At 61.7% G+C, this 57,671-nt stretch carries 35 protein-coding genes (2 of these 35 only partly in view); 23 read left to right on the top strand and 12 right to left on the bottom strand.

The features are described from left to right. Nucleotides 1-440, bottom strand: the 5' portion of a protein-coding gene (locus I5S59_RS02220; RefSeq protein ID WP_197875198.1) for a mechanosensitive ion channel family protein. It extends 1,201 nt beyond the left edge of the window; 440 of the gene's 1,641 nt are visible here — the first part of the coding sequence; it begins with the start codon at nucleotides 438-440; its stop codon lies off the left edge, out of view. A 352-nt stretch (nucleotides 441-792) separates the two neighbouring features. On the opposite strand from I5S59_RS02220, the gene I5S59_RS02215 reads away from it, so the two are divergent. Genes I5S59_RS02215 through I5S59_RS02195 form a run of 5 tightly spaced genes read left to right on the top strand, consistent with a single transcriptional unit; the run spans nucleotide 793 to nucleotide 18,012 of the window. Then, the gene (locus I5S59_RS02215; protein WP_197875197.1) at nucleotides 793-12,276 is read left to right on the top strand and encodes a VCBS domain-containing protein; all 11,484 of its coding nucleotides are present in this window, start codon (nucleotides 793-795) and stop codon (nucleotides 12,274-12,276) included. Nucleotides 12,277-12,296: 20 nt separating this feature from the next. Next, on the top strand, nucleotides 12,297-13,829 hold the full coding sequence (locus I5S59_RS02210) for a TolC family protein (RefSeq protein WP_197875196.1): 1,533 nt from the start codon (nucleotides 12,297-12,299) through the stop codon (nucleotides 13,827-13,829). After that, nucleotides 13,813-14,580, top strand: coding sequence for an efflux RND transporter periplasmic adaptor subunit (locus tag I5S59_RS02205; protein WP_197875195.1), 768 nt, complete (start codon nucleotides 13,813-13,815; stop codon nucleotides 14,578-14,580). Before I5S59_RS02210 ends, I5S59_RS02205 begins: the two co-directional genes overlap by 17 nt. Further along, a complete protein-coding gene (locus I5S59_RS02200; protein WP_197875194.1) occupies nucleotides 14,573-15,913 on the top strand; it encodes an efflux RND transporter periplasmic adaptor subunit in 1,341 nt (446 codons plus the stop codon). Before I5S59_RS02205 ends, I5S59_RS02200 begins: the two co-directional genes overlap by 8 nt. Nucleotides 15,914-15,933: 20 nt before the next feature. Continuing rightward, nucleotides 15,934-18,012: an HlyD family efflux transporter periplasmic adaptor subunit gene (locus I5S59_RS02195; protein ID WP_197875215.1), complete on the top strand. Its 2,079-nt coding sequence runs from the start codon at nucleotides 15,934-15,936 to the stop codon at nucleotides 18,010-18,012. A 28-nt stretch (nucleotides 18,013-18,040) separates the two neighbouring features. On the opposite strand, the gene I5S59_RS02190 is transcribed toward I5S59_RS02195, so the two are convergent. After that, complete coding sequence (locus I5S59_RS02190; RefSeq protein WP_197875193.1) at nucleotides 18,041-19,717, bottom strand: LuxR C-terminal-related transcriptional regulator; 1,677 nt, start codon at nucleotides 19,715-19,717, stop codon at nucleotides 18,041-18,043. Between the two features lie 153 nt (nucleotides 19,718-19,870). Between I5S59_RS02190 and I5S59_RS02185 the strand changes: the two genes are divergently transcribed. From I5S59_RS02185 to I5S59_RS02155, 7 genes are all read left to right on the top strand, one after another. Then, on the top strand, nucleotides 19,871-24,037 hold the full coding sequence (locus I5S59_RS02185; RefSeq protein WP_197875192.1) for an autotransporter outer membrane beta-barrel domain-containing protein: 4,167 nt from the start codon (nucleotides 19,871-19,873) through the stop codon (nucleotides 24,035-24,037). 155 nt (nucleotides 24,038-24,192) lie between these two features. Further along, on the top strand, nucleotides 24,193-24,387 hold the full coding sequence (locus I5S59_RS02180) for a hypothetical protein (protein WP_197875191.1): 195 nt from the start codon (nucleotides 24,193-24,195) through the stop codon (nucleotides 24,385-24,387). 171 nt (nucleotides 24,388-24,558) lie between these two features. Next, nucleotides 24,559-24,726: a periplasmic nitrate reductase, NapE protein gene (gene napE, locus I5S59_RS02175; protein WP_197875190.1), complete on the top strand. Its 168-nt coding sequence runs from the start codon at nucleotides 24,559-24,561 to the stop codon at nucleotides 24,724-24,726. 33 nt (nucleotides 24,727-24,759) lie between these two features. Next, a complete protein-coding gene (locus tag I5S59_RS02170; protein WP_197875189.1) occupies nucleotides 24,760-25,020 on the top strand; it encodes a chaperone NapD in 261 nt (86 codons plus the stop codon). Further along, nucleotides 25,017-27,521, top strand: a complete 2,505-nt coding sequence (gene napA / locus I5S59_RS02165) for a nitrate reductase catalytic subunit NapA (RefSeq protein WP_197875188.1) — start codon at nucleotides 25,017-25,019, stop codon at nucleotides 27,519-27,521. Before I5S59_RS02170 ends, napA begins: the two co-directional genes overlap by 4 nt. Nucleotides 27,522-27,532: 11 nt before the next feature. Continuing rightward, the gene (locus I5S59_RS02160; protein WP_197875187.1) at nucleotides 27,533-28,018 is read left to right on the top strand and encodes a nitrate reductase cytochrome c-type subunit; all 486 of its coding nucleotides are present in this window, start codon (nucleotides 27,533-27,535) and stop codon (nucleotides 28,016-28,018) included. Between the two features lie 9 nt (nucleotides 28,019-28,027). Further along, nucleotides 28,028-28,624, top strand: a complete 597-nt coding sequence (locus I5S59_RS02155; protein WP_197875186.1) for a cytochrome c3 family protein — start codon at nucleotides 28,028-28,030, stop codon at nucleotides 28,622-28,624. A 10-nt stretch (nucleotides 28,625-28,634) separates the two neighbouring features. On the opposite strand, the gene I5S59_RS02150 is transcribed toward I5S59_RS02155, so the two are convergent. After that, a complete protein-coding gene (locus I5S59_RS02150) occupies nucleotides 28,635-29,087 on the bottom strand; it encodes a YMGG-like glycine zipper-containing protein (RefSeq protein ID WP_197875185.1) in 453 nt (150 codons plus the stop codon). A gap of 119 nt (nucleotides 29,088-29,206) precedes the next feature. After that, nucleotides 29,207-29,524, bottom strand: coding sequence for a DUF2388 domain-containing protein (locus tag I5S59_RS02145; RefSeq protein WP_197875184.1), 318 nt, complete (start codon nucleotides 29,522-29,524; stop codon nucleotides 29,207-29,209). Between the two features lie 160 nt (nucleotides 29,525-29,684). On the opposite strand from I5S59_RS02145, the gene potE reads away from it, so the two are divergent. After that, the gene (gene potE / locus I5S59_RS02140) at nucleotides 29,685-31,022 is read left to right on the top strand and encodes a putrescine-ornithine antiporter (protein ID WP_197875183.1); all 1,338 of its coding nucleotides are present in this window, start codon (nucleotides 29,685-29,687) and stop codon (nucleotides 31,020-31,022) included. Nucleotides 31,023-31,036: 14 nt separating this feature from the next. Continuing rightward, complete coding sequence (locus I5S59_RS02135; protein WP_197875182.1) at nucleotides 31,037-31,924, top strand: amino acid ABC transporter substrate-binding protein; 888 nt, start codon at nucleotides 31,037-31,039, stop codon at nucleotides 31,922-31,924. 12 nt (nucleotides 31,925-31,936) lie between these two features. On the opposite strand, the gene I5S59_RS02130 is transcribed toward I5S59_RS02135, so the two are convergent. Together I5S59_RS02130 and I5S59_RS02125 are read right to left on the bottom strand one after the other, a co-directional pair. Then, the gene (locus I5S59_RS02130) at nucleotides 31,937-33,235 is read right to left on the bottom strand and encodes an NTP/NDP exchange transporter (protein WP_197875181.1); all 1,299 of its coding nucleotides are present in this window, start codon (nucleotides 33,233-33,235) and stop codon (nucleotides 31,937-31,939) included. A 6-nt stretch (nucleotides 33,236-33,241) separates the two neighbouring features. Beyond that, complete coding sequence (locus I5S59_RS02125) at nucleotides 33,242-34,162, bottom strand: aldo/keto reductase (RefSeq protein WP_197875180.1); 921 nt, start codon at nucleotides 34,160-34,162, stop codon at nucleotides 33,242-33,244. 205 nt (nucleotides 34,163-34,367) lie between these two features. Here I5S59_RS02125 and I5S59_RS02120 point away from each other — a divergent pair, with 205 nt between their 5' ends. From I5S59_RS02120 to I5S59_RS02100, 5 genes are read left to right on the top strand one after another with little or no spacing between them, the layout of a single operon-like run. Next, nucleotides 34,368-34,967, top strand: a complete 600-nt coding sequence (locus tag I5S59_RS02120) for a paraquat-inducible protein A (protein ID WP_197875179.1) — start codon at nucleotides 34,368-34,370, stop codon at nucleotides 34,965-34,967. Continuing rightward, the gene (locus tag I5S59_RS02115) at nucleotides 34,964-35,608 is read left to right on the top strand and encodes a paraquat-inducible protein A (RefSeq protein ID WP_197875178.1); all 645 of its coding nucleotides are present in this window, start codon (nucleotides 34,964-34,966) and stop codon (nucleotides 35,606-35,608) included. Before I5S59_RS02120 ends, I5S59_RS02115 begins: the two co-directional genes overlap by 4 nt. Beyond that, nucleotides 35,589-37,241, top strand: coding sequence for an intermembrane transport protein PqiB (locus I5S59_RS02110; protein WP_197875177.1), 1,653 nt, complete (start codon nucleotides 35,589-35,591; stop codon nucleotides 37,239-37,241). Before I5S59_RS02115 ends, I5S59_RS02110 begins: the two co-directional genes overlap by 20 nt. Before the next feature lie 17 nt (nucleotides 37,242-37,258). Next, entirely contained in the window at nucleotides 37,259-37,810 is a 552-nt protein-coding gene (locus I5S59_RS02105; protein ID WP_197875176.1) for a PqiC family protein, read from the top strand. A 28-nt stretch (nucleotides 37,811-37,838) separates the two neighbouring features. Next, nucleotides 37,839-38,930 (top strand): AI-2E family transporter, encoded by a 1,092-nt coding sequence (locus tag I5S59_RS02100; RefSeq protein ID WP_197875175.1) that lies wholly within the window; start codon nucleotides 37,839-37,841, stop codon nucleotides 38,928-38,930. A 50-nt stretch (nucleotides 38,931-38,980) separates the two neighbouring features. Here I5S59_RS02100 and nfuA read toward each other — a convergent pair whose 3' ends face one another. The 3 genes from nfuA to I5S59_RS02085 form a co-directional block, all read right to left on the bottom strand. After that, nucleotides 38,981-39,565 carry a Fe-S biogenesis protein NfuA gene (gene nfuA / locus I5S59_RS02095; RefSeq protein ID WP_028941949.1) on the bottom strand — a complete coding sequence of 195 codons (585 nt, stop codon included), beginning with the start codon at nucleotides 39,563-39,565 and terminating at the stop codon, nucleotides 38,981-38,983. 57 nt (nucleotides 39,566-39,622) lie between these two features. Then, nucleotides 39,623-40,657 (bottom strand): acyltransferase family protein, encoded by a 1,035-nt coding sequence (locus tag I5S59_RS02090; protein WP_197875174.1) that lies wholly within the window; start codon nucleotides 40,655-40,657, stop codon nucleotides 39,623-39,625. A gap of 110 nt (nucleotides 40,658-40,767) precedes the next feature. Then, nucleotides 40,768-43,068, bottom strand: coding sequence for a fatty acid cis/trans isomerase (locus I5S59_RS02085; protein WP_197875173.1), 2,301 nt, complete (start codon nucleotides 43,066-43,068; stop codon nucleotides 40,768-40,770). A gap of 156 nt (nucleotides 43,069-43,224) precedes the next feature. Here I5S59_RS02085 and metH point away from each other — a divergent pair, with 156 nt between their 5' ends. Both metH and I5S59_RS02075 read left to right on the top strand, forming a co-directional pair. Further along, entirely contained in the window at nucleotides 43,225-46,932 is a 3,708-nt protein-coding gene (gene metH / locus I5S59_RS02080; RefSeq protein ID WP_197875172.1) for a methionine synthase, read from the top strand. Between the two features lie 97 nt (nucleotides 46,933-47,029). Beyond that, complete coding sequence (locus I5S59_RS02075) at nucleotides 47,030-47,248, top strand: DUF2970 domain-containing protein (RefSeq protein WP_197875171.1); 219 nt, start codon at nucleotides 47,030-47,032, stop codon at nucleotides 47,246-47,248. Between the two features lie 11 nt (nucleotides 47,249-47,259). On the opposite strand, the gene I5S59_RS02070 is transcribed toward I5S59_RS02075, so the two are convergent. Together I5S59_RS02070 and I5S59_RS02065 are read right to left on the bottom strand one after the other, a co-directional pair. Further along, entirely contained in the window at nucleotides 47,260-52,725 is a 5,466-nt protein-coding gene (locus I5S59_RS02070; RefSeq protein ID WP_197875170.1) for a hypothetical protein, read from the bottom strand. Between the two features lie 362 nt (nucleotides 52,726-53,087). After that, complete coding sequence (locus I5S59_RS02065) at nucleotides 53,088-54,170, bottom strand: ABC transporter substrate-binding protein (protein WP_197875169.1); 1,083 nt, start codon at nucleotides 54,168-54,170, stop codon at nucleotides 53,088-53,090. Nucleotides 54,171-54,388: 218 nt separating this feature from the next. On the opposite strand from I5S59_RS02065, the gene I5S59_RS02060 reads away from it, so the two are divergent. Next, the gene (locus I5S59_RS02060) at nucleotides 54,389-56,041 is read left to right on the top strand and encodes a nitrite/sulfite reductase (protein ID WP_197875168.1); all 1,653 of its coding nucleotides are present in this window, start codon (nucleotides 54,389-54,391) and stop codon (nucleotides 56,039-56,041) included. Then, complete coding sequence (locus tag I5S59_RS02055; RefSeq protein ID WP_128325554.1) at nucleotides 56,025-56,519, top strand: DUF934 domain-containing protein; 495 nt, start codon at nucleotides 56,025-56,027, stop codon at nucleotides 56,517-56,519. Before I5S59_RS02060 ends, I5S59_RS02055 begins: the two co-directional genes overlap by 17 nt. Nucleotides 56,520-56,565: 46 nt before the next feature. Here I5S59_RS02055 and I5S59_RS02050 read toward each other — a convergent pair whose 3' ends face one another. Next, on the bottom strand, nucleotides 56,566-57,671 hold the 3' end of the coding sequence (locus I5S59_RS02050) for an NEL-type E3 ubiquitin ligase domain-containing protein (RefSeq protein WP_332262045.1). Its footprint extends 4,069 nt past the window's final position; the window shows 1,106 of its 5,175 coding nt (coding positions 4,070-5,175); its start codon lies off the right edge, out of view — the gene reads right to left on this strand; the stop codon is at nucleotides 56,566-56,568.

Below are 57,671 nucleotides of genomic sequence, written 5' to 3'. Positions count from 1 at the left end.
ATCAGCAGAAAGCGCACGCTGCGCGCCTGTTGCGACTCCTCTACCACTTGTTCGAGGCGTTTTGCCGCCTGTACAGCGGTCTCGGCAACGCTCACGTCCGGATCGGTGTCCTGGGGGGTGACAATGAATGCGCGCCGCCCGCCCAGCAGTACCAGATAGGTGTCCTGGATCGTGTCGAGGTGCACCTTGAGCTCTTCGGTTCCCGCGAGCATCTCGTTGATCACCGTTCGCGCCCGTTGCACCCGTGCCTCGGGGGCTTCACCCAGCCAGGTAGCACGAAAAGTCATGATGCTGCGGTTGGCCACTTTCAGTTCGACCGCCGGAGCCGTCACTGCCGCCCCGTCGTGCGGGTCGGTTTGTGCCACAACGCCAGGCATGTAAACAACCGACCACAGCAGCACAAACACACCCAGAAACCCGCGCTGTATCCAACTCCCCATAACCTTTGCTCCAGCCAGAATCCTTTGCCACCCGGATGAACGGCAAGGTCAGGATAGTCGTCGTTTTGTCCTTGTACCTGTCAGGTTGGCAATCACTTCGACCCACTCAAATGGATGATGGCCAAATAGGCAACGCAACGCTGTAGTACGCGTCTGTCAGCAGATTCATACGATGTAAAAAAAACCGTCTAGGCTCTCTATGTTGCGAATGATTCGACAGCGCATGTTCTCCCTTTTGGCCGCTGCCAACGGGCAGAAATATCAGGCCAGGGAACAAGCAGCCGTCGCTACTACAGAACGGTTACAGGGCTCAAAGCGGTCCTTCAATGGAGCTTTGTGTGGTGAGGTGGACATGACGACCCGGATCCAAATTGCAGTTCCAGCGGCATTCAGGCCCCAACGCCAGGCGTTGGCGCTGGAGCCGCGCATTCTGTTTGATGGCGCAGCGGCTACGGCTGCGGCGGATCAGCAGCATCAGGACAACGGCGACGCCGGTAAAACCGACACTGCGCACGCCACGCCGACCGATGCCCGCAGTGAACCGGGCCAGCAGCCTTCAGCGGCGCGTCACCTGCTGGTGCTCGACAGCCGTATCGAAGGCCGTGAACAGCTCACCGCCAACCTGCCCGACAACGTCGAGGTGCTGGTGGTGGAAGCCAACCAGGACGGTTTGGCGGCGATCTCCAGCGCCCTGGCCAAGCTGGGCCAGGTCGATTCGATTCAGATCCTGTCTCACGGCGCGTCCGGCGAATTCACCCTCGGCAAGACCACCCTGACCGCCAGCAATATCGACCAATATGCCCAGCCGCTGAGCCAGTGGAGCCAGTCGTTGAGCGAAGGCGCCGACATTCAGCTGTATGGCTGCAAGGTCGGCGAAGGCAAGGACGGCCGAACCCTGGTTGACGAACTGGCGCGCTGGACCGGCGCCGCCGGCGGCGCCTCCGATGACAACACCGGCAGCACCCGCGTCGGGGGCGACTGGAACCTGGAGGTCAGCAATGGCCTGCTGGACAAGACCATTGCCCTGTCCAGCACCGCGATGGCCGGCTATGACCGCCTGCTGGCCGCCGGCCCCACCACCGACCTGAGCGGTGGTGCCGATGTCCTGCTGGGCAACACCTTTACCTTCACCGTGACCTTCACCAACAACACCAGCGACGCTGGCTATGCGCCATTTATCGACCTGTTCTTCCCGGCCACCGGCAAGGACGGCGCCGGGGCCGAAATCGATGACGGGATTACCTTTGTCTCGGCCACCTACCTGGGCCAGTCGCTGGTCACCCATGTGCTGACCTTTGACGCCAACGGCCAGGCCAGCCACCCGCTGGCGGTGGGCACCGATGGCAAGCCGCTGATCATCAATGCCGCCGATTTCGGCATGCGCGCAGGCGACCAGATGGTGGTCGTCGAACTGCCGTTCGCCAGCGTCACCCAGGGCCAGCCGGCCATTCCGGTACAAGTGACGGCAACCCTGAGCAACCTGGCCGATACCGACTTTTCGTTTACCGGCTCGACGCCGGACCTGACCATCCGTGCCCGCAGCGGCTTCCAGTACGGCAACGACTCGCTGAACAACCCGGCCACCGACCCGAGCATCCTCGAGCCTGCCGCCAACGCCGACAGCTACGTGGTGCACCCGACAGTGATTACCGTCGACCAGATAGTCACCACGCCGGAAGGCGAGACGGCCACCGGCCCGAACTTCGAACGCAACCTGACGTCCACCATCACTCCGGCCAATGGCCAGACCCTGACCAACGTAAGCGTCACCCAGCCGGTGCCGGACAACGTCATTGTCAAGACCATTACTCCGGGTGCGGGCGGCACCCTGACTTCGCTTACCTTGTATGACGGCCGTACCATCACTGACCCGGCGCTGATCCAGGCGACGCTTGCCCTCAACAACGACGGCAACCTGAACAACGATGTGTATGTCGAATCGTTCACCGTTCTCTACCCGACCCTCAGTGCGGCGACCAGCACCAGCGTGCAGTTTTTCGTGCCCGATGACGACGCCAACGGTGCGCCGATCCTGAATCCGGTGACCGGCGATGATGTCACCATCACCTTCGACGCGCCCACTGCGTCCGGTTCCTGGGTACCGCTGGACCCGCGTGATGCCACCAACGGGCAGATCAATTTCACCGGCCAGGGCGACGATGTCAGCTTTATCGCCAAGTCCATTACCCTGGAAAAACAGGTGGTGGTCAGCGTTGACGTCGGCACTGCCGGGATCAGCCCCGGCGATACCCTCACCTACAACCTGAACATTGCCATCTCCGACTATTTTGCCTTTGGCCAGACCTTCTTCGGCAATGGCAGTTTCGTGATTGCCGACCGCCTGAGCGACGGCCAGACGCTGGTGCCCGGCACCGCCACGTTGACCGTGCAGATCAACGGCGTCTCCGAAACCATCACCTTGGTCAGCACCACGGTGGTCAATGCCGACGGCAGTACCTCGATGGCCTTCGACATTGCCCAGTCGTTGAATGACGCTTTCCTCTTCACCAACTGGCTCAATGGCGACCTGGCCTTCGATAGCACACTGCAGGGCGCCACCCTGGCGGTGATCAGTTACCAGGCCCGGATCGGCCAGAGCTACACCCCGCCCGCCGGCAACCCGCACAGCGAAATCAACGAAGGCGACCCGTTGGGCAACAACGCCACCGTCACGGCCACGGTCCTGCTCGATGCACTCAACCTGAGCGGTGACAACCAGAGCGACAGCTCCACGACCACCACCGTCATCCCGACCAGCCAGGTGCAAATCGACCTCTCCGACCTCAACGGCGGCGGCGCGCCGGCCCCGGGCACCGAGCTACGTCCTGGTGACCGCGTCACCTTCCGCTTGAGTTACGACCTGGTCACCGGTGACTACGAGAACTTCAAGCTCACCGCGTACCTGCCACTGCCCCTGTTCGACCTGACCGGCATCGACCTCAACAGCATCTGGCGCCTGGCGACAGGCAATACCAACCCCAACAGCCCGACGTCGGTGACCCTCGGCCCCGGCAACTCGATCATCTTCACCTTTGCCGACTACGTGAATCCCGGGGTCAATGGCAGCCGTGTGGCCATCGACTTTACCCTCACCGTCAGTGACCAGCCGTTTGCCGACCAGCGCGCCTTCAACGTCCTGGGTGAGTCCAGCCAGACCCGCACGCTCGACAAAAGCGTGCTGCTCACCACCGATGACGTGACCTTGATCGCCTCGGTCGCCGAACCGGTGCTGAACATCACCCACGGTGTCGTCTCCACCAGCCACGGCACGGTGACCGGCACCACCGGCACCTGGGCCCCGCCCGGCACCACCGGCGTGCCCTTCGGTGGCAGCGTCCCCAATATTGCGGCCGTTAACGGTGATGTCAGCGGGATCGACGCCAGTGACCGCCTGCGCCTGGCCACCGCCATTGAAAACAGCGGCGGTGGCAACGCCTACGACGTCAGCACGCGCATCACCTTGCCGCCGGGACTGTCGTTCGTCGGTGGCACACTGTCTGCCGCCAACCTGCAGATTTACCGCGGTGATGGCACGCTGCTGGTTGCGGGCACTCACTACACCGTGAACAACGCCACCAATACCATCACCTTCATTGACGGCCCCGGTGTCGGCGCCCTGCTGGCCGGTCGCCCGGGCAGTGCGGCAGACAACAGTGGCGCCAACGTGGTGGTGATTACCTATGAGGTAAACGTCAACGCCACCATCGCCGCCAGCGCTACCCTGCAAACCACAGGGCAGTTGCTCAGCTATGCCAGTGTCGAAGGCGGACAGAACTTCCTCGGCGCTACGCCGTTGAGCGACATCGCCGGCCAGCAGGTGGCCGCACCGACCATCAGCAAGAATTACGCCGGAGGCAGCCTCGACGAAAGCGACTCCAGTGCCAGCCACACCACCGGCTCGAACCTGGTCGTGGGCGAAAGCATGCTCTACGACATCGTCGTCACCCTGCCCGAGGGCAGCACGCAGAACCTGCGCATCGACGACCTGATCCCGCCCGGCATGCGCCTGGACCTCAGCTTCAATGGCCAGGGTTATCAGATCATCACCACGGCAGGCGGCTTGTTGGCGCAGAACTTTGGCGGCACCGTGACCGTTGGCAGCCTGAGCGGCTCCGGCGGTACGCTGGGTGCCGATGGCGTCGATGCGCGGTTCGTTTTTTCCGTGGCCAACACCACTGGCGACAACAACACCGGCAACAACAGCTTCGTGATCCGCCTGCGCCTGGTGGCCAGCAACGTCATTGGCAACCAGAGCGGCGGCGTACGCCAGAACGACGCAACACTCAACTACCGCGACCCCGACGGCAATACCCCCAATGGCGCGACGCCGATTGATCGGGATGTGGCGTTGACCGGCAGCAAGCCGACCATCACCATTCAGGAACCGACCCTGCAACTGGATCAGCAACTGGTCACCCCGCCGGGAATCGGCTTCGACCAGGGCGACCCGCTCGAATACACCATCACCATCCGCAACGGCAACGGCGCCAGTGACTACGACGCCTTCGACATCAACTTCAACAGCGTGCTGCCGCCCGAACTGGACCAGTTGACCCTGGTCAGCGCGATCTACACCGTCAACGGCGTCTCCACCGATATCACCGCCCGTTTCAGTCTCGATGCCAACGGCCGCACGCTGGTCAACGTCGCTGACATCGATATCGCCAAGGGCGGCACCCTGGTGCTGCGCATTACCGGTACGGTCAATGCCAGCGGTGCCTCGGTGGCCGCCTTCGACAACCTCGCCGAAGTACGCTGGACCAGCCTCAATGGCACCAGCAGCACCACGGCCGACCCGGCGGGCGAACGTACAGGTCAGCAAGGCTTGCTCAACAGCGGCGTCGTCGACGACTACCGGCGCGACAGCATCCTGATCATCCCGGTGGCCCAGGGCATCAAGTTGTCGCGGGTAGGCGGGCTGTCGGACACCGCTGCGCCCAATCCCACCAATGCCTTGCAAGAGACGGTCGCGGTGGGCGAAGTAATTCGCTATCGCGCCGTGGTTCTGGTACCTGAGGGCAACAACCCCAATTACCAACTGGTCATTACCCTTGGGCGTGGCCTGACGCTGGCTGATCTGGCCACGATGCGCATTGGTTTTATCTCCGATGGCGGCCTGGTTACCGATCTTAGTGACCTGATCACCGCTGGCACCTTGCAGATTCTGGGCAATGAAAACAGCCCCGAGGCGCAGTTTATAAACGCCGATCTTTCTGGCGCCGCGCCGACCGGTGTGCTCAATTCGAAGTATGTCTCGTTCGGCACCGATAGCAATGGCAACCCGACCGTGACCCTCAACCTCGGCAATCTGGTCAACGGCGCCCATGGCTCTGGCGACGACGGCAACGATGACGACCTCGAAGGCGTGGTCATCGAATTCAGTGCGCGGGTGGCCAACACCGTCGAAAACCAGGCCGGCGTAGTGCTCGGCACCACCGTCCAGGATGTGGTCAACAACAACCTGCGGGCCACCAGCCTTACTTTGACCGAGCGCATCGTCGAAGCCGGCTTTACCGGTTTCAACAAGCAGGTCACCGACTTCATCCCCAACCCCGGAACCGCCCTGGGCAACGCCACCGTCTCGGTCAGCTTCACCGCCAGCGGCGGCCTGCCGGCATACGACGTGCACCTGACCGATGGTTTTCCCACCGGCACCAACTACAACCTGGTCAGTATCACCATCGGCGGCACCACCTTCGGCCCGGGCAACCTGCCTGCCGGGGTGACCTTCAGCACCACCGGCGGGCTGACCGTCGACATCGCGCGCATTGATATCGGAACTCGCATCAGTGTGGTGTATACCGTCGATGTGCCCAATGGCACGGCCATCGCCAGCAGCGACGCCAACCTGAGCTGGAGCAGCCTGCCGGAAACCTTCACCAGCTGGGGCGGCTCCGTCGTCGGTGCCGATGGCACTGCGGACGGCGAGCGTACGGGCGCCGATGGCCCCGGCCCGGACGCCACGGTGCTGAACAACTACGTGCTGCGCGAAGGCGCCGGCCTGGGCATCATCAGCGGCACCCTGTGGAACGACACCGGCACCGCAGCCGCCCTGCCCAACGATGCCAACCCGGATGCCGACCCGGTACCCGGCACCCCGGCCTACGAACTGGCGATTCCCAACCAGACCATCAACCTGATCTGGGCCGGCCTTGATGGCGTGCTGGGCAATGGTGACGACAAGACCTTCACTACCACCACCGACAGCAACGGCCGCTTCACCTTTGGCGTGCTGCCCTCGGGCTTGTACCGCCTCGATGCACCGACCACGGTCAACAGCATTGTCCAGTTCGGCGAACTGCGCATGCGCATCGACACCGACGGTGGCACGCTCGGCCAGGTCCAGGTGACCCTCGGCGAAGGTGCCACGGCGCAGGCCAACTCCGGCTATGTCGAGCTCAACGATGCACCGGTCAACAGCCTGCCGGGCTTCCAGAGCGGCCTTGAGGACACGCCACTGGCCATCGGCGGCATCAGCGTCAGTGATGTCGATGCCGAACGCAACCCGAACGTCAACGGCCGTGCCATCCAGGTCACCCTGACAGTGACGCACGGCACCCTGTCGCTGACCGGTCCGACTACCGGGGTGACGGTGACCGGTGCTGGCACCACCACCCTGGTGCTGGTGGGTCGCCTGGCCGACATCAACGCGACCCTGGCCGGCCTGAGCTACCTGGGCAACCTGAACTTCAACGGCAACGACTTCCTTGAGGTGGTGACCTCGGACCTCGGCAACTATGGCGATTTCGATGGCAACGGCGTACCCGGCCAACCGACCGACGCACGCACCGACCGCGACTTCCTGGTGATCAACCTTGCGCCGGTCAACGATGCGCCGGTAGCGGTCAACGACAACGCCTCGGCGACCGAGGCCGGGGGTACCAACAACCGAGTCCCGGGCGTCGACCCGCGCGGCAACCTGCTGGACAACGACACCGATGTCGACATCGCCACCAACGGCGATGTGCTCAATGTCATTTCGGTCACCTCCCCCTTGGGTCAAACGCTGTCACTGCCCAACATCGGTGCGATCGAGATCGCCGGCCGCTATGGCAAGCTGGTGCTCTCCGCCAATGGCGCCTATCAGTACATCATCGACAACAACAATGCCGAAGTTCAGGCCCTGCGCCTGGCCGGCGACCAGTTGACCGAAGTGTTCAGCTACAGGATCGCCGACATTGGTCTGGGGGGCGCGCCCCTGCAGTCCGGTGCCACGTTGACCGTGGTCATCCACGGTGCCAACGACGCCCCGGTCGGGGTGAATGACGTGGGCACGGCCATTGAAAAAGGTGGCGTCAACAACACGGGTGTCGGCAAACCCAACGACAGGCCGCCGCCAGGTTTCCCGGTCGCTGGCAGCAATGCCACCGGCAACGTGCTGAGCAACGACAACGACGTCGACGGTGGCGTCGGCGACCCGATCAACTACGGCGAAACCATGTCGGTGACCGGCGTGCGGCCGTTGCGCGAAGCGGTGCCGGGCCCACTGACCAACGTGCCGGCGGGCGGCAGCATCAGTATCAACGGCACCTACGGTGTGCTGACGATCAGCTCCAACGGCGACTACACCTACGTCATCAATAACGACAACACCGCCGTGCAGCGCCTGGGCCCCAATGACACCCTGACCGAGTTTTTCAGCTACCAGGTCACCGATGCCCTGGGCCTGAACGACCTTGCCGAACTGCGCATCACCATTGTCGGCAACTACGACAACCCGGTGGCCAGCGACGATCAGGCCACCGCGCAAGCGGGCGTCAACAACAATACCGGCGAAAGCAACCCGGTCGGCAACGTCATCCTGTTCCCCAGCCGGCCAGGCACCATCGACCAACCCGGTGGCAATGGCGTCGACCTGGACGTCGACCGCGCTGACAGGCCGAGCACCGTGCTGCAGGTCAACGGCATTCGCAATGGCCCGGAACTGGCTGGCGGCGCATTGACGGCAGTGGCCGGCGGTGCGGTCACCATCACCGCGACCTTCGCCCAGACCGACGCCGGTGTCCCGGTGACCAGTGCCCAGGATTTTGGCACCCTGACCATCAACCCCGACGGTTCGTTCAGCTTTGACGTCAACAGCGTCAACGATGCGATCATCGCCCTGCCCCGTGGCGCGACGTTCAATGTCATCTTCACCTACCAGATCGTCGACTCGGCGGGACTGACCGATACAGCGCAGCTGGTCATCATCATTCGCGGCGCCAACAATCCGCCCCATGCCCAGGACAACGTTGCACTGGCCACCGAAGCAGGCGGTGTCGCCAACCAGACGCCCGGCCTCGATCCCGGCGTTCCTCCGGCTCCTGGCCGTCAGGTGACGTTTGTCGACCCCGATGGCGACCCGGTCAGCGTTACTGCAGTACGCACCGGCCCGGAAGGCGGCACCGGTACTGCAGGCGTGGTGGGCTCGGCGCTCAATGGCCGCTATGGGGCACTGACGATCAACGCCGATGGCACCTACAGCTACCGGATCGACAACAACAACCTCGAAGTGCAAGCCCTGCGCGGCATTGATGACCTGCTGATCGAGGTCTTCACCTACACCGTCACCGACAGCGATGGCGAGTCGGACAGCGCGCAGGTGGTCATCGTCATCCGAGGCCAGAACGACAACCCGATCGGTGTCAATGACACCACAACCGCCGTGGAAGCCGGTGGCATCAACAACACCAGCGGCGGCCTCAACCCCCGGGGCAATGTGCTCACCAACGACACCGATGTCGATGGCGGGGCCGGCGACCCGATCGACTATGGCGAAACCAAGGCGGTTGCATCGGTACGCACCGGCGCGACCGAGGGGGCAGGTACTGCCGGCACCCTGGGCACTGAACTGCGCGGGACCTATGGCTGGCTGACCCTCAATGCCGACGGCAGCTACAGCTACCGCCTGGACAACAGCATGGCAGAGGTACAGGCCCTGCGCCCTGGCAACACCCTGGTCGAGACGTTCAACTACAGCGTGATCGACACCGCCGGTGCCACCGACATCGCCCTGTTGACGATCACCATCCAGGGCACCAACGACGCCCCGGTGGCCGTCGACGACAACGCGCTGGCGGTGGAAGCCGGTGGTTTGAACAACGGCAGCCCCGGCATCAACCCGAGCGGCAACGTGCTGAGCAACGACATCGACGTCGACCGCTTTGGCGAAACATTGACTGTGGTCGCGGTCCGTCAGGGACCGAGCGCCGGCACGGTGGGCAGCAGCTTTGCCGGGCAGTACGGCAGCCTGATCCTCAATGCCGACGGCAGCTACACCTACCTGGTCGACAACAACAATCCGCTGGTACAGGCACTGCGCACGGCAACCAATACCCTCAGCGAGTCCTTTACCTACACCATTCGTGACCTCTCGGGCGCCCTCAGCGCGGCCAACCTGACCATCACCATCCAGGGGCGCAATGACAACCCGCTGGCGGTGGACGATACCGCGACAGCGGTGGAAGCTGGCGGCACCAACAACGGCACGCCCGGGGTCGACCCCACGGGCAACCTGGTGGCCAATGACCGCGATGTCGATGCCGGTGACAGCAAAATCGTCAACGGTATCCGTACCGGCAGCGAGACGGCGGGTGGCGCGTTCACCACCGTCGGCGTCAGCCAGGCGATCCAGGGCACCTATGGCACCCTGACCGTATTTGCCAACGGCGACTATCGCTACCAGGTCGACAACACCCTGGCCGCTGTGCAGGCGCTCAAGCCCGGCGACACTCTGCAGGAGGTCTTCAGTTACCGTATGCGCGACGCTGCAGGCGCCGAGGACATCGCCCAGCTGACCCTCACCATCCAGGGTGCCTGGGACGCACCGGTAGCCCGTGACAACATCAACATCGCCGTGGCCGACAACGGCGATGGCCTGACCCTCAACCCCAGCGGCAACGTGCTGCCCAACGACAGCGACGTCGACCAGGGCGACCGGCTCACCGTCACCGGTATCCGTACCGGCCCTGAAGCGGGCACAGGCGTTGCCGGTACCGTCGGCAACGTGCTGATCGGCCAGTACGGCACGCTGGTCATCAATGCCGACGGCAGCTACACCTACACCGTCGACAGCACCAACCCGGATGTCCTTGCCCTGGCCCTGCTGCAAACGCTGGTGGACCACTTCACCTACGAAGTCTCCGACCTTGGCGGGCTGACGGACCTGGCGCAACTGTCGATCATCGTCATCGGCCGCAATGATCCACCTGCCGGAATCGACGATGCTGCTACGGCGATCGAAGCTGGTGGCCTGAACAACGCCACCCCGGGTTTCAACCCAAGTGGCAATGTGTTGAGTAACGACACCGATCTTGAAAATGACGCCCTGACGGTCACGTCAATCCGTACAGGCAGCGAAACGGGTACCGGTACAAGTGGCACACTGGGCACCGTGCTGCGAGGACAGTATGGCGACCTGGTGATGAATGCCGATGGCAGCTGGACCTATACCGTCGATAACAGCCTGGCGGCAGTGCAAGCCTTGCGCACCAGTGGCCAGGTGCTGGTCGACGTCTTCACCTACTCGTTGATTGACGCACACCAGGCCAAAGGTGCTGCACAACTGACCATTACCATCGACGGTCGCAACGACACGCCGATTGCCGTGGATGACGACACCATTGCCATCGAAGCCGGTGGCGTAGGCAACAACCAACCGGGGCGGGACCCGACCGGCAACGTGCTGGACAACGACACCGACGTGGACAGTCCGGCGCTCGGTGAAACCCGTCAGGTGCTGTCGGTGACCAGTGAAACCGGCAACACGGCCCTCGCCGGGCAGGTGCTGGTGGGCCGCTATGGCCAGCTGATGCTCAATGCCGACGGCAGTTACCAGTACCTGCTAGACAATAGCAACCCGACGGTACAGGCCTTGCGCACCGCAGGCGAAACCCTGCGCGAAGTGTTCACCTACCGCATGCGCGACACTGCCGGGGCGGAATCCGAGGCGCGGCTCAATGTGCTGATTCAAGGTGCCAACGACAACCCGGTTGCGCGCGACGACAGCAACGTTGCCAGTGATCAGGTCACCGCCCCCCAGACCAGCGGCAACGTGCTGCCCAATGACAGCGATGTCGATGGCGGCGAGCAGTTGACTGTCAGCGGCATTCGTACCGGTGCGGAAAATGGCGGCGGTACCAGCGGTGTCATCGGCCAGCCGCTGGCTGGACGCTACGGCACACTTGTGATCAACGCCGATGGCAGCTACACCTACAGCATCGACCTGACCAACCCTGAAGTATTGGCCGCAGCGGGTCTGGGCCAAGTCCTCAAGGATGTTTTCACCTACACACTCAGCGACCGACTCGGCGCCACGGACCTTGCCCAGTTGACCATTACTCTGGATATCACCGCCCCGTTCATCCCCGCCCCGGCCGGTCCGTTCTTCGACCGCGACGCGATCGACCCGTTTCGCAACCTGCCGCTGCCGGACGTACAGCCGGTGGTATTCGTCGGGCCGGTGGTCGAACGCCAGGAGCGTGCGCTGGAGCTGTCCGGCTGGACGGCCCACGGCAGCAACCTGAGCTACGGCCGGGTACCGGAGATCCTCAGTGAAACGCTGAACCAGCGCCTGGGCCTGATACCCGGCCAGTTTGTCGGCGGCGCAGTGCGTGACAGCCGCCAGGCCAGCGACAACGACCTGGCGTGGATACTGGGTCGCCAGTCGCGCATCAGCCTCAGCGCCGACGGCTTGCTGCCCGACCCGTCGGTGTTTGCCACCGACGCCGAGCACATGACCCAGGGCGATGCCCAGCTGCCACCGCCTTCCGAAACACGCACCGCACCCGGTTTCCGTGCCCAGTTGCGCGAAGCGGCCGAGCGCCTGCGGGCGATGGACAACCGTACAAGAGAATAAGCCAGGAACAAGGACAGACCATGCTAAGACTGCCACACACGGTATTGAGTACAGCCATCGCTTCCACTTTATTGCTGGCCGCCTGCTCTGCGACCAAGCCTGTCGAGTACACCGAGGAAGAAGCCCGGCAACGGATTCTTCGCGACCAGGCGCAGATGTATGAGAACCAGGAGCCCGTCACCACGCCCATCACCTTCTATGAAGCCGCGGCACGGGCCCTGAAATACAACCTGGATTACCGCCTGAAACTGATGGAAAGCGCGCTGGCCAGCGACCTGCGTGATGTCTCCAGCCACGAGATGCTGCCGCGCCTGGTGGCTTCGGCCGGGTATGCCGGGCGCAACAATGACTCCGGTGGCACCTCGATCGGTATCGAAGACCGCCAGCAAAGCTTGCGCGCATCGACCTCCGAAGAGCGCTATCGCCAGCTCTATGGACTGGGCCTGAGCTGGAGCCTGCTGGATTTCGGCGTGGCCTATTACCGCACCCAGCAGAAAAGCGACCAGATCCTGATGGCCGAGGAACGTCGGCGCAAAGTCGCGCAGAACGTCCTGCAGGACGTGCGCAACGCCTATTGGCGCGCCCTCAGCGCACAGCGCCTGATGCCTCAGGTCGACCGCTTGCTGGTGCGCACCAACCAGGCCTTGCTCTCGGCGCGCCAGGCCGAAACCCAGGGCTTGCTGCCACGCCAGGAGGTACTGGCGTATCAGCGCGCCCTGCTCGACTCCATTTACCTGTTGACCGTACGCCGTCAGGACCTTGAGTTCGCCCGCGCCGAACTGTCGGCGCTGATGTCGTTGCCGCCGGGCTCACGCCTGATCCTCGCCGACCAGGTGGAGCCGACGCTGCCGTCAATGTCCCAGGACATCGACAAGCTTGAACAGCTGTCGTTGCAGAACCGCCCGGAAATCATGGAAGAGTGGTACCGCAAGCGGGTCAACGAAAACGACCTGAAGATCGCCAAGGCGCAACTGTGGCCCAACGTCGTCTTCGACTATGGCTACAAGTACGACTCCAACAAATACCTCTACAACAACGACTGGACCGAAACCGGTGTGCAAGTCTCGATGAACCTGTTGCGTCTGCTGCAGTTGCCATCGATCAACAGCGCCGCCGAGTCGCAGACCAAGACCGACGACATGCGCCGGGTGGCACTGTCGATGGCTATCCTTACCCAGGTACGGGTCGGCACCCTGCGCTACCAACTGGCCCGCCAGGAAGTGGAGTTCGCCGACCAGAGCCTGCAGGTCGACCAGAGTTTGCTGAGCTACGCTGAAAAAGCCCGTAGCACCTCCTATGGCTCCGAGCTTGAGGTGATACGTGCCGAGGGCCGCTACCTGCTGTCGCGTTACCAGCGCGAAGCGGCCTACTCCAGTGCCCAGGCGGCCTGGGGACGGCTATACAACTCGGTTGGCCTGGACACGCTGCCCAAGGAAATCGAAAAACACGACATCAAGACATTAGCCCGAGAAATCCAGCGGACCCTGGATGATCAAGAACGCGCCAATCTTCTCGTTAGCACGCAAGGAACGCCGAATGTCATACAGCCCTGAGCGCAGTTTGCTCGCAGTGATACTGTCCCTGATCCTCACCCCGGCGCTGGCCGATGATACCCAGCCAGCCCTGACCACCACCGAGCCCAGCACGATTCGCGTGCTGTTGGTGGCCAGTCTGGAAACCACCCTGTCCAGCCAGATGGCGGGCACCCTTGGCGAGTTCAAGGCGGCGCTTGGCCAGACGGTGGCCAAGGACGCCGTGCTGGCACGCTTCGATTGTGCCGAAGCCCAGGCCCGTGCCCGGGTTGCGGCCGCCGAGCTGACCATGGCCCGGCAGAACCTGGATGCCAAGCGCAACTTGCGCAAACTCGATGCCGTCGGTGACCTGGAAGTCTCGGTGGCCAACACCGAGGTGCAGAAGGCCGACGGCGCGCGCGCCCTGGCCCAGGCCCAGAGCGGGTATTGCGTGGTACAGGCGCCCTTTGCCGGGCGCGTTGCCAAGGTGCATGCCAAGCCCTTCCAAACGGTACCGGCCGGCACCCCGCTGTTCGACCTGGTCAGTGACGGTGCGCTGAAGGTCCGCCTCAACGTGCCCTCAAGCCTGCTGCCCAAGCTCAAGAAGGACCAGGCGCTGGAAGTCGACATCCTCGAGACCGGCAAGGCTTACCCGGCCCATGTCAGCGCGATCAACGCGCGGGTCGACGCTGTGGCGCAGACCGTGGAGCTGGAAGCGCGCCTGGACGCGGCGCATCCGGAACTGATCGCCGGCATGAGCGGTACTGCACGGTTCCCTGACAGCAATGAGTGAGCCATTACCGCACCCGCAGTTGCTGTTGGCCATTGCAGCCCTGCGCGACCGAGCCCTGGCCGCCGATTCACTCAATGCGCTGGGTTTTTCCATCGCCAACGACCCCTACCCCTTGCTGCAGTACCACCAGGCGCTGGTGTTCCAGCAGCAAGGCCAAGGCCTCGATCTGCTCTGCGTGTCGGGCCTTGCCCGTCCCAGTGAAGACTCGCCCTACCTGGTCTGGCTGCAGCGTGCCGTACGCTGGATTGCCGACCAGCTGGAGGACGATAAGCCCCGCTGGCTGGGACGCGATGTCGTCACCCCACCGCCAGACATCGAAGAAGGCTGGGCCGAGTGGTGGCCCAAAGGCCTGTGGTGTATCCCCCTGCATGACCGCGAGGGGCAACGCCTGGGCCTGGTCGTGTTCCTGCTCGATACACCACCGGCCGCGGCACTTGAGCCATTGTTCGACGGCCTGTGGCGCACCTGGGCGCATTGCTGGGCCGGCTTCACTCGCCCGCGCCGCTTGCGGCGCGGGCGTCCCAGCAAGCGCCAGCTGCTGATCGCCCTGGCGGTGGCCGTGGCCCTGCTGTTGGTGCCGGTGCGGCAGACGGCACTGGCCCCGGCCGAAATCGTCTCGCGCGAAGCCATGATCATCAGCTCGCCCATTGATGGCGTGATCGAGCGCATGCAGGTCCGCCCCAATCAGCCGGTAGAAAAGGACACCTTGCTGTTCAGCCTGGATGAAACCACGCTCAGGAGCCGCGCCGAAGTGCTGGGCAAGGAAGTCGCGGTTGCCGATGCGGAACTCGCCGCCGCCAGCCAGCGTGCTTTCGACAACCCGCAAAGCAAAAGCGAACTGACCCTGTTGAATGGCCGGGTGCAGCAGCGCCGTGCGGAGCTTGCGGCGGTCAAAGCGCAACTTCAGCGTACTCAGGTGCGTTCGCCACGGGCCGGTGTCGCGGTGTACAGCGACCCCAACGACTGGCTGGGCAAACCGGTATCCACCGGGGAGCGGATTCTGCTGATTGCCGAACCGCAGCAACCGGCGATGCAGATCCAGTTACCGGTCGCCGATGCCATTGCCCTGGAACCCGGTGCCGAAGTCACCCTGTTCCTCACCGCCTACCCGTTGACGCCTCTGAAAGGCAAAGTGCTGGAAACCAGCTACCAGGCGCGCACCAACGAAGAAGGCGTGGTGGCTTACCGGCTGCTCGCCAGCATCGAGGGGCAACCCGAACACGCGCGCCTGGGCCTTCATGGCACTGCTCGCCTGTACGGTGAACGCGTGGTATTGGGCTATTACCTGCTGCGTCGACCGTTCGCCGCATTGCGGGCCTGGAGTGGGCTGTGATCGGCGCCAACCCGGCAGAAATGACGTCGCAACCGTTGCGCGACGACCTGCGCCTGCTGGAGACAGCCCCCGACCGCAGCGGTGAACCCGCCTGGGTGATTCACGACACTGTACTCAACCGCTTTTACCGTATCGGCTGGCTGGAGTTCGAATGCTTGCTGCGCTGGGAGCGCACCCCGAACGCCATTTGCCAGGCCATCCATAGCGAAACCGCGCTACGCCCGGATGTGGAGCAAATTGTGGAGTTTCGTCAGTTTCTGGAAAACCACCAACTGTTGCGCCCTGGCCGCGAGGCCTTGGCTCGCATGGCTGCGCGCAGCGAAGGCAATGCCTGGCTGAGCTGGCGCTGGTGGCTGCATCACTACCTGTTTTTTCGCGTACCGTTGCTGCATCCGCAACAACACCTGCAAACGCTGGCGAAAAAGCTCGACTGGTTGTTCCAGCCGTTGACCGGTGTGATCGTGCTGCTGTTGGGGCTCACCGGGGTGCTGCTGGTGTTGCAGCAGTGGGACACCTTCACCACTGCCGTGGTGGAGTCGTTCTCGGCCTCGGGGCTGGTCAGCTTTGCCATCGCTTTGGCGCTGGCCAAAACCCTGCATGAGCTGGGCCACGCCCTGGTCGCTACCCGCCTGGGGCTGCGCGTGGGCCACATGGGCATTGCCTTCGTGGTGATGTGGCCGATGCTCTACACCGACACCGGCGAAAGCTGGAAGCTGCGCAGTGCCAGGCAGCGATTGGCAATTGCCTCGGCCGGTATCATCACCGAGCTCGCGTTGGCCGGGCTGGCAACACTGGGATGGGCATTGTCCGATCCGGGCCCGTTGCGTAACGCCCTGCTGTACCTGGCCACCACCAGCTGGGTGCTGTCACTGGCGCTCAATGCCAGCCCGTTCATGCGTTTTGACGGCTACTTCATCCTCTCCGACCTGCTGGACTTCCCCAACCTGCACGAACGCTCCTCGGCCCTCGCCCGGGTGACCTTGCGCCGGGTGTTGCTGGGGCTCGACGAGGACTGGCCCGAGGCGTTTCCACCGGGCAAGCGCCGGGCCCTTGTAGCGTTCGCCATGGTCACCTGGGTGTATCGCCTCGTGCTGTTCCTGGGCATTGCCGTGGCGGTGTACCTGCTGTTCTTCAAGCTGCTGGGGATTGTGCTGTTTGCCGTGGAGGTGGCCTGGTTCATCGTCATGCCGGTGTGGCGCGAGCTCAAGCACTGGTGGAAACACCGCGAAGGCATCAAGGCCGGCCACCGCCACGCCTGGTGGGTCGTCGGGGCGTTGATCCTGTTGCTGCTGGCCGTGCCCTGGCGCACCCAGGTCCATGCGCTGGGTGTGGCCCGCGCCGAGCACCAGTTGCGGGTATTTGCACCCTATCCGGCGCGTTTGCAGGCTTTGCACCCCGCCGGCCACGTCGCGGCCGGGGCGGCGCTGGTCACCCTCGATGAACCGGATATTGCCTCACGGCTGACCAGCAGCGAAGCCAGCGCGAAAAGCTATCAGGCACGCCTGGGCGGCTTGATGGCCGACCCGACCGGTGCCGACCAGGCCATCGCCACGCGTCAACGCCTGGATGTTCAGTTCGAAGAGGCGCGGGCCGCCCGCTCGGAAATCGCCCGCCTGACCCTGCAAGCGCCGTTCGACGGGCTATGGCTTGACCTGGACCCCAATTGGCAATCCGGTCAGTGGATCGGCAGCCGTGAGCCCGTCGGCATCCTCATAGACCCCGATCACTGGCAGGTGGATGCTTACGTTGACCAGGACGAAGTGCAGCGCCTGGTGCAGGGCGGTGCCGTACACTTCTACCCCGAGGGTCAGCCGACGCCGATCAATGGCACCGTGCTGGCCATCGGCAGCACCCGCGTCAGTCAGCTGCATCACGCCATGCTTGCCTCGCGGTTCGGCGGGCCATTGACCGTGGCCAGCCGGGGCAAGGAGCTACTGCCAACACCGCCGCTGTTTCATGTGCTGGTGCAACTGGAAGGCGCCCCACCTGCCCTGCGCGAAACCCGTGGCCGGTTGCAGATTGCCGGTGAACGTCGCAGTTTGCTGGGTGAGGGCTTGACCCATGTGGCGGCAGTGCTGCTGCGCGAGAGCGGGTTCTGATGGCTGCCACGGCCTTGTGCGCGCAGCTTCACAAGGCCGCGGCAGACTCGAGCCCGATCAGGAACGCCGTTTCACCGTTCTCATGCACCACCCGGAAACTGCCGTCCATTGACTGAGTCAGGTTGCGGCACAGCTGCAAGGCAATACCCCGGCGATGTTCGAGAGGCCGGCAGAGGGTGACTGCCAGGTTCAGGCTGACTGCACCGTTCAGTTGCAGCCGTGTTGCCAGGTTGATCCGCAACGGCGCCATGGGCGCTGCTTCACTCAGGTACTCCAGCAGGCAGTCGAACAATGCGCCCAGCCGCTCACCATCGATCCAGAGCTGCCTGGCGTTGACCTCCTTGATCTCCAGCGTCGGCGCAACAAAGCCCTTGCTCAGCTGTGCGCTGAACGCGGCCAGCCGTGCCTCCAGCCACCGGGTGATGTCCAGCTGCGCCGGCACCAGTGGCGGACGCTGCTGATCAAGGTTCAGCAGCCGCTGTAGCTGCGCCAGGCGATGGGTGACTGTGTGCAGTGCGTACAGGCCTGGCAACGGCACTTCGACTGCCCGAAGGCTGGTTTGCAGGCGCTGTAGTGGTTCAAGCAGGTCATCATGCACCACGTGGGCAAAGCCGGTCACCTCCCGGTATCTGGCCTGAGCGTGTTCGTGTGCATCGCGCAGTTGGCCCAGCAGAATCTGTCGATCGGTCAGGTCTTCGAAACTGCCGACCATGCCCTGTACATTGCCTTCGGCGTCCCGCCAGGGCTCAACCCAGAACCGCATGAAATGCGGCTCACCGAGGAACTCGATGTTGAGCTGGTTGGTGAATGCCTGGCCTTTCTCGAGCAACTCATCATAACGGGCCTGGTACCGCTGGCCCTCCTCTGCGGTGAACCAGAACGCATCCGTTAACCGGCCACCGAGCACGCGTTCGACAGATGCGTGGTGCCACGCCAGAAAAGGCTGGTTGCACAACAGCAGGCGCCCCTCCCGGTCACGCACGAACATCGGGTTGGGTGAGGCCTCGAGCATTGCCCGCATCAGGGCCTGCTGCGTCGGGTCGTGCCAGTGCTCAGCCTTCGACTCGGACTCAGCCAGCGTCGCCACGCCCGAAGAACCAATGCCATTGCGCTGGGCGATCGTCGCCAGGGCCAGGCGCGAATCGACCTGAAGCTTTTCCTGCAAGCGGGTCTTGTAGGTACTAACGGTCTTGTAGCTTATCGACAGCTGCTCGGCGATGGCCTGATTGGAGCGTCCCTCGCTGATCAACTCCAGTACGGTCAGTTCCCGAGCCGAGAGCGTATCCAGCTCTTTGCCGCCAACCGGCGTCGGCGCACGCCTGGACTCCCGAGGGAAATACTGGCGTCCGTGCACCACGGCCTGCAAGCCACGCTCAAGCTCGAGTGGTTCGTCGTGCTTGTTGACGAAGCCATCGGCCCCGGCCTGTACACACAAACGAGCGAAATGACTGCTGCTTTGCCCCGTATACACCAGCAACTGCAGTGCCGGATCGCGCAGTTTCAAGCGCCGGATCAGGTCCAGGCCACCCAGGCCTTCGATGGCCAGTTCAAGCACCACCAGTTCAGGACCATCACTGCGTGCGTGTACCAGCGCCTCCTGGCCATTTTCGACCTCAGCGACCACCTCATGCCCCAGCCGCTGCACCACCTGGGCAATGGCCAGACGCATCAACGGCAGTGGCTCGACAATCATTACCCGACTCATCACAGCGCTCCTTTCGGGCCGACACGGGCCTGAAAAGCAAGCCTAGACCAGCACCGCCTTCAGTGAAGCTCCTACACGCAGCTAAGGCGACTCCTACAGAGCATTTCGCTGCCTAGGCAGACACTTCCTACATACATTTTGTTGGAGGTTGCCATGAAACACATCACCGAGCGTGCACTGCCTCTGGACCACCTGGCACATAACCACCTGGCCCTGGCAATCAGCCTGATTCTGGGCACCCTGTGCTACCTGCCGATCCACGGTGCACAGGCCGAAGACGCAGCAATCAACGAGCGCCAGGACGAGTTTGTGCCTGCCCTGGTCAGCTTGAATATCGGCCATCCGTCGTTGATGGGATTACTCGGCGTGCCTGCGCCGGTCATTGTCACCGTGGCCAACGGGGTGGGCATTACCACTGGCGCCGTAGACAGCTCCAGCGTCAGCCTGCGCGCAGCCAACAGCACCGGAGTAAAAGCCGACACCGGTGTGCAGATCAGCTTCCAGCAAGGCACCGTCGCCAATGGCGCGGTAACGGCTGCCACGGCCAATGGCCAGAAAGGCCTGCTGGCCGATGGCGGTACCATCGGCGGTAGCGGCGTACGTATCGACATGCTCCCGCAGACCGCGCTGGGCGTTGCCTTCAACGCCAATAACATGACCGGTGTGATCGCACAAAATGGCGGCGCGGTCGTTCTCGACAACAGTCAGGTCAACATGGGTGGCCTGGCCGGCAGCAATAACGTGGGGCTGCTGGCTAGCGGTAGCGGCAGCAGCATTGACTTCAGTGGCGGCGCAGTCAGCACGCTGGCCAAGGGGTCCATTGGCGTACTGGCCAAGGATGGCGGCAGCATCGCGCTGAGCAACGGCACCACCGTCACCACCAGCGGTGCCGTCAGCGGCGCCACGATCAGCCATGGCCTGAAGGCTGAAAATGGCAGCCGCATCAGCGCCAGCGATGTGACTGTCAACACCAGCGGTGCCGCCGCCAGTGGTGCCCGTGCGGAGCGCAACAGCACAATCGCCCTGACCGACAGCACCTTCAATTCCACCAACGCTGCCACCAGCACCACGACCACTGCGGTACTGCATGCGCTGGACGGCTCGACGATCACCGGCAAGGGCCTGGATGTGACAGCCAGCGGCAATTACGTCGGCGGCGCCCGTGCCGAAGCCAGTGACATAACGCTCAGCGACAGCCGCATCAGCGTCACCGGTGCCGGTGTCGTCACCAACCCGGCCGCTGCCGCCCGGGCCATGGCGGGCGGCAGCCTGGTCATCGATAAAAGCATCATTACGGCGCAAGGGACTTACGGTCACGGCGTCTCGGTCGAGGGCCCCGGCAGCCAGGCACAAGTGACCGGCAGCGAAATTTCGGTGCTTGGCGCGCGCGCGATTGGCCTTAACGTAACGGCCGGCGCCCAGGCCCAGGTGAGCAAAACCCAGATCGCCGTCGATGCCTTGCTCAACGCCGCTGGCCCGTGGGCGCCCGGCGTGCTGGTTGACGGCGCGGGGGCGAGCCTGGTGCTCAGCGACAGCCAGGTGCGTACCTCGCAAAAATCCAGTTACGGCATCAGCGCTGGCAACGGCGCCGACATTGCTATCCACAATGGCAGCGTCAGTACCCTGGGCAATTACTCGACCGGGATCAGCGCTGGCAATGCCACCGTCACGGCCGACAACGTCAACGTTTATACCGCCGGCGACGACAACGCCATGGGCGTGGTCGCCAATTTGAACGCCACGGTGATTCTCAATGGCGGCACCGTCACCACCAGTGGCAACGGCTCCCCCGTGCAGTCCAACCTGACCTTCCCGCATGCCCTCGCCTCGCGTAACGAAGGCGCACTGCTGATCGCCAACGGTACTCACCTGCTGACCACCGGCCAGCAGGCCTATGGCGCGGCCGTGGATGATGGCGGCAGCATGCAGCTCAACGGCGTGTCGGTGAAAACCGAAGGCGACCGTTCCATTGGCCTCTACGCAGGCATCGGCGGGCCCAAACCCGGCAGCGTGGTGCTGGACGCCAACAGCGTGACCGTCGAAACCCTGGGTGCCAACGCTGCCGGTGCCCGGGTGAGCCGCAACTTCAAAGACGCCCAGACCGCCACCCTGAACCTCAAGGACTCCAGCATCCGCACCCACGGTGACAACTCAGCAGGCCTGCAGGCTGAACGCGGCGGCGAGCTGCACGCCGACAACAGCGTTGCCAGCACCAGCGGTGCCGGCTCCCATGGTGTTCTGGTCAGCGGAATCCCCAGTTCGGCGACCCTGCGCCAGGCCAGTGTCATTACCCAAGGTGACGGTTCGCACGGCATGCTGGTCAAGGACGGCGGACAGCTGCGCGCCGAACAATCGACTGTGAGCGCCACGGGTGACAACGCCTCGGCCCTGGCCTTGCAAGGCACCACAGCCGGCCTCAGCGAGGCAGACCTGAGCAGCACCGTGTTGCACAACCTGCACGGTGCAACTGTTTCCGTCCAAGGCCTGGCCGACATCACGCTTGAGGATGTCATCGCCGGCGGCAGCGGCCAATGGCTGCATGTCGATGCTGGCACCCTGGACCCGGGCCTCGCCAACATCAGCCTGGCCAGCTCCCAGGTCAATGGCGCTGCCAACACCGCAGCAGGCAGTACCTCGAACCTGACCATGAGCAACACCAGCCTGTGGAAGCTCACCGGCAACTCGAACCTGAGCTCACTGCGCAATGACAACAGCCTGATCGACTTCAGTGCACCCACTGGCGGCAACTTCAAGACACTCACGGTCAACCAGTACCAAAGTGACAACGGCACCATCGCCCTGAATACCTACCTGTACGACGACCAATCGCCGTCCGACAAACTGGTCATCGATGGCGGTCAGGCAACGGGCAGCAGCAACCTGCAGATCAAGAACGCCGGTGGCCCAGGCGCCCTGACAACCGGCAACGGCATTCAGGTGGTCGACGCCGTCAACGGCGGCACTACCCAGGAGCAGGCCTTCAGATTGCTCAGCCGGGTCAAGGCTGGGCCGTATGAGTACACCTTGCACAGAGCCAGCCTGGACGACAGTAATGGCCAGGCCTGGTACCTGCGCTCGACCCAGGACGCCACGCCTGTTGATCCGACACCTGTTGATCCGACACCTGTTGACCCAACACCAGTCGATCCAACGCCTGTTGACCCAACACCAGTCGATCCAACACCTGTTGATCCGGCGCCTGTCGACCCGACACCTGTTGATCCGGCGCCTGTCGACCCGACACCCGTTGATCCAGCGCCTGTCGATCCGGTACCGGTGAACCCGACACCGGTCGCTCCAACACCAAAACCCAGCCCGGCTCAGGTACCTAACTACCGTCCGGAAACTTCGCTGTACAGCGCCATCCCCGGCATGACCCTGCGCTACAGCCGCATGCTGGTCGATACCCTGCATGAGCGGATGGGTGAAGAGGTCCGCAACGATTTCGACCCACTGCCGGCAGAGGAACAAAGCGACTACGGTCCGTCACTGGGCTGGGGCCGTCTGATTTATGGCCAGGGCGACCAGAGCCTGAGCAATGGCAGTGCCTATGACTACAACCAGCAAGCCTTCCAGGTCGGTATCGACCTGTACCACGGCGAGGACACCGATGGCAGTACCGACCAGGCGGGGATTTCCCTGTCGGCCGGCAAGGTCACCGGGGATATCGAGCACACCGACGGCAGCGCCGCCGGCGACGCCAAGCTGCGTGCGGTCGGCCTGGGTGCCTACTGGACCCACTTCGGTCCGTCGGGGTGGTATCTGGACGGCGTTCTGCAGCTCAACCACTTCGACGTTGAAGCCCGTCCGCAAGACCTGCCGCGCTTCAAAACCAAGGGAAAAGGCATTTCCGCCTCGCTCGAAGCCGGTTACCCGTTCAAGCTGAACAAGGACGAATCACTCAAGATCGAGCCGCAAGCCCAGGTGATCGTCACCCGGATCAAACTCAACGACAGCCACGACGAGGCCTCCGACGTGCGTTTCGAGGACGTTGATTCATTGACCGGACGCCTCGGGGTGCGGATCGACAAAGACCTGTTTCGCGAGGACGACAAAGGCAAGCTGCACCGCACCAACGTCTGGGTCCGTCCGAGCATCTGGCACGAGTTCAAGAGCCAGCCAAAAACCGAGTTCTCTTCAAACGATGGTTTTGTCCCCTTCACTACGGACCTGGGGGGGACCTGGACCGAAGTGAACCTGGGCGTGGACTATCAAGTGAGCGAGAAAACCACGATCCATGTCTCGGCCGGCTACGAGAAAGGCCTGGACAACGACAGCCACGGTTATGAAGGCATACTGGGGCTCAAGGTCAAATTCTGATCCGTCCCGCTTGCGCACCTTCCAGGGCCCGACACGTTCGGGCCTTGCGCATTTGGCAGACAAAATGACGGGCGGTTCGTTCGCCGGGCTAGCGCAATCGGGCAACGTTCAGTTACTGTATATACATACAGCAACCCATCGAGTGAGTGAAGACCATGACCCCTCATGACGAAGACTTCGGCGAGATCGCCTCCCCCATCCTGGTCGAGATGTGGAAGCACCAGGTGGTGCTGATGACCAACGAAACCGAGTACCTGAACCAGGAACTGGTCAAGGCACGGCAAAACATTGCAAAACTGGTCGCGATCAACGAAGCACTGCAGAACCAACTACGGGCTAACCCACAGTAGCCATTTCGCAACTCGCATTAATTATCAGTCTATTTCGTATTACCACCAGACACTAACTTGCTGTACGCCTTGATCTGCAGCACTCGTTCCGTCGGTCTAATTAAGTTGCTTTGATTTACCTTGCAACTCGTGTGGTCTACGCTCAATCCAGACCTGCCTGGAGCGCGTTCCATGCCATCGGCTGAAGAACAAAAACCTGTGCGTCGCAAAGAGGCGTTGCTGTTCGTCTTCCTCGTCGCCTGCCTGTTCCCCCTGCTGTCGGTGGCGATTGTCGGCGGTTACGGGTTCATCATCTGGTTTTTACAAATGCTCTATGGCCCGCCCGGGCCACCGAGCTGATAGGCACCCGATTGTGTCTATTGGAGCCAGCACATGGATAACACGCTGCATATTGCCAGCCTTGTAGTACTTGCCCGCCCTGAACTGCTCGATGCAGTAAAAGCCAACTTGCGCCTGCTCGATGGCCTTGAGCTGCATCAGGAAAGTGCTGCCGGAAAGTTGGTGGTCGTACTTGAAGCCAATCACGAAAATCAAATACTGCAACGCATCGACCAGATCAACAATTTGCCGGGCGTACTCAATGCGGCGTTGATCTACCACGAACTCCTCGACCCCGCAGGAGAGATCGAATGAGCATGACCCGCCGTGAGTTCGCCAAAGCCCAGGCCGCCGCCATTGCTGCCGCTGCGGCCGGCCTGCCGATCTACACCACCGCCAGTAACCTGATCACCGAAGCAGACATGGTGACGCTGGACTGGAACAAGGCGCCCTGCCGTTTCTGCGGCACTGGCTGCAGCGTGATGGTCGCCACGCGCGACAACCGCGTGGTGGCCACGCACGGTGACGTCAAGGCCGAGGTCAACCGGGGGCTGAACTGCGTCAAGGGCTACTTCCTGTCGAAGATCATGTACGGCACCGACCGCCTGACCCAGCCGCTGCTGCGCATGAAAAACGGCCAGTACGACAAACAGGGTGAATTCCAGCCGATCAGTTGGGACAAGGCCTTCGACATCATGGCCAGCAAGTACAAGGAGGCCTTGAAAAACAAAGGCCCCAGTGCAATCGGCATGTTCGGTTCCGGACAATGGACGGTGTGGGAAGGTTACGCGGCCAACAAGCTGATGAAAGCCGGCTTTCGCAGCAACAATATCGACCCCAATGCCCGTCACTGCATGGCCTCGGCGGTCATGGGCTTCATGCGCACCTTCGGCATGGACGAGCCGATGGGCTGCTACGACGACATCGAGGCAACCGATGCTTTCGTGCTCTGGGGCTCGAACATGGCCGAGATGCACCCGATCCTCTGGAGCCGGGTCACCGACCGGCGCCTGAGCCAGCCGACAGTCAAGGTCGCGGTACTGTCTACGTTCGAACACCGCAGCTTCGAACTGGCCGACATTCCCATGGTGTTCAAGCCGCAGACCGACCTGCTGATCCTCAACTACATCGCCAATCACATCATCGAAAGCGGCGCGGTAAACAAGGACTTCATCAGCAAGCACACTCGCTTCGCCAAGGGCGCCGACGACATCGGTTACGGCCTGCGTCCGGACAACCCGCTGGAGACCAGGGCCAAGAACGCCGACAAGGCCAATACCTGGAGCGACATCGACTTCGAGCAGTTCGCCGCTTTCGTCCGCCCTTATACCCTGGAGCGCACCGCGAAAGAGTCCGGTGTACCCGCCGAGCGCCTCAAGGCGCTGGCTGAACTGTATGCCGACCCCAAGCGCAAGGTCGTGTCGTTCTGGACCATGGGTTTCAACCAGCACACCCGTGGCGTTTGGGCCAACAACCTGATCTACAACATCCATTTGCTCACCGGCAAGATCAGCGAACCCGGCAATAGCCCTTTCTCGCTCACCGGGCAACCTTCTGCCTGCGGCACTGCGCGTGAAGTCGGGACCTTCTCCCACCGCTTGCCCGCCGACCTGGTGGTGACCAATCCCAAGCACCGCGCCACCGCCGAAAAGATCTGGAAGCTGCCTGCGGGCACCATCGAGGAAAAGGTCGGTTTCCATGCCGTGCAACAGAGCCGAATGCTCAAGGATGGCGTGCTCAACGTCTACTGGACCCAGGCCAGCAACAACATGCATGCCGGGCCCAACATCATGCAGGAAGTGCTGCCCGGTTGGCGCAAGCCGGAAAACTTCGTCATCGTTTCCGATGTGTACCCCACCGTCTCGGCCCAGGCCGCTGACCTGATTCTGCCCAGCGCCATGTGGGTGGAGAAAGAAGGCGCCTATGGCAACGCCGAGCGCCGCACCCAGTTCTGGCACCAACTGGTCAGTGCACCGGGCGATGCCAAGTCGGACTTGTGGCAACTGGTGGAGTTCTCCAAACGCTTTACCACCGATGAAGCCTGGCCGGCCGAACTGCTGGCAAAAGCCCCCGAATACAAAGGCAGAACCCTCTACGAGGTGCTATTCAAGAACGGCCAGGTGGACCAGTTCCCGGTTGAACAGCTGGAAGCCGGCTACAAGAACGATGAAGCCAAGGCGTTTGGTTACTACCTGCAAAAAGGCCTGTTCGAAGAATACGCCCAGTTTGGCCGAGGCCATGGCCATGACCTGGCGCCATTCGACCAGTACCACACCGAGCGCGGGCTACGCTGGCCGGTGGTCGATGGCAAGGAAACCCGCTGGCGCTACCGCGAAGGGCTCGACCCCTATGTCGAAGCCGGCAGCGGCGTGCAGTTCTATGGCTACCCGGACAAGAAGGCGATCATCTTTGCCCTGCCTTACGAGCCACCCGCTGAAGCCCCGGATGACGAGTTCCCCTTCTGGCTCAGTACCGGCCGGGTGCTCGAGCACTGGCACACCGGCACGATGACCCAGCGCGTCGAAGAACTGTACAAGGCCGTGCCCGATGCCCTGGTGTACATGCATCCCGATGACGCCAAAGCCATGAATGCACGGCGAGGCAGCGAGGTGAAACTGATCAGCCGCCGCGGCGAGATTCGCGCGCGCATCGAAACCCGCGGGCGCAACAAACCGCCGCGCGGGCTGGTGTTTGTGCCGTTCTTCGATGCCAACAAGTTGATCAACAAAGTCACGCTTGATGCCACCGACCCGATTTCCAAGCAGACCGACTACAAGAAATGCGCCATACGCATCGAGCTGATCAGCGTGGCCTGAGGAGATCCATCATGCCTTTTCGAATCTTGCCGTTGCTGTTGTTTGCTGTGGTTGGCCTGGTCGTAGCTGCCGACGTCGACTACCCGCTCGATGCCCCCGGTCCTGACGGACGCCGCCCGGGGGGCACGTTGACCCAGAGTATGCCGGCCCCGCCGCTGGCCAATGACGAAAACAACGACCTCAAGCGCGAGCGCAACTACCCCGACCAGCCGCCGACCATTCCCCACACTATCCGTGGCTACCAGATCGACAAGAACGGCAACAAGTGCCTCTCGTGCCACAGCCGCGCCAACAGTGCCCGCAGCCAGGCGACGATGATCAGTATCACCCACTACATGGATCGCGATGGCCAGGCCCTGGCGGCAGTCTCACCGCGACGCTACTTCTGCAACCAGTGCCATGTACCGCAAAAAGAAGTGAAACCCCTGGTGGGCAATACCTTCGAGACCATCGACAAAATCCTGCAAGACGACGCCAACGCCGCGACCAAACCTTGAGGAGGCGCCATGAAAGCTCTGTTCGCCCTGCTTAAGGAATATTGGGGCATCCTCTGTCGACCGAGCGTCTATTTCAGTCTGGGGTTCCTGACCCTGGGCGGTTTCATTGCCGGCATCGTGTTCTGGGGCGGCTTCAACACCGCGCTGGAAATGACCAACACCGAAAAGTTCTGCGTGTCGTGCCATGAAATGCGCGACAACGTCTTTGTCGAACTCAAGGACACCATCCACTACACCAACCGTTCCGGTGTGCGCGCCAGCTGCCCGGACTGCCACGTGCCTCATGAGTGGACCCACAAGATTGCCCGCAAGATGCAGGCATCCAAGGAGGTCTGGGGCAAGATCTTCGGCACCATCGACACCCGCGACAAATTCCTCAACCTGCGCCGCGAACTGGCCGAACACGAATGGGCGCGCCTCAAGGCCAATGACTCGCGCGAATGCCGCAACTGCCACAACTTCGAGTTCATGGACTTTACCCGCCAGAGCAAGCGTGCGGCGGCCATGCACTCGACTTCACTGGCCAGTGGTCAGGCCACCTGCATCGACTGCCACAAGGGCATCGCCCATAAACTGCCTGACATGCACGGGGTAAAAGGCTGGTGAGGGCAAGCTGTCAGGGCGTGACCTGATAGCCCTTGCCCTGCAGGCAACTGGTGTAAGCCGTGGCACTGTTCGTCTCGTTGGTTCTGCGCTGCTGGCGACGTTCCTGGCGCTGATGGGCACCACCGACCACCATACCGGCAGCCGCCGTTTCCTTGGCGCGATTCTGCCGGTAGTCCTGTTTCACATCGTCGTCGACGCGATCGTAGATTTCCTCATGCTGATTGCCCCGTACCTGGGCACCTGCCGCGCCTGCAGCCGCACCTACCGCTGCGCCTTTGATACGCCCGCCGGAAGGCGTCGAGGTACTGCTCGCCGCACTGTTGGCGATGTTCTGGCACTCGCTGATGTCGGCCTGGGTTTGCTGCTGACTCTGGCCTTTTGTCGGCACTACGGTTTGCGCAGTCGCCTGAAAACTGCACAACGACAACGCAACACACAGACTGAGTGACGCTGACCTGAACATGATGACCTCCTGATCCCTGAGCAGCGTGTGAAGGATTAGCTGCCAGGATCAGTGTAATGCTCAGCGAGGGCGTCGGCCTGAATGCCGCTCGACGGTGCAGCCTTCAGTGCCTGCGTGCATCAGCGCTCACTGCCCAGTGTGTCCTGGGTCAGGATCGCCCGGGCAATGTCTTCGTCCGAAGCCTTGAGGCCCGGGTGTTCCTGACGGACCCGCTGCATCATCGATTCCAGGTACACGCCGCGAATGGCGCCACCGCTGGCGATGAAGGACGACGCATCGTCCCGTGCGGGAATGATGCGCTTGTCATCTTTGAAGGTGGAGTACAACGAGGCCGAAACCCCGGCGGAAGTAGCCACATCGCCCGCGTCGACATCGGCCAGGGCCGAGCCGATGGGCAGGCAGACGACGAGCGAAGAAACAAGCAGTAAACGACGCATAACGGTGCCTCCAGAAAGAGAGTCCCTACATCGCATAGGATGTCGGCTCACCTTCAGGAGTTCCCTGCTGAAAAAACAGCGCCTATCCCCTTCCCGCCCTGCTACTGCCACACAAATGGCCTATACCCAATAAGCCACGCATTACACAACAGGGGCGACCATGGCCGGCACCGGAAAGAAAATGACCCTCGTCGGGCTCACCACACTGGTGACCGTGAACATGATGGGGTCGGGGATCATCATGCTGCCCACCAGCATGGCGCAGCTGGGAGCCGTATCGTTGCTGTCCTGGGTAGTGACCGCCATCGGTTCAATGGCCATCGCCTACAGCTTTACCCAGTGCGGGGTGTTCTGCAGCCGCTCTGGCGGTTTGTCGGCCTATACCGAGGAGGCCCACGCCAAGTCGGGGTTCTTTTTGTGCTCGTACCTGTATTTCCTTTCCCTGGCCATCGCCAACGTCGCCGTAGCGATCTCGGCGGTCGGCTACATGACGGCATTTTTTCCCTGGCTCGGCAGCGGCGCCATCGCGTTGTGCGTCGGCACGGTGGGGCTGATCTGGCTGACCATCTTTGCCAACTTCGGCGGGCCGAACATCACCGGCCGGATCGGTGCGATCACCGTCTGGGGGGTGATCATTCCGGTGGCCGGGCTAAGTGTGATTGGCTGGTTCTGGTTTGACCGCGGGGTGTTCACCCAGGCGTGGAACCCCAACGACCTGCCGATCTGGGAGGCCATCGGCAAGACCATTCCGTTGACACTCTGGGCGTTCCTGGGCATGGAATCCGCCGCCCAGGCTTTTGATGCCGTGGAAAACCCCAAGCGCAACGTACCCCTGGCCTGCCTGTTCGGCACCCTCGGGGCGGCGGTGGTGTATGTGCTCTCAACCACGGTGATCCAGGGCATTGTGCCCAATCTGGAACTGGCTAACGCGTCGGCGCCCTTCGCGCTGGTCTACGCGAAAATGTTCAATCCGGTAGTGGGCAACATCATCATGGTGCTGGCGGTCATGGCCTGCGTCGGCTCGCTGCTGGGCTGGCAGTTCACCCTGGCACAAACAGCGAAGATGACCGCCGACCAAGGCCTGTTTCCCAAGTTGTTCTCGCGGGTCAGCGCGCGCAATGCACCGATCCTCGGCATGCTGGTGTGTGGCGTCTTGCAAACGGCCATGGCGCTGTCGACCATTTCGCCCAATGCCAGCGCCCAGTTCGGCAAGCTGGTAAGCCTGGCAGCGGTCACCAACCTGATTCCTTACGTCACCGCCCTGACCGGCCTGCTGCCGATCATGCACAAGGCCAGGGTCAGCCCGGCGGTGTACAGCCGCAATACGCTGGTGCTGCTGGTGGCGGTGGGTTACTCGCTGTACGCCCTGTACGCCTGCGGGATGGAGGCGGTACTCGGGGGGGCGCTGGTGCTGGCCTTCGGGTATTTGCTGTACGGGTTCCTGGCCAAACGCTTTATCGTCCAGCAGGCGGCAGTTGAACGTGCCGAACTACCGTGAAGGGAGTACAAGGAATGACGACCCGTCGCCGTTTTGCCTGTCTGCTTGCCCTGCTGCCGATCCTGGCCCAGGCAAGCTCACTGGAGCACATCCGCACCCACAACACCTTGACCCTGGGTTACCTCGCCGACTTCGCACCGTTCAGCACACAAGACGGCGACCAGCCCCGTGGCTACGCCATCGACCTGTGCCAGAAGGTGGCCGGACAGGTGAAAAGCACACTGGCACTGCCTACCTTGCAGGTACGTTACCAGGCCGTCACCCTGGCGGACGAGATCGAGGCCGTGCGTTCCGGGCGTGTCGACCTGCTCTGCACCCCCACCGTGCAAAGCCTTGAACGGCGCAAGGCAGTCAGCTTCTCCATCCCGGTCTACACCGCAGGCGTAACGGCGGTTGTGCGCAAGGATGCCCCAGCGCCTTTGCTCAACGTACTCAACGGCAAGCCGGCCAACGACGGCCCGACCTGGCGCGCGACGGTAAACCGTGGCCTGACCAACCAGACCTTTGCGGTGGTTGCCGGCGGCGTCACCGAGCAATGGGTTCGCCAGCAACTGCAAACGCTCGGGGTTATTGCCAAAGTGATTACCGTGCCCGATAACGAAGCAGGCCTGGCCGCCGTTGCCCAAGGCAATGCCGATGCCTTTTTCTCCGAGCGCATGCTGCTCAAGAACCTGCTGGCCCGGCATGCCGAGCTGGACAGCCTGATGCTGGTCGAGCGCATTTATGAATCCGCGCCGGTGTCGATGGTGCTTTCGCGGGGTGATGAGGACTTTCGCCTGCTGGTCGATACGGTGATCAGCCAGGCCTACCGCTCCGGTGAGATCGAGCAGGCATATGGCACGTACCTGGGCGGCACTACCAAGGCGATCAAGCGCACGTTCAAGGTGTATGCCCTGCCTTGACCGGCCGGTTCATCAGGGTTGTTGATCACTGGAGGCGCCTTGCTGTTCAGCGCCTTCGCGACTGCGTTGCTCGCGCCCCAACCACAGCCCGGTGAGCGCCCATACCAGTGCGATGACGGCCCCCATCATCATCGCCAGGGCCGGGTGATCCGCCACCAGGTCCAGTCCACGCTTGACCCACCCGCTCAGCGCATCGCCGCCACGGTAGACCACGGTATCGGTGAAGTTCTTGGCCTTGTACTTCTGCTCCGGCGCCACCACGGTGTAGAGCATTTCCCGGCCAGGCCGCACCAGCGCGTATTCACCCACCCGGCGCACCACCATCACCAGCACAAACACGGCAAACACCGGTGCCAGCGCCAGCCAGACAAAGCCCACCACCATCACCAGTGGCACCGCCACCAGCAATACGCCAACCCCGAGCTTGCGCGCCAGATGGCCGGTGACGAACACCTGGGTGAGGATCGACAGCAACTGCACCAGGCTGTCGATCAGGCCGAACACCTGGGTCTGTTCGGTCCGGCTGGTGAAATGCACCGCCACCAAGCGTGCCTGCTCGAAATACAGGAATGTGCTGACACTGGCCAGCAGCACCACGAACACGGCAATGGCCAGCAGATAGGGCGAGCGGAACACCTCGCTGGCCCCGGCAAAGGGATTGCCGCCCAGCGGCCGCGACCGCGGTAGTTCGACGTCTGCCGGGAGTGGGTGACGGTCCCGAAAACGCTGCAGGTACACCGCTGCGGCGATGCTGCCGATGAGGCAGGCGGTGGCCAGCAACACCAGCCCGCCATGGCCGATCACCCCGACCAGTGCAGTCCCCAGCAAGGGCCCGAGCAGCCCGCCGAAACTGGCGCCGCCTGCCAGCAGGCCGAACAGCCGTTTGGCTTGTTCGCTGGACAACACATCGGCGAGCACGCTCCAGGCCAGGGAAATGGTCAGCAAATTGAACATCGACAACCAGATGTAGAACGCACGCGCACTCCACAGGTTGTCGGGTTGCAGGGTAAACAGCGCGGCAAATACCAGCAGGTTGCTGGCGAGAAATCCGTAGGTCCACGGCAGGATGCGCCGACGTTGTACGCTGGACGCCAGCCAGCCGAACAGCGGAAGCGCGACCAGGGTCAGGACGAAGGTGCCCGTGAACAGCCATTGCAGGTTCTCGACACCACCCGCCACCCCCATGGTCTCGCGCACCGGGCGCAACATGAAGTAGCCCGCAAACAGCAAAAAGAACAAGGTCAGCCCCGCAACGACAATCGGCGCTTCACCGTCTCGGACGTTGAACAAGCGCGCGCCCGGGCTGCCCATGACGGCTCAGGCGAACTGTTTGATCAGTTGATCGCGCTGGGCATCGCTCAGCAACGGCCCGCTACCGGCCTTGAGCTGGTCGAGCTGGCGGTCGGGGCGGCTGGTGGCCGGGATCACCGCGGTAACCGCCGGATGACTGATGGCGAATTTGAGGAACAACTGCGCCCAGCTGCTGATGCCCGCTTCACTTGCCCAGGCCGGCAGGGCCTGGTCCTTGACCCTGGCGAACAGCCTGCCGTCATCAAAGGCGCGATTGATCAGCACTGCCACGCCCTTGTCGTGGGCCAATGGCAGGACGGTTCGGGCTGCAGCGGGCGAATTGACCGAGTAATGAATCTGGATGAAATCCAGCGCCTCACTGCGCAGGATGCGTTCCAGTTCATCCAGGCCGCTGTCGACATAGTGAGTCACGCCAACATAGCGGGTCAGGCCCTGGGCCTTGAGCTCGCGGGCGTAGGGCAACTGGTGCTGCCAGTCGCGCAGGTTGTGGACCTGCAGCAGGTCGACCTTGTCGGTGCGCAGGCTGCGCAAGGTGCCAGCCCATTGCGCCTGGGCAGCGGCGCGGCTGTCGGCGGCGATCTTGGTCGCCAGGAAGGTACTGCCGCGCCATCCCCCCTCTTCCAGCAACTGGCCAAGGATGGCGTCTGCGCCGCCGTAGTTGGGCGAGGTATCGATCACTTGACCGCCGCCGTCGAAAAACACCTTGAGGACCTGTTTGAGCTGCTGGTATTGCGCAGAACCGGGTTCGACTTCAAAGCTTCCGGAAGTACCAGCGCCAATCACCGTCAGTGACTCACCACTGGCGGGAATCTTGCGTTTCAGCAGGCCAGTGCTGGTCTGAGCCAATGCCGTGCCCGGCAGATTGAGGCAACCCAGTCCGGCAACCAGGGTGGCACTGGCAGCGAGAAAATCGCGACGGGTAGGCATGCCAGTACTCCTCGGCAAGTGAGTGGGCGAAAGAAAAAGATTAGCCCTGCTACCTTGTAGTCGCTCCAGCAATCGTATCGGCATGTGTAATGACCGCAAAGAGTACATTTGTACTCCGCGCATCACTCACAACGGAAAAATCCGTGAACTTGCTCAGGCGCCGTCTATATTGAGCTTGTCCCCGCCCGCAGTTAGAGCGCGCCCTATGCTGGATACCGACCAGTTGATCATTTGCGAACATTGCGACTGCGTGTATCACAAGGTCCCACTGAAAAAACACCAGAAAGCACTTTGCCAACGCTGCGGCGCGGTGCTGCAGCGTTATAACGGCATGACCCTGCAGCAACGCCTGGCCCTGAGCATCACCGCCGGGGTGCTGTGGCTGATGGCCAACTTCTACCCGGTGATGAGCATCAGCCTCAAGGGCCTGTCGAACAGCGCCACGCTCTGGGACTCTGTGCTTGCACTGGCCGATGGGCCGATCACCTTTATCGCCCTGGTTGCGGCCATCTCGATCATCATCGCCCCGGTGTTCCAGCTGGTGATTCTCATCTGGGTGCTGGGTTTTGCCCTGGCCGGAAGGCGCTCACCGGGGTTTATCACCTTCATGCGCTGGCTGGAGTCGCTGCGCCCGTGGAGCATGCTGGAAGTCTGCCTGCTGGGCGCTATGGTTGCGGTGTTCAAGCTGGCCGGCCTGCTCGATGTGCTGCCGGGCATCGGCCTGTTTGCCCTGGCGATTCTGAGCCTGTTGATGATCCGCATTGCCGGTCGCGATATTCGTGAACTCTGGGACGCCTTGCCATGACCGACCTGGTAGAAGCTTCGCAACTCAACCTGGTGCTTTGCCATACCTGTGGCAAGGCCTGTGACGCCAGCCAGGCACTGCATGAATGCGACCGTTGCGGCGCCCCGCTGCACGAGCGCAAACCCAATTCGCTGACCCGTACCTGGGCCTACCTGATTGCGGCGCTGGTGTTCTACATACCGGCCAACGTACTGCCGGTGATGAATACCCAGATGCTCGGCGAAGGCGAAGACAGCACGATCATGAGCGGGGTTATCGAGTTCGCCTCCCACGGTGCCTGGGACATTGCCCTGATCATCTTCATCGCCAGTATCGCCGTGCCCGCGACCAAGTTCGTCGCCCTCGGCCTGTTACTGATTACGGTGCAGCGTGGCAGCACCTGGGCGCAGCGAGAGCGCTCCAAGCTCTACCGCTTTGTCGAACTGATCGGTTACTGGTCGATGCTCGATGTACTGGTGGTGGCGCTGGTCGCCGCCCTGGTCAAGTTTCAGGCTTTGGGCGATATCGAACCGCGCCCGGGCATTCTGTTTTTCGGCCTGGTGGTGGTGTTCACCATGCTCGCCGCGATGAGTTTTGATCCCCGGATGATCTGGGAAACCCGCCCACCCAAGGAGCACACGGATGAAGTCAGCAGTCACTGAGGAGCCGCCAGTGCCAGCGCCGAAAACGGTTAAAACCCGGCGTTTCAGCATTTCGATGGTCTGGATCGTACCGATCGTGGCCGTGCTGGTGGGTATATCGCTGGTCGTGCACAACTGGTTGCAGCAGGGCCCGACCATCCAGATCACCTTCAAGACCGGCCAGGGCCTGACTGCCAACAAAACCGAGGTCAAGTACCGCAACGTAGTCATTGGCCACGTGACCACGGTAGACCTGAGCCCGGACCAGAAAAGCGTGACCGCGACCGTGAAGCTGTCCAAGCAGGCGGAGAACTTCGCCGCCGAGGACTCCTCGTTCTGGGTGGTCAGTGCGCGCATCGGCGCAGGCGGTATTTCCGGTATCGATACCCTGCTCTCCGGCGACTTCATCGGTGCCGACGCCGGGCAGTCGAAAAAGCGTGCGAAGGTGTTTACCGCACTGGAGACGCCACCACCTATCACCTATGGCGAGCCCGGTCGGCGTTTCACCCTGCACACCACCGACCTGGGCTCGCTGGGAGTCGGTTCGTCGGTGTCCTATCGCAAGATTTCGGTCGGTCAGGTTGTGTCGTACCAGTTGGCCAAAGATGGCAAAAGCGTGGATATCGAAATTTTCGTCCACGCGCCCTACGATGCCTTCATCACCGACAACACCCGCTTCTGGAATGCCAGCGGCGTTGACATCGAAGCCGGTGCCAACGGCTTTGCCGTGCACACCGAGTCGCTGTCGTCACTGCTGGTGGGTGGTATTGCCTTCCGCGCCCCGCAGTACAACCCGGATGACCAGGCCGCCGCCGAAGACAAAGTGTTCGAGCTGTTTGACGACGAGCAAACCGCCCTCGCCCCGCCAAAAGGCAAGGCACAATACCTGGCACTGCGCTTCGACCAGGCGCTGCGGGGTTTGAAAACCGGCGCCCCGGTGGAGTTTCTGGGCGTGGAGATCGGTCAGGTGGTATCGGTCAACCTGGACTTCGATGCAACCACCCGCAGCTTCCCGGTCAATGTCGGCATCGTGATTTACCCGCAGCGCCTTGGCCAGGCGCATACCAAAATGCTCAAGGAACTCAAGCACGATCCGGACGACGAACGAAACGCCGCGCAACTGCTCGGCACCTTTATCGCCCACGGCCTGCGCGCCCCGGCGCGCAGCGGCAATTTGCTCACCGGGCAGCTGTACATCGCCCTGGACTTCGAGCCGAAGGCACCGAAAGTGGTCTTCGATCCCACTGCACGCCCGATCAGCATTCCGACCATTCCGGGTAGCCTCGAGCAATTGCAGGAGCAGTTCCAGGCCATGGTCGAAAAGATCAACCGCCTGCCCATCGAGCGCATCGCCAACAACCTCGATGCCAACCTGGTGGAGTTGCACAGCAGCCTGAAACAGTTCAACAAGAACACCTTGCCTGGCGTACAGGGCACCTTGCTGGAGGTCAGCAAGACCCTGCAGAGCGCCAACTCGACCCTGGCCGACGATTCACCGCAACGCGAACAGCTGACCCAGACCCTGGACGAACTTGGGCGCATGTCGCGTTCGCTGCGCGAGCTGGCTGACTACCTGGGCCGCAACCCTGAATCCCTGTTGCGTGGCAGACCCAAGGATGCACCGGCCGACGCATTGAAACCTTCGCGCAATTGACCGCAGGAGCACACACCATGGCGCATGCCTCGAAATTCGCACTGTTGGGCCTGGCGTTGCTGCTGGCGGCCTGCCGTAGCGACCCGATCCATTACCACACGCTGATCCCGCAGCAGCCCGCCCCTGCCAACGGTGTCGATATCCAGCTCGAACAGGTCACCGTTCCTCCGCAGGTTGACCGCGCCCAGGTGGTGGTGCGCCAGGGCAACAGCGGCCTGGCGATCCTGGAGACCGAATGGTGGGGGGCAACCCTGGCCGACGAGTTGCAAAACGCGTTGAGCAACCAGTTCACCGGCACCAGCAAACACGCGCGCCTGGGCCTGCGCGTGGATGTGCAGCGCTTTGACTCGGTGCCGGGGCAATATGCCCTGCTCGATGCCCGCTGGCGCCTGCGTGGCAGCAACGGCAGCGACGCCACCCTGCTAACTTGCCAGAGCGTGATCCAGACACCGGCCGGGGCATCGGTCGATGAGCTGGTCCTGGCGCACCAGCAAAACCTCAAGCGCTTCACCGATCAGGTTGCCCAGGCCGCCCGCAGCGGTGCCAGCACCTGCCCGGCCGCACGCTGAACAACTCCAGGAACGAGGGCTCGTCGTCATGAACGAACACAGACCCATTCAACTGGGTGGCACCCGCGAACTGCTCGATGTGCTGATCCGCGCCGGACTCATTGCGGTGCTGGTGATGTTCTGCTTTGAGGTCTTTCGGCCGTTTCTCAGCCTGATGCTCTGGGCAGTGATCCTGGCAATCACCCTGTACCCGTTGAACCAGCGCCTGGGTGGCTGGCTCGGTGGCCGCCCGGGACTGGCTGCGGTAATCCTGGTGCTGCTGGGCCTGGCGTGCCTGATCGGACCGTTGAGCCTGCTCGGTGCCTCGGTGGCCGACTCGGTCAAGCTGGGGATTCATACCTTCGAGAACCAGGCAATCGAGATTCCACCACCGCCGGCCGCCGTACAGGACTGGCCACTGATCGGCGGCCCGTTGTTCGGCATCTGGTCACACGCCAGTACCGACCTGAGCTGGGCATTTTCCCAGGTTGCACCGCACTTGCAGGGAGTCAGCAAAACCTTGCTGACTCAGCTGGCGGGCATTGGTACCGGCATTCTGGTGTTTATCCTGGCGTTGATTATCGGCGGCCTGATCATGGCCAAGGGCGAGATCGGCCATCGCACGGGTGTAGCAATTGCCTCGCGCATTTCCGGCCCCGAGCGGGGTCCGCAACTGGCTGAGCTGTGCACCGCGACCATCCGTGCCGTGGCTCAGGGTGTGGTTGGCATCGCCTTCATCCAGATGCTGCTGGTGGGCATTGGCCTGGTGGTGATGGGAGTGCCCGGTGCTGGTATTCTGGCCCTGCTGGTGTTGCTGCTGGGAATCACCCAGCTGCCCATTCTGTTGCTCACACTGCCGGTGGTGATCTATGTGTTTGCCACAGACGGTGTGAGTGCCAGCACCATCATCTTCGCCATCTGGACCATGCTTGCCGGGCTTTCCGACAACGTGCTCAAGCCGCTGCTGCTGGGTCGTGGCGTGTCTGTGCCAATGCCGGTGATTCTGATTGGCGCCTTGGGCGGCATGTTGACCAACGGCATCATCGGCCTGTTCATCGGGCCAGTGCTGCTGGCTGTGGGCTATAAACTGTTCATGTCCTGGGTTGCGCAACCGCTGGCAGACGACAAAACGCCGCGATAATCGCGGCGTTTGATTGCAACTACAGCTAGCCCGGTACGCCGGGTTAGACCTTAGTAGTAGGCGTTCTCTTTCTGACTGTGGTCAGTCACATCGCGTACGCCCTTGAGCTCCGGAATGCGCTCGAGCAAGGTCCGCTCGATACCTTCTTTCAAGGTGACGTCAGCCTGGCCGCAGCCCTGGCAACCACCACCGAACTGCAGCACGGCAATGCCGTCTTCAACCACTTCGATCAGGCTCACCTGACCGCCGTGGCTGGCCAGCCCCGGGTTGATCTCGGTTTGCAGGTAGTAGTTGATGCGCTCGTTGATCGGGCTGTCTTCATTGACCATCGGCACCTTGGCGTTCGGTGCCTTGATGGTCAGCTGGCCGCCCATGCGGTCGGTGGCGTAATCAACCACCGCATCCTCAAGGAACGGTACGCTGACCGCGTCGAGGTAGGCGGTAAAGCTGGCCAGCCCTACGGCGGTGTCTTCCGGCTTCTCTTCACCTGGCTTGCAGTAGGCAATGCAAGTCTCGGCGTAGGTGGTGCCCGGTTGGGTAATGAAAATGCGAATGCCAATACCCGGGGTGTTCTGCTTGGACAGCAGATCAGCCAGGTAATCATGCGCGGCGTCGGTAATAGTTATGGCGCTCATGGAAGTTCCTCACAGACTTGCCGGCAGTTTACGCCAACCTGGCCGCCGAACAAAGTCCTAGTAATTCTGTCGGGAAAGAGGAACGACTGCCGGCGTGCCTGCCGGCGCTGCCAACCAGCCACTCAAGCACTGGTACAGCCGTTTTTCCAGCAACCGGTAGCTGACCCAGGATAACGCCGCAATCAACGGAATACAGCCGGCAAACACCGCGTACGGGCTCAGGTGGAAGCGCTCGCTGGCAAACCAGCCGCCATACAGCACCAGCACATGCACCAGGTACACCGAATACGAGCAATCCCCCAGCGCCTTGAGCACGCGGTTGCCGCTGAAGTAGCGCTCCAGCGACACACAGGCCAGCACGATCAGGGCACTGGGCACGCCCCAGTGCAGCAAACGCCGGGAGGCATCCAGATAGTGAATTGCCAGCGCCGCCGCTACCAGCATGGCCAACGGCAGCCACAGGCTCTTGGCAATCCAGCCCTGGCGATAAAGCACACCAATGCCGATACCGAGGAGAAATTCGTAGACGATGTTGTTTCGATAGAAGTGATCAAGCAAGCCGGCGCGGGTAAACACCTCGCTGACGATCAGCAACAAACCGGTGACCAACAGCACCTGACGTTGCTGGCGCACCAGGAACACCAGGGAAAACAGCAGGTAGAAGAACATCTCGTAGTTCAGGGTCCAGCCGACGTTAAGCGTCGGATACTGCCCATAACCACCGGGGTTTTCGGCCGGAATGAACAGCAACGACAACAGAAAATGCTCCAGCTCGATCGCCTGGTGTGGCATCCATTGACGGGCCGTCAGCAGCAGCAAACCCATCAGGGCGGTGTAGAACCAATAGGCAGGAACGATGCGCAAGGCGCGGTTGAGCAGAAAGCGGCGCGGGGCAATGTCCTTGTCGCGGGTCGACAGGTAGATCACCAGGCCGCTGATGACGAAGAACACATCGACCCCCACCGCCCCCCGTTCAACGAGAAAACGGCCGACCGGGCCGCTGGCGTGAAAATCGAAGAAAATCTGCATGAAGTGATGGCAGACCACCACCCAGGCGGCGAGCGCCCGTAGTGCCTGAAGCGAATACAACATCCGGATACCTGCTGGTCAATCCCACTCGAGCCCCGGCCGGAACCGGGGCAGCTCAACGATGGGACCGCAGGTTGCCGGGAAAGGTCAGATGACCTTCCCGGCGGTCATGGTCAGAGGTTTTCGTAGCGGTTCATGTCGAGTACGCCGGCCTCAACCGCATCGGTTTCCTTGATGTAGCTGTTCAGGTCGTGGAAGTACTGCCAGAACTGCGGATGGCTGCGACGCACGCCCCAGCGCATGACCACGCGCTCGAACCTGGCGGTGTCGTCACGGGCCGCTTCAAGGTCCTCGACGAACTCGGGCACATCTTTGGCCGGCACGTTGAACATGAAGTTCGGGTAGCTGCTCAGCACCCCTGGCACCAGGGTCAGGGTGTCCAGACCCGGCTGGTAGCGATAGGCCTCGCCCAGCATGAAGGCCACGTTGCTGTGCGCGCGGTTGTGCAGCAGGCTGTAGACCTGACGCTGGCCACCCTGCCCTTCAATGCGCAGCATGGTCGCCTCAGGCAACTGGTTGATCACCTTCAGGCCGGCGGCCGGACGCGATACCAGGCGGCTGAGGGTCTGTTCAACGTCACGGAACTCTTCGTTCATTTCCGGGCGCGAGCAGTAGGCGTTCTGGCAGCGGTTAATCGGGTCGGGCGCCGCATTGAGGCTGCCGGTACGCTGGATCAGCTTGAGGCCGAAATCACGCTTGGGGTCGGCAGGGTCGAGCTTGAGTGCGCTCGGCGTGTCGGTGTCGATCTTCTCGTAGTCCAGCCACATCTTCACCTTGCCGCTGTTCTGGTACCAGTTGCTGAGGATCGCCCCGCGCGCATCGGCCGGCATCAGGCGCAGGAAGTTGACCTCGGCACCGTTGCGGATCAGGTCGAAGTACAGGCGCGTCTGGGCCTGGTGCGAAACGTTGCCGTAAACGTCGAAGTTGACCGCCAACTGGTAGTAGGTGCGCTCGAACAGCGGGTAGTCGAACAGCCACATCGTCAGTGGTACGTCGCCGATCAGGCCCTTGGTCACCGAGGCGCTGTCGAAGTGGCGGAAGATCGTCAGCAACGCGTTGTCGTTACCCGCCCACAAGGTCGACCAGCTCGGTGGCGGCATGTCGGCGTAGGTATCACGGCGCAGTTTTTCGTAGTCGTTACGCTTGTCGCGGTAGGCATGCCACAGGGTCAGGATGCTGCCGACATCGTCGATCTGCCCCGGCATGGCCAGCAACGGCGTGGCCTGGCCGCGGTATTCGGCATCGGTGACATAGCGGTCGTGAGCCGGCTCCTGGAACAGCGCCCAGAAATTGTCGCGGATCACGTCGGTGGCGATCTGACCGCGGCACACCGGGCCGCGAATGAAGGTGCGCACGAAGTACTCGGCGTTATCCAGCATGAACTGATAGCGGGCCACCGCCGGAATCGCTTCGAAGGTTTCGAAGGGGTTGGCGCGGTGGCGCGGGCCATAGCCCGGCAAGGCGTTGGCGTGCCAGTCGCCACTGTAGAACAGTTGCTTGACGCGCTTGAGCTTGTTCGGCCCCATCGGGTAGGTGATGTGGGTTTTATGCACGATCACGCCCTGTACCGGCATCAAGCGGTAGTAGAAGTCGGTGCCGGGGGGATCGTTGGGGCGCCGTGTGGCGATCAGGTCGATCGGCTGGCCGCTGGGCGTGCGCGAACGCACCCACTGGAAGAAGTGCCCCTGCTCGCCGCCGACAAAATGAATATGCGCCAGGAACAGGTGCTCGTAGAGCCAGCGTCCGACCAGCGCTTCGGTAGAGCCCGGGCGGTTGAGCAGCGCTTCCCAGTCGGCAATCTGTGCCGCCTCGGTAGCGCTTGGCTGGATCGGGTTGTGCTCCACCGGCGCACCCGCCGCAAGCCAGCGTTGCAGGGTCTGGTACTGGGCGTCGGTCAGGCCGGTGACCGCCAGCGGCATACCTTCTTTAGGGTGGGCGCCGGCGTAGGCGTCGAATTCGCCCGGTTGCGGGCACATGTTGTTGCGGTTCAGGCCCAGGACGATCTCTTCAGGCAGCTTGGCATTGGGCGTCAGCGGGGTTTTGTGGCCCAGCTCGAGCATGCGCGCCATCAGCGCCGCCTGGCTGCCCTGGTTGTCGAGCACCGAGTAGAAGCCCTTGCGTTGCCAGGCCTCGGTACTTTGCGCGTCGTAGAACAAGCGCGTCGGCGCCACCGCCGTGCTGCGGTCCCCTTGGTACACCGGCACTTTGGAAGCCCCACGCGAGGCGCCCTCGGCACTGCCCAGGTTCAGCTGGCAGGCCGCGTCGTTGCAGGCGTGGCAGGCCACGCACTTCTCGGTAAAGATCGGTTGGATGTCCCGGGTATAGGAAATAGCCGGGCTGGATTGAGGAGCTTGCCCCCACGCCACGCTGCTGATGAGCAGAGCGAAAGCGCCGGCAAGTAAGCGATGCACCATGTGCCTGTTGTCCTGGGTATTGAAAGCTTCACGATTCTACCGGTGCTGGCGGTGCTCCAACATGAATGAAATTCATGTAAATGCATGACACGTCTAAAAACCGCGCAGCTTTGTTATTATTCCGCACCTTTTGTTTTCGCCCGACCAGGTAGTCCTATGTCTGACCGCAGCGCTCGTTTCCAAGCACTTCAGCAAGCACTCAAAGAGCGCATTCTGATTCTCGATGGCGGCATGGGTACTATGATCCAAAGCTACCGCCTTGAGGAACACGACTATCGTGGCACGCGCTTCGCCGATTGGCCAAGCGACGTCAAAGGCAACAACGACCTGTTGCTGCTCTCGCGCCCGGATGTCATCGCCGCCATCGAGAAGGCCTACCTGGATGCAGGGGCCGACATTCTTGAAACCAACACCTTCAACGCCACCCAGATTTCCCAGGCCGACTACGGCATGGAATCGCTGGTGTATGAGCTGAACGTTGAAGGTGCGCGCATCGCCCGTCAGGTGGCCGACGCCAAGACCCTCGAGACCCCGGACAAACCCCGTTTCGTTGCCGGCGTGCTCGGCCCTACCAGCCGCACCTGTTCGATTTCTCCGGACGTCAACGACCCGGGCTATCGCAACGTTACCTTCGACCTGCTGGTCGAGAACTACATCGAAGCGACCCGCGGCCTGATCGAAGGTGGCGCCGACCTGATCCTGATCGAAACCATCTTCGACACCCTCAACGCCAAGGCAGCAATCTTCGCCGTGCAGCAGGTGTTCGAAGAGGACGGCCTTGAACTGCCGATCATGATTTCCGGGACCATTACTGACGCCTCCGGCCGTACCCTGTCCGGGCAGACCACCGAAGCGTTCTGGAACTCGGTGCGTCACGCCAACCCGATTTCGGTAGGCCTTAACTGCGCCCTTGGCGCCAAGGACCTGCGCCCGTACCTGGAAGAACTGTCGACCAAGGCCGGCACCCATGTGTCGGCGCACCCGAACGCCGGCTTGCCGAACGCCTTTGGCGAGTACGACGAAACCCCGGCCGAGATGGCGGTGGTGGTTGGAGAGTTTGCCGCCAGCGGTTTTCTCAACATCATCGGTGGTTGCTGCGGTACCACCCCCGGGCATATCCAGGCGATTGCCGAAGCGGTCGCCAAGTACGCACCGCGGCCGATCCCGGACATTCCCAAAGCCTGCCGCCTGTCGGGCCTTGAGCCGTTCACCATCGATCGCAACTCGCTGTTCGTCAACGTTGGCGAGCGGACCAACATTACCGGTTCCGCCAAGTTCGCCCGGCTGATCCGCGAAGAGAACTACACCGAGGCCCTGGAAGTCGCCCTGCAGCAGGTCGAAGCCGGCGCCCAGGTGATCGACATCAACATGGACGAAGGGATGCTCGACTCCCAGGCGGCCATGGTCAAGTTCCTCAACCTGATCGCCGGTGAGCCCGACATTTCCCGGGTACCGATCATGATCGACTCCTCCAAGTGGGAAGTCATTGAAGCGGGCCTGAAGTGCATCCAGGGCAAGGGCATCGTCAACTCGATCTCGATGAAGGAAGGCGTAGACGCCTTCAAGCATCACGCCAAACTGTGCAAGCGCTACGGCGCTGCGGTGGTGGTGATGGCCTTTGACGAGGTCGGCCAGGCCGATACCGCCGCGCGCAAACGTGAAATCTGCCAGCGCAGCTACGACATCCTGGTCAACGAAGTGGGCTTCCCGCCGGAAGACATCATCTTCGACCCGAACATCTTCGCCGTTGCCACCGGCATCGAAGAACACAACAACTACGCCGTCGACTTCATCGAAGCCTGCGCCTACATCCGCGATCACCTGCCCTACGCGCTGAGCTCGGGTGGGGTTTCGAACGTGTCGTTCTCGTTCCGTGGCAACAACCCGGTGCGCGAGGCGATCCACTCGGTGTTCCTCTACCACGCGATCCAGAATGGCCTGACCATGGGTATCGTCAACGCCGGCCAGCTGGAGATCTACGACGAGATCCCGCCGGCACTGCGCGAGCGGGTCGAAGACGTGGTGCTCAACCGCACCCCGGAAGGCACCGACGCCCTGCTGGCGATCGCCGACGACTACAAAGGCGGCGGCGCAGTCAAGGAAGTCGAAAACGAAGAGTGGCGTTCGCTGCCGGTCGGCAAGCGCCTGGAACACGCGCTGGTCAAAGGCATCACCGCCTTTATCGTCGAAGACACCGAAGAGTGCCGCCAGCAATGTGCGCGTCCGATCGAGGTCATCGAAGGCCCGCTGATGAGCGGCATGAACGTGGTCGGCGACCTGTTCGGCGCCGGCAAGATGTTCCTGCCGCAAGTGGTGAAGTCGGCCCGAGTCATGAAACAGGCCGTGGCGCACCTGATCCCGTTCATCGAAGCGGAAAAAGGCGACAAACCGGAAGCCAAGGGCAAGATCCTCATGGCCACGGTCAAGGGTGACGTGCACGACATCGGCAAGAACATTGTCGGCGTGGTGCTTGGCTGTAACGGTTACGACATCGTCGACCTGGGCGTGATGGTCCCGGCCGAGAAGATCCTGCAGACGGCCCGCGAACAGAAATGCGACATCATCGGCCTCTCCGGCCTGATCACCCCGTCGCTGGACGAGATGGTCCATGTCGCCCGCGAGATGCAGCGCCAGGACTTCCACCTGCCGCTGATGATTGGCGGTGCGACCACCTCCAAGGCACACACGGCTGTGAAGATCGAGCCCAAGTACAGCAACGATGCCGTGGTCTACGTTACTGATGCCTCGCGCGCTGTCGGCGTGGCTACGCAGTTGCTGTCCAAGGAACTCAAGCCGGGCTTTGTCGAGAAAACCCGCCTGGACTACGTCGAAGTTCGCGAGCGCACCGCCAACCGCAGCGCGCGCACCGAGCGCCTGAGCTACGAGCAGTCGATTGCGGCCAAGCCGAAATATGACTGGGCCGGTTACCAGCCTGCAGTACCGACCTTCACCGGGGTCAAGGTGCTGGAGAACATTGACCTCAAGGTGCTGGCCGAATACATCGACTGGACGCCGTTCTTCATTTCCTGGGACCTGGCCGGCAAATACCCGCGCATCCTCACCGACGAAGTGGTTGGCGAAGCGGCCACTGCGCTGTTCAAGGATGCCCAGGACATGCTCGCCAAGCTGATCGACGAGAAGCTTATCAGCGCACGCGCAGTATTCGGCTTCTGGCCAGCCAACCAGGTCAACCATGACGACATCGAAGTCTATGGCGAAGATGGCCAGCCATTGGCGCAGCTGCATCACCTGCGCCAGCAGACCATCAAGCCGGACAACAAGCCGAACTTCTCCCTGGCCGACTTTGTCGCGCCGAAGGACACCGGTATCACCGACTACGTGGGTGGCTTCATCACCACCGCCGGCATCGGCGCCGAAGAAGTGGCCAAGGCCTACCAGGACAAGGGCGACGACTACAACTCGATCATGGTCAAGGCCCTGGCCGACCGCCTGGCCGAAGCCTGCGCCGAGTGGCTGCACGAACAGGTGCGTAAAGACTACTGGGGTTACGCCAAGGACGAGCACCTGGACAACGAGGCACTGATCAAGGAACAGTACTCGGGTATCCGCCCTGCCCCGGGCTACCCGGCCTGCCCGGACCATACCGAGAAGGAAACCCTGTTCCGCCTGCTCGATGGCACCGCCATTGGCGAAACCGGCCCAAGTGGTGTGTTCCTCACCGAGCACTTCGCCATGTTCCCGGCGGCGGCTGTCAGCGGCTGGTACTTCGCGCACCCGCAAGCGCAGTACTTTGCCGTGGGCAAGATCGACAAGGACCAGGTGCAGAGCTACACCGCACGAAAAGGCCAGGACCTGAGCGTGAGTGAACGTTGGCTGGCGCCTAACCTGGGCTACGACAACTAAACCCGTGAGCCGGCTCCTACGCCCGGAGGAGCCGGCTTGCCGGCGATAAAGCCCGCAAGGTCTACACTAATGGGGATACCTGCACCAGGAGCCCCTCATGGACGAACCCACCCAGGGCAAACCGCCCACCTTCTGGCAGATGCTGCAAAGCATCCTGGCCGCTGCATTTGGCGTGCAAACCGGCAAGAACCGCGCGCGTGATTTCACCCATGGCAAGGCCAGCCATTTCATTGCCCTGGGCACCGCGTTCACCCTGGTCTTCATCCTGGTGCTGGTCGGCCTGGTGCAACTGGCCCTGCACCTGACCGCCCGTTAATCTCGCCCCCCTCAATTGATCGCCAGTCCCACATCCGTCACCACCTGTGTGTTGACGGCCAGCAGGTAGGTCGTCGACTGGGTCGTGATCTCGAACACCTGAAAACCTAGCGCGGAAAATTCCTCGGCTTTATAGATGCTATGGCCGTTGATGATGACCACCCGTCCACCGTCGTTGACGAACGGTACGACATGAGTCGCGATCTTTTCCATGAACTGGACTTCGGAGAGGTAGTTATCACTGAAATGTCCGCTGAGGATAGCGAGGTCACCGTGTTTGGTCGTACCTTCAATCGCGTTGAACATTTCCCAGCCGTTGTAATCCGTAAACACCGAGCTCTCACCCTGAGCGGTATGGAGGTGGCTGAGATAGTTCAAGTGCTCGATGTTGGCGATTCCGCTGTACAACAGAGACACGAACTGTCTGTCTCGCACAACAGATGACAACGGCAAGTCAAGCCGGCCTAGGTTATTAATTCTAACCGCAGCATATTGTGCTGAATTGTTTTGCATCAAGTAGAAGGCTGCTGCCAGAAATGCCCGGGCCTCGACTTCAGGGAGTGGCGAGCGGACGCCGATACCGCCTGACGCCAATATAAAGTGAGTATCGATCAGCCGGTAAAAATAGTGCTTGATGTCCTCACGTATCCGGCTTGCCGCTTCAGAAACCATAAAGACTTCCGCGTCCGCAATTGTTGCGAACTGCTTTTTCAAGTCAATGCTGTCGAACCGTACACCTGTGCCTTCATACGCAAGTGCCGCCAGGTTGACCTTGATGCTTTCGATGTAGTGCTTGACCTGGTCGGGTTGCTCGACTATCACGCGCTGTGTCCATTGGATAAGCGGGTTCTTATCATTAACTTGCATCGCGCCGGTAAAACCGACTGCTCTGGCATAGTTGGAGTAGAATCCAGAACCAGACATGGGTTCCAGAATGCGCCGCACCACAGGCTGACCCGCTACCCGCTTGCCAATGAGATTGGCTATCAGTGCCCCACTGACAAACCGCACTTCGGTTGAGATTTTTCCTGGCATATCGAAAAACGGCAACGACGTGAGATCCAACGGCATCTGCCACTGATTGGAAAACACCTCGACCTTGGTGGCGATGTTGGCCGCGGAACTTTTTTGCCTCAACACGTCAGTACTATTATTGAGAAGGAGTTGATACTCGGCCTTCTGCCCCTTCGGCCAAACGAACGGATAAAAAGGATTTTCCGATTTATGGCTGCCAGCCTGGGCCCTGAACCATGCTTCATAGGGGGATCCCTGTATGCCAAACCCGGTCGGAATCGGGCGGGGAGTTGCTGAACCCCACGGCCGCCACATAACGACAGGCTGATCGCCGGGTGCCCCGCCTATCAACGTCCCCGCCGTCTCCCAGACGCCACCTGGCCCCTGACGGATCCAAACGCCACTGCCACTGCCATCCGGCCGGGCTACTTCCAGCTCGGTCGCGCCCGCCTCTGCCGGTCGCACGCGATAGTACGCCCGGTTGCCGCTTTTGAACGCAATGTAATTTCCCCCTTGTACGCCATCGTCAGCCCAAACGTGATAGATCCGGGCTGACGGCTCGCGGGTCAGCATCTCGTCAAGTTTGGCTAACAACAGCGGAGCCAGGACCTGAGCACCATCGAGCCGTTCAAGCGCTGCTACCGGCTCCTGCAGGATCCGCCATTCGGCGTAGCTACGCAGCATCAACGGCCCGGCCCCGCCGGCAGCCGACATCACGCGCCACGCGTCGCCCTCAGCCTGAACCTCCAGCGCACCGTGGCCCCACTCCAGCCAGACCTTCGACGCCTGACGCGTCAAGCCGTCCGCCCCCGGACTCGCCGTGAGCGTCACAGCCTGTACATAGATGGAAAGCCGAGCCTGTGGTGTTACATCAAGCCCGCGCAGGCGTCCCTGGGCACTCGCAGGTGCACGGTTCTTCAGCAACTTGTCCATGACGCGCCGGGTCAACACATGGGGCTCGTCAATGTTTATACCCAGCCTGTCGCGGGCATCATCGTCCATCAGTTGCAGCACCAGGTCACTCAGTGGGTTCGCGGCCTGCGCACTGGGGGTCACGGTGTCTCGGGCATCCAGCTTGCCCAGGTAGTCATGCGAATCCGGCGCCCCGCGCCGTTCGAGCACCAGCACCTGTGGAGCGCCTTCATCGCCCCACACCGCAACACTTTTGCTCGCAACGAGCACCCGAACAGCAACGGCTTTGTCCGCACCCTGAACTTCGCTGAACAGGTTCATCAACCCCGACAGGTAAAGCGATTCGGCACTGTGCGTCAGCGCCGGTGGAACAGACAGCCCCGATTCACCGCTGAGAAGGGCAAGGTCCGTTTGTAATCTGGCTTTGTCGAGGTTCTCAACGCTGCCGGCGTCCGGCACCCGCCGTTCGCACTCGGCGCTAACACAGCGTGTCGCCGCGCCGCTTAATGCGCCCTGTACAACAGTGTCTTTGCCTTCTACCGTGGCTGCGAGCAGTATGCGGTCTGCGACTGGAACGCTGGCGCGCGGGCGCGCGCCATGGTGGATGGCACGGTCAAAAGCACGCTCGATCTCTGGGGAATGCAACAGTTTGGCAGTCTCTTCCTTGAGGCGAATCGCCTGCTCCGACCGACTGCCCTTATGTGCACCTGCAGGCTGCACATAATGGAAGAGTGAATTGGCGATCACGCCCTGCTGGTTTGCAGTACCCTCACCGAAGTGCCAAGCGCTATACCGCGTCAACTTGACCTCAGGTTTGGTCTGGTTGCCCCCAGGTATCAGACTGCCACTCACCGGTTCAAAACGCCTCAACGACGAGCCGTCCGGGCCCAACACTGTGATGCAGACGTCCAGATGATGACTAAGCAGCCCTACGACCGGCCATTCCACACTGGTGGGTAATTCGCTATAGCCTGACGTGTCCAGACTCTGTTTCGCCTGCGCCAGGAGCACCCGGTTCATGGCTTGGGAGGCTTCCACAGCCAGCTCCATACCCATGGGGACCTGACCAGACTTCATGGCACGCAATTCAGGGCTGCTCACGCCTGACTGGCGAAACATCTCAGACAGCTTGCCATCCTCCAGCCCTTGCAGTGCGGGCGGCAGCATACTGCGCAGCATCGGTGCGGGTGCGGGCAACGGAGCGTCCGGGGGCTGTCCGGTGTTGCCATACTTGCCTGGCAGCAGTGCCTGGCTCAACTGATCGAGGCGTACCTTGGTCAGCTTCGCGGCTTTGCGGGTCGCGCCCATTTCCAGCACGGTTTCAAAAAACTCGGTCAGCGCTTCACCTGCCTCGTTCCATTTCTTCGCCAAGACACTGCTGGGGAGGTCGACCGCCAACTGTTTGAGAAACATTGCCTTGAACAGCAAAGCCCTGCCGGGCAGCTTCACTTTTCCAGGTACCGCTATCAACAGCACATCTAGCACAAAGGAAACGAACTCGGACCCCAGTCGGAGCGCATGCGCCACGCTGCTCTGCTGGTTGGGAGTAAATTGCTCTTTAATCTTTGCCGCGAGATGAGCCCGCCGGGTTTTCCCCAAAAGCGCAGCGAACGTGGAATCCGGGCGAATGCTGTATGGCACTGTCACCTTCACGCCGCTGGCCTTGCGGTCATAATCCGTTTTGCTCACATAGACGCCCTGAGCCGTCCAGTAAGCCGTGGCGGGACGGTCTTTACTCGGTTGATGCGGCAACGGTTGGGGAAGTTTTGCCATTACTGCCTTCTGGGCCGCTGGCCCCAGCAGTTTCCAGGACCACCCATCGAGACTCTGTCGAGTGCCCCAGAGGTTGCTGCGAAACGCTTTGATGAAAACATCTGTCGCGCTGAGATCGTTATCCAGGTCGGCAATAAACAGTTGGCCTTCCGGCTCCGTGGCGGCATAGATGAAGTTGGCCCTACGGGCTCGCAGCCCAAATACCGGCACATCATGCGCCTCGATCTGCAGGCGCTGATTGCCATATGAATAAGGATCATCGCCAGTATCCCCACCGGCTGACAACCCGGCACTGGCTCGCAACTGCTGATACTGCTCAAGCGTGATGCGTTGCGCCTTCAACGCGTTGAGCAAGGTAATCCCGAAATCCTTCAGTGCTTCCTGGGCAATCGAGACCGCAATGGCACCCTCACGCCCCCACTGGTCGCATTTGTCCGCTATTTTTTGGCCGATATCGAGGTCTCGCCCGATGCGGATCACGTCGTTGACTGTCACCGCCTCACCATCAGCATTGGTAAAAAGCGCGCCATCAAGCGTCAGCCAACTGTTCTTGACGAAATCATAGGCATCCCGGTTCATCTGAGGCGGCGCTAGCTGAAATGGCGTTCCGTGGGACAGCCAGGCCCAAAGTCGACCGCTGACAGCAGGCTTGTTGGTACGAGCGGTATGGATGGATAGCGAATCGACGTCTACGACATACCCAGCAAGCCCTGTCAATGAGGCACTGACTCGCGCCTTGATATCTGTAACGATTTTCTTCAGCTCCCCCATATCAACCGGAGGCGTCAGATAATGCGCATTCAGCCGCGCTCTAAGCGGCAGATTCAGCGCTCCATAAAACGACGTCACAACTTTCTGCGCTTGATACACAAGGTCGCTAGCCTGTTTCTCGTCGGCGGTCAGTAAAACAGGTTCGTCACCGTGTGGGTGCACTGTGACCAAGGTAGCGTTCTGCGACGCCTCGTCCGGGTCAACCGGTTCTGGGTTTGACACCACTGTCGGCGCATCCGACTGGAACGCTGCAGGCAGGAGCGCATGCGCCAACAGAGAATTGAGCGCGTTGTGGGCGGCCATAAGGAACACCAGCACGTCGATACCAGGTGGATCGGCCTCCATCTGCGCGGTGATCTCGACATCGATTTGCCGCTGCAACTCTCGCACAAAATCGTCTGCATCCACCGCTGTGTTCACTGCCAACCGGTCAGCAACGGTTACCGCAGCTTGCTGGAGATCTGGTGAATCGACAGGCCAGTCCTCATCACAAATAAATACGCCTGCCTTCACCAACGACTGGGTGAGCGTGCCCATCGCCGCTGCCTGGATCAGTTCCCCGCGCAGGGAGACCAAAGGCAATGGTGTAGTCATGGACGATTCCGCTGAGGCGTCGGCCTGTACCTGCGTCGCAGCTAGCAACGCGTTGTGCGCGGCCATCAAACTGAAGTGCCACGCTGTTTCGGGAATCTCGGCATCAAAGCTGACGTCGATCTCAAGATCGACCTGGGCCTGTAGTGCCAGGAGAAAAGTCGAGGTGTTCGCGTGCGCGCTTTCACCTTGCGCCTGCGCCACATCAATGGCCAACGCTTGCAGGCGCTCCAGCAGAATCGCATCGCCGTTGTCCCAGAGAAAAACGCCCTCTGCGACCTGCGTCAGGTCGAAGGTATCGATCGGGGTGGGTTGGTAAAAGTGGCTGGCAATTGTGATCGGTGGCAGACCCGATGACGGAACATGCGTCCCTGAATCGGTAAATACGTCGTTACCGGGCGTGATGGAAGAGGTCATGACGGACTCCATTGCGGATGAGGGAGCCGTCATCAGAGCAGTGAACAGAAACGTCACTGCGCTACATGTATCTATACGCGGACCAAGTCACCTGTGCTTGGCCGCGTGCGCCTGCGGGAATCCCTCCGCAGGCGCTCAGGTTGCAACACGGTCTTGAAGGGAAGGTTACTGGTGGCTGACCCAATACACCGCGGTCACAACAACCAGCACAATCAAACAGAGTATCGCCCAGGCATCGACATGGCTGTCACTCTTCACTTTGGTCGAGTTTCCCATTGCATCGCCTCTTGTAGTGGTTATGGGAATGCACGTCACCCGTAGCAGTTAAGTCCAGCAATGTCCTTTACTCAAGTAAGGAATTATCAATAGTCAATCGGCGCCTGAAGGAACGGATAGCGGTAGCTGGCAGCGCGCCCCTGCGCGCTGAAGCGATTGAAGTCCAGACCATAGTCGGCCTGGTCCTGCAGTTTCAGCCAGCGCCGGGCGCGCCCCGGATCGATCAGTTGCAGCACAGGCACCTGATGGTTGCGCTGCCCGTCACGATCGATTGGCAGATTCAGCGCATCATCGTGCAACAACACCATGGCCCATCCGCCAAGGGAAAAGTGCCCACCCATCAATACGCTGATTCGTCCGTCGATACGGTCCTGCAAGGCCTGAGGGGAGCTGTTGACGGCGCTGAAGAGAACATCCCTGCCCGGGGTACGACCGGCCTCGACAAAGGCCTGCATGGCGCCAAAGGCCATTTCGTCATTGGCCGACCAGACCAGGTCGATGCGCGGATACCGCTTCAGCAACTGCTGGGCCTGCTGATACGCCCGTTGCTGCTCCCAGCCACCGTACACCAGCTGACGCAAGCGCACCTCCGGGTGCTCAGCCAGTGCCCGGCGCATGCCCTTCTCGCGAAGCTGCGCGGCCGGCGTGGTCTTGATTCCGGAAAAGGCCAGCAACTCGCTGGGCTGGGTGATCCCCGGTCGTGTACGCAGGGCAATGAGTTCCTTGAGCATCTGGTAGCCGGCCGGCTCATCGTTGTTGACCAGCGTGCCGAGCACTGGCCCGTACTTTTCCGGCGCGCGCTCAATCAATTCGGCCTGACTCGGCGTAAGGCCGTTGTTGACCAGGAAGAGCTTTACTCCGCTGTCATGCGAAAGACGGATGATTTCCGGGGCTACGTACTGCTCGTTGACCAGTACCAGATAGTCCGGACGATCTGCACTGCTGAGTACTTTGCGTGCCTGGGTCAACGCTCGCTCCGGTCGCCGTTCCATGTACTCGACCCGCAGTTCCATACCCAGGTCCTGGGCGGCTGCCTGCATGAAGCGCGAATAACTGACCCAGAAGGTCTCGTTGGAATAGCCAGGATTCAGAAACACCACCGACGCGGCCTGTGCGCTGGCTGCCAGCGGCAGACTCAGGCATAGGCTTTGGCACAAGGCCTTGAGCATGCGGATTCGCTCCTGCTATTCAAACCATTGATTATAAACACCACAGCGCCTCAAGCGGCCAAATGCCAGTCAGTCTCACTTAGTCCAAATGGTTCTTTTTATATGCAAAAACATCACTTTTGCGCATAAACGCAAACTGCTATCTTTCTTCCGCTCCGCTTTGGGAGTGCGCGGCCGTGCGCGCGATTAGCTGCAAGCAGCTTGAGAACAGGACCCCTATGTACGTATACGACGAGTACGATCAGCGGATCATCGAGGACCGCGTCAAGCAGTTCCGAGATCAGACCCGACGCTATCTGGCCGGTGAGCTGAGCGAAGAAGAGTTCCGCCCCCTGCGCCTGCAAAATGGCCTCTATATCCAACGTTTTGCCCCGATGTTGCGGGTCGCTGTGCCTTATGGCCAGCTGACGTCGCGTCAGACTCGGATGCTGGCGAAGATCGCGCGCGACTACGACAAGGGCTATGCCCACATCAGCACCCGGCAAAACGTGCAATACAACTGGCCAGCCCTGGAAGACATCCCGGAGATTCTGGCCGAGCTTGCGACCGTGCAGATGCACGCCATCCAGACCAGCGGCAACTGCCTGCGCAACGTCACCACCGACCAGTTCGCCGGTGTCGCTGCCGATGAAGTGATCGACCCGCGCCCATGGTGCGAGATCGTTCGCCAGTGGACTACATTCCACCCCGAATTCGCCTACCTGCCGCGCAAGTTCAAAATTGCCATCAACGGCTCTAGCAGCGACCGCGCGGCCATTGAAGTCCACGATATCGGCCTGGAGCCGGTGTACAACGCCGCTGGCGAGCTGGGCTTCCGTGTCCTGGTGGGTGGCGGCCTGGGCCGTACCCCGGTGGTCGGCGCCTTCATCAACGAATTCCTGCCGTGGCAAGACCTGCTCAGCTACCTGGACGCGATCCTGCGGGTATACAACCGCTACGGCCGTCGCGACAACAAGTACAAGGCGCGGATCAAGATCCTGGTCAAAGCACTGACCCCGGAAGTCTTCGCCGAGAAGGTCGAGGCCGAAATGGCCCACCTGCGCGGTGGCAGCACCACGCTGACCGAAGCCGAAGTACAGCGTGTCGCCAAGCACTTCGTTGACCCGGACTACAAGGCGCTGGACAACCTCGACTTCAGCGAGCTCGAGCAACAGCACCCGGGCTTTGCCCGCTGGCGCACCCGCAACGTGCTGGCGCACAAGAAGCCAGGCTACGTGGCCGTGACCCTGTCGCTCAAGCCTACCGGCGTTGCCCCGGGCGACCTGACTGACAAACAGCTCGATGCCGTCGCCGATCTTGCCGAGCGCTACAGCTTCGGCCAGCTGCGCACCTCCCACGAGCAGAACATCATCCTCGCCGATGTCGAGCAGAGCCAACTGCACGCGCTGTGGCTTGAGCTGCGTGAAAACGGTTTCGCCACGCCGAACATCGGCCTGCTGACCGACATCATCTGCTGCCCTGGTGGCGACTTCTGCTCCCTGGCCAACGCCAAGTCGATCCCGATTGCCGAATCCATCCAGCGCCGTTTCGACGACCTGGACTACCTGTTCGACATCGGTGAACTGGACCTGAACATTTCCGGTTGCATGAACGCCTGTGGTCACCACCACGTCGGCCACATCGGCATTCTCGGAGTGGACAAGAAAGGTGAAGAGTTCTACCAGGTCTCCCTCGGTGGCAGCGCCAGCCGTGACGCCAGCCTGGGCAAGATCCTCGGCCCTTCCTTCGCCCAGGACGCCATGCCGGATGTCATCTCGAAGCTGATCGACGTCTACGTTGAAAAACGCACCGAAGACGAGCGCTTCATCGACACCTACCAGCGTATTGGCATCGACCCTTTCAAGGAACGCGTCTATGCAGCGAATCATTAAGAACAACGAAATCGTCGACGAAACCTGGCACCTGCTGCCCAAGGACTTCAACATCGACGAAGTGACCAACTGCGACGACTACATCGTTCCCTTGCAGTTGTGGCGTGAACACGGCCATATGCTCAAGGCCCGCGACGGCGGCCTGGGTGTCTGGCTGGATGCCGACGAAGAAGCCGAAGAGATCGGCCACGTCGCCAACGAGTTCCAGGTGATCGCCCTGAACTTCCCGGCGTTCACCGACGGGCGCAACTACTCCAATGCGCGTCTGCTGCGTGATCGCTACAAGTTCACCGGTGAACTACGGGCCATCGGCGATGTGCTGCGCGACCAGCTGTTCTACCTCAAGCGCTGCGGCTTTGATGCCTTTGCGCTGCGGGCCGACAAGGACCCGGTGGAAGCACTGGAAAGCCTCAAGGACTTCTCGGTGACCTACCAGGCCGCCACCGACGAACCGCAACCGCTGTTCCGTCGCCGCTGAACAAGAAAGGCCCCGCTAGCGGGGCCTTTTTTTTACCTGCAACAGCTTAGGTGGAAACCTCTTCAGCGTTGGTCAGCATGTCGATCAGTGCAGCTTCGGCCGCATCGCGAGCGCTAGCCAAGGCATCGACTGCCGCCAGGTACTCTGCGCTGTCGATTTCAAGCTTGAGTAGCGTACCGTCAGCGTTCAACGGCTCGGTCTTCAATGGGCCGCGCAACGCTTTCAGCACCTTGGTGTCGAGCTCGACCGGCACCTCATCGGATGCTCCGTTGCAGTAATCCAGATAATCCAGCCCCTGGGCCCAGGTTGCCGAGAGCGCCTCGAACTGCCCTTCAAAGCGCTGTTTCAGGTAATGTTGCCAACTACTTTCTTCAACCATCCAGGTCTGTCGATTGCCGACCGTATCGCGTGCCCTCACTGCCCCTGCAACGCGATCAATGGTCTTTTTCGACAGGTTCGCCGTAGCCTCAAAGAGCATGCCGCTGGAAGGTTCAGGGTAATCGAGCACACCTGCTAATGCTTGGCGCATCGCTAGGCGGATCTCGATATCATCGACACTTTCACTCCTCAATCGAGAGTCGCTGATGTCGTCCAGCGGGTCCAGCGGTGTCAGCACCTCATCATTGAGCAAGGCCAGCCGTCGCCGCGTGCGGGCCAAAGACAAGACGTCGGCGATGCGCTGCACTTCATGGCGGCGAAACAGCTGCTTGTACAACGCCAGCAGATCAGCAGCGCGCTCACCGACGCGGGCCGCTTCGCTGCGCTGAAACACCAGCACCGCGATTTCCAGCGCACTGAATGCATCGGCACCGGCATCGCCACAGGTCACCGGGAAGTCGCCAGCGATCGTGACAAGCTCCTCCCTGAGCTGCGTGTGTTGTGAGGCTAGCTCGAGCATTGACCACACCCGTTTGCGCACGTCGGCTTCATTGACCCGGAACTCACTGGACAAGGCAAGGCGATCCAGCATGTCCCGCAGCGCGCCATGCCCGTCGTTATCGAAAAACTCCTGCCAAAGCGCACGTTGCGCAGGGCTGGCGCCCTGCAACCAATTGCCATCGGGCTCTACCTGTATGACCAGTTCAGGCTCATACGCTGCTCCTACATTACTCATACTGGCAATACTGTCGGCGTCCAACGGGTTGAAATACA

It is taken from the genome of Pseudomonas alkylphenolica, from assembly GCF_016009175.1.
Classification (GTDB): Bacteria; Pseudomonadota; Gammaproteobacteria; order Pseudomonadales; family Pseudomonadaceae; genus Aquipseudomonas; species Aquipseudomonas alkylphenolica_B.
The sequence above is the reverse complement of the archived record's forward strand: the minus strand, read 5'-3'. Positions and strand labels throughout refer to the sequence as shown.

Bases quoted from the DNA above. Each gene is read 5' to 3' on its own strand.
- I5S59_RS02215 (WP_197875197.1), top strand. From the start codon at position 793: ATGACGACCCGGATCCAAATTGCAGTTCCAGCGGCATTCAGGCCCCAA.
- I5S59_RS02210 (WP_197875196.1), top strand. From the start codon at position 12,297: ATGCTAAGACTGCCACACACGGTATTGAGTACAGCCATCGCTTCCACT.
- I5S59_RS02205 (WP_197875195.1), top strand. From the start codon at position 13,813: ATGTCATACAGCCCTGAGCGCAGTTTGCTCGCAGTGATACTGTCCCTG.
- I5S59_RS02200 (WP_197875194.1), top strand. From the start codon at position 14,573: ATGAGTGAGCCATTACCGCACCCGCAGTTGCTGTTGGCCATTGCAGCC.
- I5S59_RS02195 (WP_197875215.1), top strand. From the start codon at position 15,934: ATGACGTCGCAACCGTTGCGCGACGACCTGCGCCTGCTGGAGACAGCC.
- I5S59_RS02190 (WP_197875193.1), bottom strand. From the start codon at position 19,717: ATGAGTCGGGTAATGATTGTCGAGCCACTGCCGTTGATGCGTCTGGCC.
- I5S59_RS02185 (WP_197875192.1), top strand. From the start codon at position 19,871: ATGAAACACATCACCGAGCGTGCACTGCCTCTGGACCACCTGGCACAT.
- I5S59_RS02180 (WP_197875191.1), top strand. From the start codon at position 24,193: ATGACCCCTCATGACGAAGACTTCGGCGAGATCGCCTCCCCCATCCTG.
- napE (WP_197875190.1), top strand. From the start codon at position 24,559: ATGCCATCGGCTGAAGAACAAAAACCTGTGCGTCGCAAAGAGGCGTTG.
- I5S59_RS02170 (WP_197875189.1), top strand. From the start codon at position 24,760: ATGGATAACACGCTGCATATTGCCAGCCTTGTAGTACTTGCCCGCCCT.
- napA (WP_197875188.1), top strand. From the start codon at position 25,017: ATGAGCATGACCCGCCGTGAGTTCGCCAAAGCCCAGGCCGCCGCCATT.
- I5S59_RS02160 (WP_197875187.1), top strand. From the start codon at position 27,533: ATGCCTTTTCGAATCTTGCCGTTGCTGTTGTTTGCTGTGGTTGGCCTG.
- I5S59_RS02155 (WP_197875186.1), top strand. From the start codon at position 28,028: ATGAAAGCTCTGTTCGCCCTGCTTAAGGAATATTGGGGCATCCTCTGT.
- I5S59_RS02150 (WP_197875185.1), bottom strand. From the start codon at position 29,087: ATGTTCAGGTCAGCGTCACTCAGTCTGTGTGTTGCGTTGTCGTTGTGC.
- I5S59_RS02145 (WP_197875184.1), bottom strand. From the start codon at position 29,524: ATGCGTCGTTTACTGCTTGTTTCTTCGCTCGTCGTCTGCCTGCCCATC.
- potE (WP_197875183.1), top strand. From the start codon at position 29,685: ATGGCCGGCACCGGAAAGAAAATGACCCTCGTCGGGCTCACCACACTG.
- I5S59_RS02135 (WP_197875182.1), top strand. From the start codon at position 31,037: ATGACGACCCGTCGCCGTTTTGCCTGTCTGCTTGCCCTGCTGCCGATC.
- I5S59_RS02130 (WP_197875181.1), bottom strand. From the start codon at position 33,235: ATGGGCAGCCCGGGCGCGCGCTTGTTCAACGTCCGAGACGGTGAAGCG.
- I5S59_RS02125 (WP_197875180.1), bottom strand. From the start codon at position 34,162: ATGCCTACCCGTCGCGATTTTCTCGCTGCCAGTGCCACCCTGGTTGCC.
- I5S59_RS02120 (WP_197875179.1), top strand. From the start codon at position 34,368: ATGCTGGATACCGACCAGTTGATCATTTGCGAACATTGCGACTGCGTG.
- I5S59_RS02115 (WP_197875178.1), top strand. From the start codon at position 34,964: ATGACCGACCTGGTAGAAGCTTCGCAACTCAACCTGGTGCTTTGCCAT.
- I5S59_RS02110 (WP_197875177.1), top strand. From the start codon at position 35,589: ATGAAGTCAGCAGTCACTGAGGAGCCGCCAGTGCCAGCGCCGAAAACG.
- I5S59_RS02105 (WP_197875176.1), top strand. From the start codon at position 37,259: ATGGCGCATGCCTCGAAATTCGCACTGTTGGGCCTGGCGTTGCTGCTG.
- I5S59_RS02100 (WP_197875175.1), top strand. From the start codon at position 37,839: ATGAACGAACACAGACCCATTCAACTGGGTGGCACCCGCGAACTGCTC.
- nfuA (WP_028941949.1), bottom strand. From the start codon at position 39,565: ATGAGCGCCATAACTATTACCGACGCCGCGCATGATTACCTGGCTGAT.
- I5S59_RS02090 (WP_197875174.1), bottom strand. From the start codon at position 40,657: ATGTTGTATTCGCTTCAGGCACTACGGGCGCTCGCCGCCTGGGTGGTG.
- I5S59_RS02085 (WP_197875173.1), bottom strand. From the start codon at position 43,068: ATGGTGCATCGCTTACTTGCCGGCGCTTTCGCTCTGCTCATCAGCAGC.
- metH (WP_197875172.1), top strand. From the start codon at position 43,225: ATGTCTGACCGCAGCGCTCGTTTCCAAGCACTTCAGCAAGCACTCAAA.
- I5S59_RS02075 (WP_197875171.1), top strand. From the start codon at position 47,030: ATGGACGAACCCACCCAGGGCAAACCGCCCACCTTCTGGCAGATGCTG.
- I5S59_RS02070 (WP_197875170.1), bottom strand. From the start codon at position 52,725: ATGACCTCTTCCATCACGCCCGGTAACGACGTATTTACCGATTCAGGG.
- I5S59_RS02065 (WP_197875169.1), bottom strand. From the start codon at position 54,170: ATGCTCAAGGCCTTGTGCCAAAGCCTATGCCTGAGTCTGCCGCTGGCA.
- I5S59_RS02060 (WP_197875168.1), top strand. From the start codon at position 54,389: ATGTACGTATACGACGAGTACGATCAGCGGATCATCGAGGACCGCGTC.
- I5S59_RS02055 (WP_128325554.1), top strand. From the start codon at position 56,025: ATGCAGCGAATCATTAAGAACAACGAAATCGTCGACGAAACCTGGCAC.